The sequence below is a fragment of the Pseudomonas sp. BN607 genome, from assembly GCF_029871175.1.
GTDB lineage: Bacteria > Pseudomonadota > Gammaproteobacteria > Pseudomonadales > Pseudomonadaceae > Aquipseudomonas.
In genome coordinates this window covers 113,311-170,981 of the sequence record NZ_SSOE01000015.1, presented here as the reverse complement: position 1 = coordinate 170,981, position 57,671 = coordinate 113,311, and the positions used below count along the sequence as shown (strand labels likewise).

48 protein-coding genes (1 of these 48 running past the window's edge) are annotated in these 57,671 nt (G+C 62.6%); 30 read left to right on the top strand and 18 right to left on the bottom strand.

Going from position 1 to position 57,671, the window contains the following annotated elements:
* The 3 genes from xseA to leuA form a co-directional block, all read left to right on the top strand.
* Positions 1–198 carry the 3' end of an exodeoxyribonuclease VII large subunit gene (gene xseA / locus E8E68_RS00880; RefSeq protein WP_004575640.1) on the top strand. Its footprint begins 1,182 nt before the window's first position, so only the last 198 of its 1,380 coding nucleotides appear in the window; its start codon lies beyond the left edge, outside the window; its stop codon occupies positions 196–198.
* 3 nt (positions 199–201) lie between these two features.
* The gene (locus E8E68_RS00875; RefSeq protein WP_266028397.1) at positions 202–1,029 is read left to right on the top strand and encodes a M23 family metallopeptidase; all 828 of its coding nucleotides are present in this window, start codon (positions 202–204) and stop codon (positions 1,027–1,029) included.
* Positions 1,030–1,461: 432 nt separating this feature from the next.
* Complete coding sequence (gene leuA, locus E8E68_RS00870; protein ID WP_266028398.1) at positions 1,462–3,135, top strand: 2-isopropylmalate synthase; 1,674 nt, start codon at positions 1,462–1,464, stop codon at positions 3,133–3,135.
* Between the two features lie 154 nt (positions 3,136–3,289).
* On the opposite strand, the gene E8E68_RS00865 is transcribed toward leuA, so the two are convergent.
* From E8E68_RS00865 to zwf, 3 genes are read right to left on the bottom strand one after another with little or no spacing between them, the layout of a single operon-like run.
* The gene (locus tag E8E68_RS00865; RefSeq protein WP_110745725.1) at positions 3,290–3,970 is read right to left on the bottom strand and encodes a bifunctional 4-hydroxy-2-oxoglutarate aldolase/2-dehydro-3-deoxy-phosphogluconate aldolase; all 681 of its coding nucleotides are present in this window, start codon (positions 3,968–3,970) and stop codon (positions 3,290–3,292) included.
* 17 nt (positions 3,971–3,987) lie between these two features.
* Positions 3,988–4,701, bottom strand: coding sequence for a 6-phosphogluconolactonase (gene pgl, locus E8E68_RS00860; RefSeq protein WP_280339180.1), 714 nt, complete (start codon positions 4,699–4,701; stop codon positions 3,988–3,990).
* A complete protein-coding gene (gene zwf, locus E8E68_RS00855; RefSeq protein WP_110745727.1) occupies positions 4,688–6,157 on the bottom strand; it encodes a glucose-6-phosphate dehydrogenase in 1,470 nt (489 codons plus the stop codon). The genes pgl and zwf overlap by 14 nt, the downstream gene beginning before the upstream one ends.
* Before the next feature lie 211 nt (positions 6,158–6,368).
* On the opposite strand from zwf, the gene hexR reads away from it, so the two are divergent.
* The gene (gene hexR, locus E8E68_RS00850) at positions 6,369–7,232 is read left to right on the top strand and encodes a DNA-binding transcriptional regulator HexR (protein ID WP_177410761.1); all 864 of its coding nucleotides are present in this window, start codon (positions 6,369–6,371) and stop codon (positions 7,230–7,232) included.
* On the opposite strand, the gene E8E68_RS00845 is transcribed toward hexR, so the two are convergent.
* The 11 genes from E8E68_RS00845 to edd all read right to left on the bottom strand — a co-directional run bounded on the left by E8E68_RS00845 (position 7,225) and on the right by edd (position 20,424).
* Complete coding sequence (locus E8E68_RS00845; protein ID WP_110745729.1) at positions 7,225–8,079, bottom strand: D-hexose-6-phosphate mutarotase; 855 nt, start codon at positions 8,077–8,079, stop codon at positions 7,225–7,227. The genes hexR and E8E68_RS00845 overlap by 8 nt on opposite strands.
* A 117-nt stretch (positions 8,080–8,196) precedes the next feature.
* Positions 8,197–9,540, bottom strand: a complete 1,344-nt coding sequence (locus tag E8E68_RS00840) for a carbohydrate porin (RefSeq protein WP_266028401.1) — start codon at positions 9,538–9,540, stop codon at positions 8,197–8,199.
* Positions 9,541–9,582: 42 nt separating this feature from the next.
* A complete protein-coding gene (ugpC, locus tag E8E68_RS00835; protein ID WP_110745731.1) occupies positions 9,583–10,737 on the bottom strand; it encodes a sn-glycerol-3-phosphate ABC transporter ATP-binding protein UgpC in 1,155 nt (384 codons plus the stop codon).
* A gap of 3 nt (positions 10,738–10,740) precedes the next feature.
* Entirely contained in the window at positions 10,741–11,586 is an 846-nt protein-coding gene (locus E8E68_RS00830) for a carbohydrate ABC transporter permease (RefSeq protein WP_266028403.1), read from the bottom strand.
* Entirely contained in the window at positions 11,579–12,487 is a 909-nt protein-coding gene (locus E8E68_RS00825) for a sugar ABC transporter permease (protein ID WP_266028405.1), read from the bottom strand. The genes E8E68_RS00830 and E8E68_RS00825 overlap by 8 nt, the downstream gene beginning before the upstream one ends.
* Positions 12,488–12,620: 133 nt before the next feature.
* On the bottom strand, positions 12,621–13,907 hold the full coding sequence (locus E8E68_RS00820; RefSeq protein WP_266028406.1) for an ABC transporter substrate-binding protein: 1,287 nt from the start codon (positions 13,905–13,907) through the stop codon (positions 12,621–12,623).
* A 107-nt stretch (positions 13,908–14,014) separates the two neighbouring features.
* On the bottom strand, positions 14,015–15,268 hold the full coding sequence (locus E8E68_RS00815) for an AGE family epimerase/isomerase (protein ID WP_280339172.1): 1,254 nt from the start codon (positions 15,266–15,268) through the stop codon (positions 14,015–14,017).
* Between the two features lie 127 nt (positions 15,269–15,395).
* Positions 15,396–16,850: an ATP-binding protein gene (locus tag E8E68_RS00810; protein WP_110745736.1), complete on the bottom strand. Its 1,455-nt coding sequence runs from the start codon at positions 16,848–16,850 to the stop codon at positions 15,396–15,398.
* Positions 16,831–17,556 carry a two-component system response regulator GltR gene (gltR, locus tag E8E68_RS00805; RefSeq protein ID WP_110745737.1) on the bottom strand — a complete coding sequence of 242 codons (726 nt, stop codon included), beginning with the start codon at positions 17,554–17,556 and terminating at the stop codon, positions 16,831–16,833. The genes E8E68_RS00810 and gltR overlap by 20 nt, the downstream gene beginning before the upstream one ends.
* Before the next feature lie 82 nt (positions 17,557–17,638).
* Complete coding sequence (locus tag E8E68_RS00800; RefSeq protein ID WP_110745738.1) at positions 17,639–18,601, bottom strand: glucokinase; 963 nt, start codon at positions 18,599–18,601, stop codon at positions 17,639–17,641.
* A complete protein-coding gene (edd, locus tag E8E68_RS00795) occupies positions 18,598–20,424 on the bottom strand; it encodes a phosphogluconate dehydratase (protein WP_266028409.1) in 1,827 nt (608 codons plus the stop codon). The genes E8E68_RS00800 and edd overlap by 4 nt, the downstream gene beginning before the upstream one ends.
* Before the next feature lie 264 nt (positions 20,425–20,688).
* Here edd and gap point away from each other — a divergent pair, with 264 nt between their 5' ends.
* The 6 genes from gap (at position 20,689) to E8E68_RS00765 (ending at position 27,447) form a co-directional block, all read left to right on the top strand.
* Positions 20,689–21,690 (top strand): type I glyceraldehyde-3-phosphate dehydrogenase, encoded by a 1,002-nt coding sequence (gene gap, locus E8E68_RS00790; protein ID WP_110745740.1) that lies wholly within the window; start codon positions 20,689–20,691, stop codon positions 21,688–21,690.
* 192 nt (positions 21,691–21,882) lie between these two features.
* On the top strand, positions 21,883–22,395 hold the full coding sequence (locus E8E68_RS00785) for a sigma-70 family RNA polymerase sigma factor (protein WP_266028410.1): 513 nt from the start codon (positions 21,883–21,885) through the stop codon (positions 22,393–22,395).
* 90 nt (positions 22,396–22,485) lie between these two features.
* Entirely contained in the window at positions 22,486–23,448 is a 963-nt protein-coding gene (locus tag E8E68_RS00780; RefSeq protein WP_266028412.1) for a FecR domain-containing protein, read from the top strand.
* Between the two features lie 126 nt (positions 23,449–23,574).
* Positions 23,575–26,163 carry a TonB-dependent receptor gene (locus E8E68_RS00775; RefSeq protein WP_280339168.1) on the top strand — a complete coding sequence of 863 codons (2,589 nt, stop codon included), beginning with the start codon at positions 23,575–23,577 and terminating at the stop codon, positions 26,161–26,163.
* Positions 26,164–26,385: 222 nt separating this feature from the next.
* Positions 26,386–26,979: a biliverdin-producing heme oxygenase gene (locus E8E68_RS00770; RefSeq protein WP_266028416.1), complete on the top strand. Its 594-nt coding sequence runs from the start codon at positions 26,386–26,388 to the stop codon at positions 26,977–26,979.
* 54 nt (positions 26,980–27,033) lie between these two features.
* Positions 27,034–27,447: a YbaN family protein gene (locus E8E68_RS00765; RefSeq protein WP_280339166.1), complete on the top strand. Its 414-nt coding sequence runs from the start codon at positions 27,034–27,036 to the stop codon at positions 27,445–27,447.
* Here the strand turns inward: E8E68_RS00765 and arcD (E8E68_RS00760) are convergent.
* Positions 27,427–28,854, bottom strand: a complete 1,428-nt coding sequence (arcD, locus tag E8E68_RS00760; protein ID WP_280339164.1) for an arginine-ornithine antiporter — start codon at positions 28,852–28,854, stop codon at positions 27,427–27,429. The two genes, E8E68_RS00765 and arcD (E8E68_RS00760), sit on opposite strands and share 21 nt — an antisense overlap.
* Positions 28,855–29,289: 435 nt before the next feature.
* Here arcD (E8E68_RS00760) and arcD (E8E68_RS00755) point away from each other — a divergent pair, with 435 nt between their 5' ends.
* From arcD (E8E68_RS00755) to E8E68_RS00685, 15 genes are all read left to right on the top strand, one after another.
* Positions 29,290–30,717: an arginine-ornithine antiporter gene (gene arcD, locus E8E68_RS00755; protein ID WP_266028420.1), complete on the top strand. Its 1,428-nt coding sequence runs from the start codon at positions 29,290–29,292 to the stop codon at positions 30,715–30,717.
* A gap of 33 nt (positions 30,718–30,750) precedes the next feature.
* Entirely contained in the window at positions 30,751–32,004 is a 1,254-nt protein-coding gene (arcA, locus tag E8E68_RS00750) for an arginine deiminase (protein ID WP_110745748.1), read from the top strand.
* Positions 32,005–32,073: 69 nt separating this feature from the next.
* On the top strand, positions 32,074–33,084 hold the full coding sequence (locus tag E8E68_RS00745) for an ornithine carbamoyltransferase (protein WP_110745749.1): 1,011 nt from the start codon (positions 32,074–32,076) through the stop codon (positions 33,082–33,084).
* Between the two features lie 95 nt (positions 33,085–33,179).
* Positions 33,180–34,109, top strand: a complete 930-nt coding sequence (gene arcC, locus E8E68_RS00740; RefSeq protein ID WP_266028423.1) for a carbamate kinase — start codon at positions 33,180–33,182, stop codon at positions 34,107–34,109.
* Between the two features lie 55 nt (positions 34,110–34,164).
* Positions 34,165–34,536, top strand: coding sequence for a DUF5064 family protein (locus tag E8E68_RS00735; RefSeq protein WP_110745751.1), 372 nt, complete (start codon positions 34,165–34,167; stop codon positions 34,534–34,536).
* A gap of 84 nt (positions 34,537–34,620) precedes the next feature.
* A complete protein-coding gene (locus E8E68_RS00730) occupies positions 34,621–36,129 on the top strand; it encodes a sigma-54-dependent transcriptional regulator (RefSeq protein ID WP_110745752.1) in 1,509 nt (502 codons plus the stop codon).
* A 167-nt stretch (positions 36,130–36,296) separates the two neighbouring features.
* Entirely contained in the window at positions 36,297–37,502 is a 1,206-nt protein-coding gene (gene gltS / locus E8E68_RS00725; RefSeq protein ID WP_266028425.1) for a sodium/glutamate symporter, read from the top strand.
* A gap of 128 nt (positions 37,503–37,630) precedes the next feature.
* Positions 37,631–39,085 carry a TrkH family potassium uptake protein gene (locus E8E68_RS00720; protein ID WP_266028719.1) on the top strand — a complete coding sequence of 485 codons (1,455 nt, stop codon included), beginning with the start codon at positions 37,631–37,633 and terminating at the stop codon, positions 39,083–39,085.
* Between the two features lie 296 nt (positions 39,086–39,381).
* On the top strand, positions 39,382–40,743 hold the full coding sequence (gene nhaA / locus E8E68_RS00715) for a Na+/H+ antiporter NhaA (protein WP_280339158.1): 1,362 nt from the start codon (positions 39,382–39,384) through the stop codon (positions 40,741–40,743).
* Positions 40,744–41,170: 427 nt separating this feature from the next.
* The gene (gene gcvH, locus E8E68_RS00710; protein WP_266028427.1) at positions 41,171–41,554 is read left to right on the top strand and encodes a glycine cleavage system protein GcvH; all 384 of its coding nucleotides are present in this window, start codon (positions 41,171–41,173) and stop codon (positions 41,552–41,554) included.
* 11 nt (positions 41,555–41,565) lie between these two features.
* The gene (gene gcvP, locus E8E68_RS00705; RefSeq protein WP_280339156.1) at positions 41,566–44,421 is read left to right on the top strand and encodes an aminomethyl-transferring glycine dehydrogenase; all 2,856 of its coding nucleotides are present in this window, start codon (positions 41,566–41,568) and stop codon (positions 44,419–44,421) included.
* A 149-nt stretch (positions 44,422–44,570) separates the two neighbouring features.
* The gene (locus E8E68_RS00700; RefSeq protein ID WP_266028429.1) at positions 44,571–45,947 is read left to right on the top strand and encodes an L-serine ammonia-lyase; all 1,377 of its coding nucleotides are present in this window, start codon (positions 44,571–44,573) and stop codon (positions 45,945–45,947) included.
* 27 nt (positions 45,948–45,974) lie between these two features.
* On the top strand, positions 45,975–47,096 hold the full coding sequence (gene gcvT / locus E8E68_RS00695) for a glycine cleavage system aminomethyltransferase GcvT (RefSeq protein ID WP_266028430.1): 1,122 nt from the start codon (positions 45,975–45,977) through the stop codon (positions 47,094–47,096).
* A 357-nt stretch (positions 47,097–47,453) separates the two neighbouring features.
* Positions 47,454–47,666 carry a cold-shock protein gene (locus E8E68_RS00690; RefSeq protein WP_110745760.1) on the top strand — a complete coding sequence of 71 codons (213 nt, stop codon included), beginning with the start codon at positions 47,454–47,456 and terminating at the stop codon, positions 47,664–47,666.
* Between the two features lie 89 nt (positions 47,667–47,755).
* Positions 47,756–48,244, top strand: a complete 489-nt coding sequence (locus E8E68_RS00685) for an RDD family protein (RefSeq protein WP_110745761.1) — start codon at positions 47,756–47,758, stop codon at positions 48,242–48,244.
* 78 nt (positions 48,245–48,322) lie between these two features.
* Here the strand turns inward: E8E68_RS00685 and lptG are convergent, their stop codons facing one another.
* Both lptG and lptF read right to left on the bottom strand, forming a co-directional pair.
* Positions 48,323–49,384 carry an LPS export ABC transporter permease LptG gene (lptG, locus tag E8E68_RS00680; protein WP_266028433.1) on the bottom strand — a complete coding sequence of 354 codons (1,062 nt, stop codon included), beginning with the start codon at positions 49,382–49,384 and terminating at the stop codon, positions 48,323–48,325.
* Positions 49,377–50,492 (bottom strand): LPS export ABC transporter permease LptF, encoded by a 1,116-nt coding sequence (gene lptF, locus E8E68_RS00675; RefSeq protein ID WP_110745763.1) that lies wholly within the window; start codon positions 50,490–50,492, stop codon positions 49,377–49,379. Before lptF ends, lptG begins: the two co-directional genes overlap by 8 nt.
* A 301-nt stretch (positions 50,493–50,793) precedes the next feature.
* Between lptF and E8E68_RS00670 the strand changes: the two genes are divergently transcribed.
* The 5 genes from E8E68_RS00670 (at position 50,794) to rlmF (ending at position 57,200) form a co-directional block, all read left to right on the top strand.
* Positions 50,794–52,287 carry a leucyl aminopeptidase gene (locus E8E68_RS00670; RefSeq protein WP_110745765.1) on the top strand — a complete coding sequence of 498 codons (1,494 nt, stop codon included), beginning with the start codon at positions 50,794–50,796 and terminating at the stop codon, positions 52,285–52,287.
* Between the two features lie 50 nt (positions 52,288–52,337).
* On the top strand, positions 52,338–52,766 hold the full coding sequence (locus E8E68_RS00665) for a DNA polymerase III subunit chi (RefSeq protein WP_266028437.1): 429 nt from the start codon (positions 52,338–52,340) through the stop codon (positions 52,764–52,766).
* Positions 52,767–52,771: 5 nt separating this feature from the next.
* Entirely contained in the window at positions 52,772–53,137 is a 366-nt protein-coding gene (locus E8E68_RS00660) for a DNA polymerase III subunit chi (RefSeq protein ID WP_266028438.1), read from the top strand.
* A gap of 84 nt (positions 53,138–53,221) precedes the next feature.
* Complete coding sequence (locus E8E68_RS00655) at positions 53,222–56,068, top strand: valine--tRNA ligase (protein WP_266028439.1); 2,847 nt, start codon at positions 53,222–53,224, stop codon at positions 56,066–56,068.
* A 178-nt stretch (positions 56,069–56,246) separates the two neighbouring features.
* Complete coding sequence (gene rlmF / locus E8E68_RS00650) at positions 56,247–57,200, top strand: 23S rRNA (adenine(1618)-N(6))-methyltransferase RlmF (protein ID WP_280339144.1); 954 nt, start codon at positions 56,247–56,249, stop codon at positions 57,198–57,200.
* A gap of 50 nt (positions 57,201–57,250) precedes the next feature.
* Here rlmF and E8E68_RS00645 read toward each other — a convergent pair whose 3' ends face one another.
* Positions 57,251–57,532, bottom strand: a complete 282-nt coding sequence (locus E8E68_RS00645; protein WP_003255106.1) for an HU family DNA-binding protein — start codon at positions 57,530–57,532, stop codon at positions 57,251–57,253.
* Between the last annotated feature and the right edge of the window lie 139 nt (positions 57,533–57,671).

The following is a 57,671-nucleotide window of genomic DNA, read 5'->3' as shown; positions in this document are numbered from 1 at the left end:
ACACTGCAAGTGGTCAGTCCGCTGGCCACCTTGGCCCGCGGCTACAGCATTTTGCTGGATGAACAAGGCCAGGCCATTCGCAGCGCCGAACAGACCCGCAATGGCCAACGCCTGACTGCCCGCCTGAACGAAGGCGAGCTGCTGGTGCGGGTCGAAGACAACCACCTGACCCCGGTCACCCTTTCACTACTGGACTGACACATGCCCCGCCTGCTCGCGCCCCTGCTCGCCCTTTTTCTGTTGCTGCTGGCCGGCGGTGCCCAGGCCAGCTACATCACCCGCGCGTTGAACAAGCCAGTGCCGGGCGGCGTGGCGGTGATCGACCTCGGCCCCGCCGCCAGCGCGCCAAGCGCCCGCTTTGACGGCAAACCGGTGCTGGTGGTGAAGGAACAGGACAACTGGCTGGCCATCGTTGGCATCCCGCTGACCCAGAAACCCGGCACCGCCGTGCTGAGCCAAGGCGGGCGTACCCTGCCCTTTTCGGTCGGCAGCAAGAAATACCCTGAACAGCGCATCACCTTGAAGAACACCCGCCAGGTCAACCCTAACCCGGCCGACCTCAAGCGCATCGACCGTGAGCTGGCCGAGCAGATCAAGGCCTACCGCAGCTTCAGCCCGAACCTGCCGAGCAACCTGATCCTCGACAAGCCGGTCAGTGGCCCGCTGTCGAGCAAGTTCGGCGTGCGCCGCTTCTTCAATGGCGAAGAGCGCAACCCGCATGCCGGGCTGGACTTCGCCGTGCCGGCGGGTACGCCGATCAAGACCCCGGCCAATGGCAAGGTGATTCTGGTGGGTGACTACTTTTTCAATGGCCGCACGGTGTTTGTCGACCATGGCCAGGGCTTCATCAGCATGTTCTGCCACATGTCGAAAATCGATGTGCAGGTCGGCCAGCAACTGCGCCGTGGCGAGGTGGTCGGGCGGGTGGGCTCGACCGGGCGGGCTACCGGACCGCACATGCACTGGAATGTCAGCCTGAACGATGCACGGGTGGATCCAGCGATTTTCATTGGCGCATTCCAGCCCTGAAATTGCGCCGCCTGCTTCGCGGGCGCGCCCGCTCCCACAGGTACGGCGAAGCCTTCAGACACAGCACAATACTTGTGGGAGCGGGCATGCCCGCGAAGCGGCCAGCACAGTCGAAAGCAGTTCAACCGCGTTGCGTCATTGAAAAATACTGCGCAAACATCAATAAGCGCCCAGCAGATCCAAGCCATAAAATCTCGCCTAATCACTTTTTTTAAGCATTTCTCTCAATTTTTCCCGAACGCTTGCCATCCCCCACCCCACTGGTTAAGTTTGAAGGCATGAAAACCTTCAGCACCCTCATCCTGCTCCGACAACATCGCAGCCTCTGCCTGGTCAGCGCCCGACTACCAGGCTGATTCGCGTCGCCTCGCCTCTTCATCTCGTTATTGCTCGGCAGGCCCGATCTCGGCCGCACACAAAAGGATTGCTTCCATGTCCATGCTCAAAGACCCTTCGAAGAAGTACCGCGCCTTCCCGACCATCGACCTGCCCGATCGTACCTGGCCGTCGAAGACCATCACCGCTGCCCCTATCTGGTGCAGTTCCGACCTGCGTGATGGCAACCAGTCGCTGATCGAGCCGATGGACTCGGAGAAGAAACTGCGCTTCTGGAAGACCTTGGTGCAGGTTGGCGTGAAGGAAATCGAAGCGTCGTTCCCGTCCGCCTCGCAAACCGACTTCGACTTCGTGCGTACCTTGATCCAGGACGGCCACATCCCGGACGACACCACCATCCAGGTGCTCACCCAGGCGCGTGAAGACCTGATCGCGCGTACTTTCGAGTCGCTGCGCGGGGCGAAAAAGGCCATCGTCCACCTGTACAACGCCACCAGCCCGTCGTTCCGCCGCATTGTCTTCAACCAAGACAAGCAAGGCGTGAAGGACATCGCGGTGAACGCGGCCAAGCTGTTCGTCAAGTACGCTGCCCAGCAGCCGGAAACCCACTGGACCTTCCAGTACTCGCCAGAAACCTTCAGCGCTACCGAAATGGAATTCGCCAAGGAAGTCTGCGACGCGGTCATCGAGGTGTGGAACCCGACGCCCGAGCACAAGATCATCCTCAACCTGCCGGCCACGGTCGAAGTGTCGACGCCGAACATCTATGCCGACCAGATCGAGTGGTTCTGCCGCAATGTCAGCCGCCGCGACAGCGTGATCATCAGCCTGCACTGCCACAACGACCGTGGCACCGGCATCGCTGCCACCGAACTGGGCCTCATGGCCGGTGCCGACCGCGCTGAAGGCTGCCTGTTCGGCAACGGCGAGCGTACCGGTAACGTCGACCTGGTGACCCTGGCACTGAACCTCTACACCCAGGGCATCGACCCGCTGCTGGACTTCTCCGACATCGACGGGGTACGCAAGGTGGTCGAAGAGTGCAACCAGCTGCCGGTGCACCCGCGTCACCCGTACGTGGGCGACCTGGTTCACACTGCGTTCTCCGGCTCGCACCAGGACGCCATTCGCAAGGGCTTCGCCAAACAGCAAGAAGGCGAGCTGTGGGAAGTGCCGTACCTGCCGATCGACCCGGCCGACATCGGCCGCAGCTACGAGGCAGTGATCCGCGTCAACAGCCAGTCGGGCAAAGGCGGCATCACCTACCTGCTCGAGCAGGAATACGGCATCAGCCTGCCACGCCGCATGCAGATCGAATTCAGCCAGGTGGTACAGGGTGAAACCGACCGTCTGGGCCTGGAAATGACTGCCCAGCAAATCTACAGCCTGCTGCACAAGGAATACCTCCAGGCGAACGCGCCGTACGCGCTGGTGAGCCACCGCCTGCAGGAAGAAAACGGCCACAGTGCCGTGGAAGTGGAAGTTGCCGGTGAAGGTGAAACCACCCTGCACTGGCGCGGCAAGGGCAACGGCGCCCTGGAAGCCCTGGTAGCCGGCCTGCCGGTTGCGGTGGAGATCATGGACTACAACGAGCATGCGATTGGCGCTGGCACCAACGCCAAGGCAGCAGCCTACATCGAGCTGCGCGTGGCCGGCGGTCGCCCTGTCCATGGTGTGGGTATCGATGAAAACATCACCACGGCCAGCTTCAAGGCCCTGTTCAGTGCCCTGAACCGTTCGCTGAGCCAGCAGGAAGCCCAAGCTGCCTGATAGTTCTACCCAACAAAAAAACCGCATCCTGGGATGCGGTTTTTTTTCGCCCGAGTCTCTCGGGAAGGCTTCATGCACCGGCTACCCGCAGGCGCGGCCCATAAAAAAAGGGCGCCGACCAAGCGCCCCATAAGCCGTAAAGCACACAACAAATTCAGTTGGCGTCCAGCAGCGCCATCGCCTCGGCACTGCACGCTTCGATCCGCGCCCAGTCGCCGTTCTTGATCCAGCTGCTGTCGAGCATCCAGGTGCCGCCCACGCACATTACATTAGGCAACGCCATGTAGTTACGTACATTGGCCGGGTTCACGCCGCCAGTCGGGCAAAAGCGTATATCGCCGAACGGGCCGCCAAAGGCCTTGATCGCGGCCACGCCGCCGCTGATTTCTGCCGGGAACAGCTTGAAGCGGCGATAGCCCAGCGCGTAACCCATCATGATTTCGGACGGTGTGCTGATGCCCGGCAGCAGAGGGATCTCACTCTCCACACCGGCTTCGAGAATGTCCTGGGTAATACCCGGGGTAACGACGAATTGCGCACCCGCAGCTTCAACGGCAGCGAACATGCCGCGATCAAGCACGGTACCGGCGCCGACGCATAGCTCCGGGCGCTGTTCGCGCAGCACCTGGATGGCCTTCAGGCCATGCTGTGAGCGCAACGTAACTTCCAGAGTGCGGATGCCGCCCGCGGCCAAGGCATCGGCCAGCGGTAGGATGTCTTCCTCACGGGCGATGGTGATCACCGGCAGGATGCGCGCCTTCTCGCAAATGGCGTCGATCCGCGCGGCTTTGTCGGCCATCGAGAGCTTGGACTGTGGGCGTTCGAGGGTGGTCATGACTGTGGATCCTTGGCTCATGGGCACCAGTAGATGTCCAGGGGGGCGTGAAGAAAAGCGCGAATCGGCATTTCGTTAAGGTCGTTGCCAGCCAGCGCGGCGCGCAGGGTAGCGAGTTTGCCCTGGCCTTGCACGGACAGCGCGGTAAAGGCAGCACTGGCTAGCAGCGAACGGGTCAGCGACAGGCGCTGGTGCGGCACGCTCGGCGCCAGCAACGGCAGGCAGCGGCGCGGGCTGGCCAGGTCCAGGCCAGCGCCCAGGTTGGGGCTGCCGGGGAACAGCGAGGCGGTATGGCCATCGTCACCCATGCCCAGCACCAGCACGTCGATCGGCGGCAGGCCGGCCAAGGCCTGGTCGGCCTTGAGTGCAGCGGCATCCAGGTTATCTGCCTGCTGGTACAGGCCAACGAAGCGGGCCTTGGCCGCCGCGCCCTTAAGCAGGTGGCGGGCCAGCAGGCCGGCATTGCTGTCGGCGTGTTCCACCGGCACCCAGCGCTCATCGGCCAGGCTGACAGTGACGTTGGCCCAGTCCAGGTTTTCGCTGGCCAGTTTTTCCAGAAACGGTACCGGGCTGCGGCCACCGGAAAGCACCACGCAGGCCTGGCCCTTGGCCGCGATGGCCGCACGCAGGCGCTCGGCCACGTCGTGTGCCAATGTGGCAGCCAGTGACTTGGCATCTGCCAGGCTATGCGCCTTCACAGTTGCCGGCAGTTTCAGTTCAGATATCCCCATACCACGCCCTCCCATCGCGCGTTATCAGTGCAATCGAGCTCATCGGCCCCCAGGAGCCGGCCGCGTAAGGCTTGGGCGCATCACCTGCGTTGCGCCAACCGGCAATCAACTGGTCGCACCACTTCCAGGCATACTCGATTTCGTCCTTGCGCACGAACAGGTTCTGGTTGCCGCGCATCACTTCGAGCAACAAGCGCTCATAGGCATCAGGAATCCGCGCACTGCGCCAGGTGTCGGAAAAATTCAGCTGTAACGGGCCGCTGCGCAGTTGCATGCCCTTGTCCAGACCTTGCTCCTTGGTCATCACCCGCAAAGAAATGCCTTCGTCCGGTTGCAGGCGGATGATCAGCTTGTTACCGATCTGCAAACGCTGTTCCGGGGCGAAGATGTAATGCGGGGTTTCCTTGAAGTGGATGACGATCTGCGACAGCTTTTGCGGCATGCGCTTACCGGTCCGCAGGTAGAACGGTACGCCTGACCAGCGCCAGTTGCGAATGTCGGCGCGCAAGGCGACGAAAGTTTCGGTGTCGCTCTGGGCGTTTGCGTTGTCTTCTTCCAGGTAACCCGGCACCGGCTTGCCGTCGCTGTAGCCGGCAATGTACTGGCCACGCACCACACGAGTGCTCAGGCCGTCGCCGGTGATCGGTGCCAGTGCCTTGAGCACCTTGACCTTCTCGTCGCGGATGGCATCGGCAGACAACTCGCTGGGCGGGTCCATGGCAATCAGGCACAGCAGCTGCAACAGGTGGTTCTGGATCATGTCGCGCAATTGGCCAGCCTTGTCGAAGTAGCCCCAACGGCCTTCGATACCGACCTTTTCGGCGACGGTGATCTCCACATGGGAGATGGAATTCTGGTTCCACTGGGTTTCGAACAGGCTGTTGGCGAAGCGCAGGGCAATCAGGTTCTGCACCGTTTCCTTGCCCAGATAGTGGTCGATGCGGTAGACGCGGCTTTCAGGGAAGAAGCGCGCCACAGCATCGTTGACCCGTCGCGACGACTCAAGGTCATGACCGATGGGCTTTTCCAGCACCACCCGGGTGCGCGCGGCCAGCCCGGCCTTTTCGAGGTTTTCACAGATGGCCCCGTACACCGCAGCCGCTGTGGCGAAATAGGCGATCAGCGGCAGTTCGTCTGGCAGCTGCTCGGCCAAGGCCTGGTATCCCTCGGGCTGCAGGAAGTCCAGGTGCTGGTAGCTCAGCCTGGCGAGGAATCGGCCCAGGGCGGCGGGCTCGATATCGGCTTCGGGCACATGTCGGCGCAAGTGGGCTTCAATGTGGTCCAGATGCGCCTGCGCGCTGCCAGCTTCGCGGGCCAACGCCAGCAGGCGGGTGTCCGGGTGCAACAGATTGGCCCGGTCAAGCTGGTAAAGCGCAGGAAACAACTTGCGCAATGCCAGGTCGCCGAGGGCGCCAAACAGGGCAAAGGTGCAAGGTTCGACACTGATCGCAGCCATGATGTTGGTTCTTTCCTAAAGTTGGTCTAGGAATACCGCTTTCACATACGGTTTTCAAGGGATAATGTAGTAAAAACCACAACATTACACACAAGTGTTACAGACAAGTGGTACGTCAACCGCACCGACAGTACGATAGACCACCGTGCAAAAAGCCTGCTGCTCCCACAGCCGGCTGTCTTCCCGACCCAAGGACACACCCATGGACCGCGTGCGAAACCTCCTGGAACAGATCCAGGGACGCCTCGACGAGCTGAACAAGGCCGAACGCAAAGTCGCCGAAGTCATTCTGCTCAACCCGCAACAAGCCACCCGTTTCAGCATCGCCGCCCTGGCCCAGGCGGCCAAGGTCAGCGAGCCGACCGTCAACCGTTTCTGCCGCTCGTTCGGCGTCAGCGGCTACCCGGAACTCAAGCTGCAACTGGCGCAGAGCCTGGCCAGTGGCGCCGCCTATGTCAGCCGTGCGGTCGAGGCCGACGACGACCCGGCGGCCTACACCCAGAAGATCTTCGCCAGCGCCATCGCCTCGCTCGACGGGGCCTGCCAGCAACTCGACCCGGCGCAGGTCAGCCGTGCCGTGGACATGATGATCCAGGCCCGGCAGATCCACTTCTTCGGCCTCGGCGCCTCAGCCCCGGTGGCCCTCGACGCGCAGCACAAGTTCTTCCGCTTCAACCTGGCGGTATCGGCCCATGCCGACGTGCTGATGCAACGCATGCTGGCCTCGGTGGCCCACACCGGTGACCTGTTCGTGATCATTTCCTACACCGGGCGCACACGCGAACTGGTCGAGGTGGCGCGCCTGGCCCGCGAAAACGGTGCCTCGGTGCTGGGCCTGACCGCCGCCGGGTCCCCGCTGGCCAACGCCTGCAGCCTGAGCCTGCACATTCCCCTGCCGGAAGACACCGACATCTACATGCCAATGACCTCCCGGATCATCCAGTTGACCGTGCTTGATGTACTGGCCACCGGCATGACCCTGCGCCGGGGCGTGGACTTCCAGCCGCACCTGCGCAAGATCAAGGAAAGCCTCAACGCCAGCCGCTACCCGATCGAGGACGACGAACTCAACTGAGCCGGTGCGCCTGCAAGCGCAGGTGTGCACGCTGCCCCGGTGCCAGGCTCAGCCCCTCGCCACTGCCGCTGGCAGCCTCGACGCAGACAAAGCGTTGCGATTCACGCCCGGTCACGCCCATCAACGGGCGGTTGCCGGGGTGCCAGACCACCGTGTCGTCGCTGTCACCGGTATCGATGCACAGCTCGCGCTGCCAGGCCGGGTCCTGCAGCTGCACCCGGGGCGTACCCGGGTAGACCTTCTGGCAGCCACCCTTGAGCTTCAGCGCACCGTCTTCACGGCAGGCCTGGCGGCTGATGCGGTCGTAACCTTCGATATCCTCAAGCCCGGATAGCGCTATCTCGGACACGTCACTGATACGCCAGTAGGCCAGCAGCGCATGGCTCAGCTGGCAGGGTTCGCTGTCCTGGTGCTCGGTGCTCAGGCTCAGCTCCATGCGACTGCCCAGCCGGGCATGCAGGTCGACTTGCCAGTCGCACAGGTCCAGCCGCCACTTCAGGGTCACCCCCTCTTCGTCCTCGCGGCTGTCCACCAGCTTCCAGTCCAGTAGCCGCGCCCAGCCATGAGCCGGCCAAAGGTCTTCGCTAGGATGGCGGCCATACCACGGCCAGCACACCGGCACACCCCCACGGATCGCGCCCACTTGTGGCCACTGCTCGGCACACCACAGCCAGGGCCGCTCCCCGGCCGGTTGAAAGTGCAGCAACTGCGCGCCCTGGCGGCTGAATACCGCCTGGCAACGAGGGTGATCGATGATCAGCACATCGCGCTGCTGGTAACGCTCCCACTCGAATGTCGGCCGCGGCCGCTGCGAGGAAAAGAAGCGATGGAGCGGATGTTCGGGCATGGTTCAGAGCTCTTGTTGTTTGAGATAGCGCTGTCTCGGCCTATCCCCGACAACCACTGCAGGCCAGTGGGTGCCGGGAACCGAAAATGGATTGGCGTAAATTTACAACAAATGCCCTCAGAATGACGACTGAATCTTCAACCCCGCGACCAGCGCGTTGTCCACCTGGTCCACGCCCCCAGGGCTCTTGATGTACTGCAGGTTGGGCCGTACGGTCAGCCAGTTGGTGACATGAAACCCGTAGTAGAGCTCGGCGTTGTACTCGGTGCGCTGCAGTGGCACGAAGCCTGGGTTGTCATAGTCATCGATGCCGCTCTGGGCATTGAGCAGCTCGGCACGTTTCTTCACGTCGTCATTCACATGAATACGCGCCACGCCGAAGCCAATGTCGTCCTTGGGCCGGGCGTCGAAGGCCCCTTTGTAGACCAACCCCACCTGCTGGTAGTTGTCGACCACGTTGGTGGCCTTGTCGTGCACGGTGAAGTTGGCGAACAGGCTGAGGCCCCGGTTGACGTCGCCGCCGTGGGCAGTGACCTGCTGCTGCGCCACCACCCACCAGCCGTGCTTGCTGGAGTGCGACTTGAAGGCTTCGCCGGTCAGCGCCTGAGGGTTGCCGTTGACGTCGTCGAACACATCATCGGCCTTGGCCGTGCTGTAGTAGTAGCCCAAGCGGTACTCGCCCGGCAGGCCGTTGACCTTGGGTGACCACACCGCTTCTACCGGCAGGATGGCGCCCTTGGTGCCACTGCCGCTGAGCTTGAAGCCGTTGCCGGTTTCCAGGTTGGACGGGTTCTGCTCGAAGGCGCCAACCTGGACGAAGAATTCCGGGGTAATGTTGTACTTCACCCGCAGCGCCCACTGGCTGACGGGCCAGTTGTACCAGATACCGCCCACCCAGTTGCCCACCTGCGAGCCGCAGAAGGCCAGGTTCTGGAAGTCGCAAGGGAAGCTATTGAAGTCTTCGCCTTCGCCAAAACGGCCGAATTTCACGTCCAGCGCGCCGTCGAAGTACTTCTGCTTGATCCACATCTGGGTCAGGCGCCAGGTCTGGCCGCGGCCCCACACTTCCTGAACCGAGCTGAACTGCCCGGCACGCGGGTCACTGATACGGTCATTGGACAGGTTGCGCCCACTGCGCTCGGTGATTGCCAGCTTGAACTCGGCATCGTGCCAGCCAAAGATCTTCTGCAGGTCCAGGTGGGCGCCAAGCGCGAACTGGTCACTGTAGCGGGCAGTCTTGTCGTCGTTGTAGCCGCCGTGCAGGTTGCCGGCCACCTCACCGACGTAGTCAAGGGTGAAGTCGTAGCCCTTGTCCAGCAGCTCGGTGCGGGTGCCGCCCCAATCGCCGGTCATCCATTTCGACTCGCTGGAGAATGCCTCGGCAGCCTGCGCGCCGCTGCTGCCAACGATGGCAAGCAAGGCCAGCGAACCCAATGTCCTGATGCGTTTGCGTTGTTCCATCCCTTTGCGTCCTCTTTTTTCTTATTTGATGGTGTAGACGAGTTAGCGGCCTTTGAAATGAGCCACGTTGTCCTTTGCGGTTGCGGCAGTGCTGGCCAGGTGCAGCCGCTCGCCGCTGTTTGCGTCGAACAGCAGCACCCGAGCCGGGTCCAGTTGCAGGTTGAGGCTGTCACCGACTTGGCAGGCAACATCCGGCGCCAAGCGGCAGCACACCTTGGTCTGGTTGAGGGTGACGAATACCAGCAGGTCCGGCCCGGTGGGCTCGGTGACCTGGACTTCGGCGCGAATGCCCGGCAAGCCGTTGCCCTCGGGGGCGCCCAGGGCAATCTGCTCAGGGCGGATGCCAAGCGTGATCTCGCGGCCATCCAGCTCATCGCTGGCCAGCCCCAAGGGCAGCTCGCAGCGCGCCTGCCCACTGTCGAGCAGTGCCAGCAAGCGGCCATCCTGTTGCTTGAGGCGTACCGGAATGAAGTTCATCGGCGGCGAACCAATGAAGCTGGCGACAAACTGGTTGGCCGGGTCGTTGTAGATCTGCTGCGGGGTACCAAACTGCTGAATGATGCCGTCTTTCATGACAGCCACCTTGTCACCCAGGGTCATCGCCTCGATCTGGTCGTGGGTGACGTACACGGTGGTAGTCTTCAGGCGCTGGTGCATCAGTTTCATTTCGGTGCGCATCTCGACCCGCAGCTTGGCGTCGAGGTTGGACAACGGCTCGTCGAACAGGTAGATCTTCGGCCGCCGCGCCAGTGCCCGGCCCATGGCCACGCGCTGTTGCTGGCCACCGGACAACTGCGCCGGCTTGCGCGCCAGCAGGTGCTCGATCTGCAGCAGCTTGGCCACCCGCGCCACCTCTTCGTCGATGGCGGCCTGGGGCAGCTTGCGGATCTTCAGGCCAAACTCGATGTTCTCGCGCACGCTCATGGTCGGGTACAGCGCGTAGGACTGGAACACCATGGCGATGTCACGGTCCTTGGGGCTCATGCCGCTGACATCCTGTTCGTCGATCAGGATGGCCCCGCCAGTAATCTGTTCCAGGCCGGCAATGCAGTTCATCAAGGTCGACTTGCCGCACCCCGATGGGCCGACCAGGATGAGGAACTCCCCGTCCCTGATCGACAGCTGGATGTCCTTGAGGGTGTCTGGCAGGCCGCTGCCGTAGGTCTTGTTCACATTGCGCAGTTCGAGCGTTGCCATGACTTACCCCTTGACCGCGCCGGCCGTCAGCCCGCGCACAAAATATTTACCTGCCACCACGTAGACCAGCAGGGTTGGCAGGCCGGCGATCATCGCCGCCGCCATGTCGACGTTGTATTCCTTGGCCCCGGTGCTGGTGTTGACCAGGTTGTTCAGGGCCACGGTGATCGGTTGTGAGTCGCCGCTGGAGAACACCACGCCGAACAGGAAGTCGTTCCAGATCTGGGTGAACTGCCAGATCAGGCAGACCATGATGATGGGTGTGGACATCGGCAGGATGATGCAGCGGAAGATGGTGAAGAACCCGGCACCATCCAGGCGTGCAGCCTTGACCAGCGCATCCGGGATGCTCACGTAGAAGTTGCGGAAAAACAGCGTGGTGAAGGCCAGCCCATAGACTACGTGCACCAGCACCAGGCCGCTGGTGGTACTGGCCAGGCCGAGTTTGCCCAGGGTGAACGAGGCCGGCAGCAGTACGGTCTGGAACGGCAGGAAACAACCGAACAGCAGCAAGCCGAAGAACAGCTGTGAGCCACGGAAGCGCCACATCGAAAGCACATAGCCGTTCAGCGCGCCGATGGCGGTGGAGATCAGCACCGCTGGCACGGTGATCATGATCGAGTTCCAGAAGTAGCCGCTGACCGTGCTCCAGGCCTTGACCCAGCCAATGCCGGTGATCACTGCGGGCCAGCTCAGCAGGTTACCGCTGCTGATGTCTTCCGGGGTCTTGAAGCTGGTCAGCAGCATCACGACCAACGGCACCAGGTACACCAGTACAGCAATCAGCAATATGGCATGGATGGCGATACGGCTGGGGCTGAGAGCCGGTTTGTCGACAGGGCTATGCATGGCGTTTGCTCCGCAGCTCCGAGTACAGGTAAGGCACGAGGATCGCCAGGATCGCCCCGAGCATGAGGATGGCACTGGCCGAACCCATGCCCATCTGGCCGCGGCTGAAGGTGAACGAGTACATGAACATGGCCGGCAGGTCAGACGAGTAGCCCGGGCCGCCAGCGGTCATCGCCGCGACCAGGTCGAAGCTCTTGATGGCGATGTGCGAAAGGATCATCAGCGCGCTGAAGAACACCGGGCGCAGGCTGGGCAGCACTACGGTCCAGTAGATGCGCGGCAGGCTGGCACCGTCGATCTGTGCGGCGCGGATGATCGACTGGTCAACGCCGCGCAGGCCGGCGAGGAACATCGCCATGATAAAGCCCGAGGCTTGCCACACGGCGGCGATCACCAGGCAGTACACGACCCGGTCAGGGTCGATCAGCCAGTCCAGGCGAAAACCCTCCCAGCCCCAGTCGCGCAGCAGCTTGTCCAGGCCCATGCCGGGGTTGAGCAGCCACTTCCAGGCCGTGCCGGTGACGATCATCGACAGTGCCATGGGGTACAGGTAGATGGTGCGGATGAAGCCCTCGCGACGGATGCGCTGGTCGAGCAACACCGCCAGCAGCACGCCGATGGCCAGGCTGATGGCGATGAACAGGCCGCCGAACACCATCAGGTTCTTGCTGGCGACCCACCAGCGATCGTTATCGAACAACCGGGCGTATTGCGCCAGGCCGGCCCATTTGTAGGTGGGCAGGAAGGTCGAGGTGGTGAAGGACAGCACAAAGGTCCAGAGGATGTAGCCGTAGAAACCCACCAGCACGATGAACATGCTCGGGGCCAGCACCAGCTTGGGTAGCCAGCGCTGTAGCGCGTCCAGGGGTGAGGCCCGCAGTTGGGCGGTGGTCGTAGTCATGTCTTGGATCCCGAGGTAGTGGCGGTGCTACGCACCGCTTCGCGGGCAAGCCCGCTCCCACAGGTCCGGCGCCATGACCAGGAACTGTGGTGAGCAGGGCCCATGTGGGAGCGGGCTTGCCCGCGAACAGCCGTTACTGGGCAGCCTTGATCGCCGCCGCCAGCTTTTTCGCAGCATCGGCCGGGTCGGCCTTGGGGTCGTTGATGTAGTTGGTTACCACATCGAAGAACGCACCTTGCACAGCCAGGGTGGTGGCCATGTTGTGCGCCATGCTCGGCTGCAGGCCGCCGGTCTTGGCATCGGCAAGGAAGTCCTTGGCGGAGGTTTGCGCGCAGGCATCGAAACCGTGCTTGCCCATGTCGGCGAGCATGTCGTTACGCACCGGGATCGACCCTTTGTTGATGCTGAAGACCTTCTGGAAGTCCTCCCCCAGCACTTTGCGCGCGATGTCCTGCTGCCCGGCAGAGGTGCCGGCGTTGTTCTGCTTGAACACCACCAGGGAGTCGATGTTGTACAGGAAGGCCTTGTCGGTACCGGGGAACGGTACGCATTGGTAGTCCTTGCCGGCGGTTTTCTTCGCCAGGGTCCATTCGCTCTTGGCCCAGTCACCCATGATCTGCATGCCGGCCTTGCCGTTGATGACCTTGGCCGCTTCCAGGTTCCAGTCCTGGCCCTTGCCGTCCGGGTCCATGTAGGTGGCGACCTTCTTCAGCTCGGTCAGCGCCTTGACCATCTGCGGACCGGTCAGCGTTGCGCTGTCGAGGTCGACCATGGCCTTCTTGTAGCCGTCGGCGCCCATCACCGCCAGCACCACGCTTTCAAACACGGTGCTGTCCTGCCACGGCTGGCCACCATGAGCCAGCGGGATGAAGCCAGCCGCCTTGAGCTTGTCTGCGGCGGCGTAGAATTCGTCGAGGGTGGTGGGCGCCTTGTCGATGCCGGCTTTCTTGAACACCTCGGGGTTGATCCACAGCCAGTTGATGCGGTGGATGTTCACCGGTACGGCAACATAGTCACCGTCGTACTTCACGGTGTCGGCTACTTTCTTGTCGAGCAGCGAGTCCCACTTTTCGTCCTTGGCCACATCCTTGAGCACATCGGCGTCGAGCAAACCGGTGGCTGCCCAGTCCTGGATGTCGGGGCCTTTGATCTGCGCGACACCGGGCGGGTTGCCTGCGACAGCGCGGCTCTTCAGCACGGTCATGGCCGTGGCACCACCACCACCGGCAACGGCGCCGTCCTTCCAGGTGAAGCCGTCTTTCTCGACCTGCGCCTTGAGCACATCGACCGCTGCCTTTTCACCACCAGAGGTCCACCAGTGCACGACCTCGACACTGCCTTTGGACTCGGCGGCTGAAGCCCCCAAAGGCAGTAAAGAGGCCAGAGAGATTGCGGCAGCGAGACGGAGCGTGGAATTCATCGGAGCACCTTTCTTGTTGTTATGCCGTGCAAGTCGAACGCTTGCGTAGCATGGAGTCTAAACAGCGTGCCCGCCCCGTCAGGTAACGAAGCGATGCGTGAATGTCATCATCTGGTTACATAGCTGGAGCTGGCCAGATTACTGGCCAGGCTGGGTGCCAGCGGCAAGCCTGGCAGCAGCAGTGCCTGGTAGGCGTGGTAGAGGTCGGGCTTGCCCGGCCAGATGCTTCCCGCCGGCCGGTTGCGGGCATCGAGTTCGTGGTGCCAGCTGCCCACGACAGGGTCGATGAAATGGTTGGCGATAAAGCCCCAGCAGTTGCGGTACCACTGCTCGTACTGTGCTTCGCCGGTGCGCTGCAACAAGGCTGCTGCTGCGGCGCAAGCTTCGGCGTGCACCCAGTGCAGGCGTGCATGCACCACCGGGCGATTGGCCCAGTCCAGGGTGTAGACGAAACCTGCAGCGCCATCGACATTCCAGGCCTGCTGACAGGCGGCATCGAACAATCTGCAGGCACTGTCTGGAAGCCACTGCGGGGCGAGCAGCCCGGCCCGTTGCAGGCTGGCCTCCAGGTGCAACAGTAGCCGCGCCCATTCCATGGCATGCCCGGGCGTAGTGCCATAGGGCCGGAAGTGGTCGGCGGGGTGCTCGCGGTTGTAATCCGGCAGCGGCTGCCAATGGGCGTCGAAATGTTCGATGACCCGATAACCGCTGGCGGCCGCATGGGTATGGATAATGCGCTCAGCAATGCGCAAGGCGCGTTGCAGCCAAAGGCTGTTGCCGGTGACATCCGCCAGGGCCAGAAATGCCTCGGTCGCGTGCATGTTGCTGTTGGCGCCACGGTACGGTTCAGGCAGCTGCCATGCGCGCGAGAAGGTCTCTCGAAGGGCACCCTTGGCTTCGCTCCAGAAGTGCGTTTCGATCACCTCGGCTGCATCGGCCAGCAACAGGTTGGCATCGGCTACACCGGCCACCACTGCAGAGCTGGCGGCGAGGGCGACGAAGGCATGCAGGTAGGCGGCCTTGCCACTGTCTTCCTGGCCGCCGGGGCGGGCGAACCAGCCACCGTAGCTGGCGTCCTGCATGGCCCCACGCAGGGCGGCCACACCGTGTTCGGCGTAGGCCAGGCTGCCGGGAATGCCCTGCAGATGGGCCAGGGCGAAGCAGTGGGTCATTCGCGCGGTATTCATGGTTTCGGCGCAGGCCCCGGGAGCGAGCTGGCCTTTGGCATCCAGGTTGCCAAACCCGTCAGGCAGTTTCGCAGCTTTGGCGAATGCCAGCAGGCGCTGTGCTTCGGCCAGGCGCCAGGCGTTATGGGCCGGGGCGTTGAGCCAGCTGGTGGGCGGCAGGTTGAGGGTGTTCATGGGCCAGCTTGATCCTTGCCAGGCTTTTGCGAATTCTAGCCAGCGGGCGTGCGCGGGATGTCACGAAGGAAAATGGAATTGTCACCGGGCGGTGACATTGGTGTGCCCAGTGCTACCAACGCAAGACTCAGTCCACGCCACGCGGCAAATACAGAGTCACCCGCAACCCGCCCTCACGCAGGTTCAGCAAGCTCACCTCGCCCCCATGGCTGTGGGCGATGTTCCGTGCAATTCCCAACCCCAGCCCATAGCCCTGCTGCTGCCCGGCCAGACGGAAATGCGGCTCGAACACCTGCTCCAACTGTTGCTGCGGCACCCCCGGCCCCTGGTCGTCCACTTGCAACACAAAGCCCTCTGTACCGTCGATGATGCGCAGCCGCGCCCGCTCGCCGTATTTGATGGCGTTATCGATCAGGTTGCCGATGCAACGACGCAGCGCCAGCGGCTTGCCGGGATATGGCGCCTGCGCACGGCCGTCGAGGGTGATGCGACCATCTCTGAGGTAAGGCTCGGCCAGAATTTCCAGCACCTGGTTGAGGTCGACCGACTCGATGTTCTCGTGAATGTCAGTGTCTTTCACGCACTGCAGCGCGCCTTTGACCAGCAGCTCCAGCTCGTCGAGGTCCTGGCTGAACTTGGCCTGCAATCGCTCGTCTTCCAGCAGCTCAACGCGCAGGCGCAGGCGGGTGATCGGCGTGCGCAGGTCATGGGAGATGGCGCTGAACAGCTGGCTGCGTTCGGTCAGGTAACGGCTGATACGCTCGCGCATGCTGTTGAATGCCCGGCTCACCTCGACCACTTCACTGCCGCCAGCTTCAGCCACCGGCGCCACATCGGCACCCAGCGACATCTCTCGGGCGGCCCGCGCCAGGCGCTTCAGGGGCCAGCTTTGCCAATGCACCAGCAAGCCGATGAACAGCAACAGCATGGCCGTGGTCAGCACGATGAAGCCGATCTGCTGGCGGGGCAGGCGTTCGGCTTCCAGCCCCGTGTACGGTTCGGGCAACAGCGAGGCGATGTACAACCATTCGCCCTCGCCCAAGCGGATCTGCGTGACCAGTACCGGGGGTTTCAGCGGTTCCAGGGTCAGCGAGTAATGCGCCCATGAGCGCGGCAGTTCGTCGAGCTTGAGGCCGCTGTTGAAGATGCGCAGGTCGTCAGGCCCGACAAACTCCACGGAAATTTCCATCTGCGAACCCAGACGCTCATGCAGCACCTGCTGGAACACATCGATCACCGCCTGCTTGCGAGGGGTGACGGGCAGGGCCTGCATGTCCAGCGGCGTGGCGTTGAGCGACACGAAGAAACGCGTGCCGCCCATGCTGCGCAATTGGTCGAGCACCAGCGGCCGGTAGGCCACCGGCAACGAGCGGAAGTAACTGACGCTGGCACTCATGGAATGGGCCAGGCTGCTGGCGCTGGCACGCAGCCCCTGAAGCTGGCTGGCGCGCAACTGGGAAACCCAGATAATGCTGGACAACCCTTGGGCCAGCAGAACAACCAGCAAGGTCAGCAGCAGCATGCGCCCCAGCAAGGAGCGCGGCAGCAGGCGCCAGCGCCGCTCAGGGCGCACAGCAGACATGCGCCGCCAGCAGGTAGCCACTGCCGCGCACGGTGCGGATCAGCCGGGGAGGTTTGTCGGTATCGCGCAGGCGCTGGCGCAGACGGCTCACAGCCATGTCGACGATGCGGTCCAGGGGCATCGGCTCGCGACCACGGGTGGCGTTGCCGATGGTGTCGCGGTCGAGGATTTGCTGCGGGTGATCGAGGAACAGTTTAAGCAGGGCAAAGTCGGCACCGGAGAGGATCACCTCCTCGCCATCACGGTGGAACAGGCGGTGGCTGACCGTGTCCAGGCGCCAGTCGTCGAAGGCCAGGACGGCGCTGCCCGGCGCCGCCTGGCCAAACTCGGCGCGGCGCAACAAAGCCTTGATTCGCGCCTGCAGTTCGCGCGGGCTGAACGGTTTGCCCAGGTAGTCGTCGGCGCCCAGTTCCAGGCCAATGACCCGGTCGGCTTCGTCGGAACTGGCGGTGAGCATGATGATCGGCACGCGGGCCTGGCGTGGGTGTTGGCGCACCCAGCGGCACAGGCTGAAGCCGTCTTCGTCCGGCAGCATGACATCGAGGATGACCAAGTCGCAGGGGGTGCTTTGCAGGGCGCGGCGAAAGCCTGCTCCGTCGGCTTCGGCATGCACCTGGAAGCCGGCGCGACTCAAGTAGGTTTGCAGCAGTTCGCGTATTTCCTGGTCGTCGTCGACCATCAGGATCGATTTGCCGGCAGTGCTCAAGGTGGTCCTTCCTCTTGTTGAATGCAGGTCTTTGTTGCCTGCTATCGGGGCCGCGATGGAGCGCACAGCGCCCCCATTTCACTTACTCGTGATCCAGCGCCTGTTGCAGGGCCACCCCAGCCCCTAGCAACCCGGAAAACTCCGCCGTGACCAGCCACACCGGCACCCCGGCAAAATAACCACTCATGCAGCCCTTGTCGGCAAAGCTCGCGGCAAACCCGCTGCGCAGGAACAGCTCGGCAAACCGCGGGATTACCCCGCCGACAATATAGACCCCGCCTCGCGCGCCCAGGGTCAGCACATTGTTACCGGCCACTCTCCCAAGGAACCGGCAGAACTGCTCGATCACCGCCAGCGCCCGTGGCTCGCCGCCCAGCGCGGCATCGGTAATCTGCGCCGGGGAAGTGTGCCGGGGTGTGTCGCCGTCCAGCGCGCAGAGTGCCTGGTACAACCGCACCAGGCCGCCGCCACTGAGCACGGTCTCGGCACTGACATGGCCAATTTGCCCGTGGATCTGCTGGTAGATCGCCGCTTCGCGGGCATTGCCCACCGGCAAGTCGACATGCCCGCCCTCCCCGGGCAAGGCCTGCCAGCGCTTGTCGCCCAGGCGCAGCAGCGAGCCCACACCCAGGCCGGTGCCCGGCCCGATCACCAGCGCCGGCCGCAACGGGTCGGCTTGCCCAGGGCACACCTCGCGGAATTCACCGTCACGCAGGCGGGTCATGCCCAGCGCCATGGCGGTGAAATCGTTGATCAGCAACAGCCGCTCGACCTGCAAGGTCTTGCAGAATGCGCTGCGGCTCAGGCGCCAGTGGTTGTTGGTGAAGCGGAATTCATCGCCATCGACCGGCCCGGCCACTGCCAGGCACACCGCCGCCAGGCCACCACGGGCGATGCCCTGGCCTTGCAGGTACGCCTCGATGGCCTGCTCCGGGCTGGTGTAGTCCGCGGTAGCGAAGACTTTTACCTCATGCAGCTGGTTGTCACGCCATAACGCAAAACGGGCATTGGTGCCGCCGATGTCGCCAACCAGCAGGTCCTTCATTTAAGGTTCTCCAAGGCCGAAGTAAAGGCACTGGCGCCCTGCTCTGCCGGGCTGAACGCCATGCGCATGAAGCCGAACAGCTCACGGCCGCAGCCCAGGTCATTGCCCAGGGGCGCGGGCGGCAGGTCGCGGCTGGCCAGTTCTTCGGCCGACACCATCACCCGCAGCGTGCCTTCGACACCATCGACCCGCACGATATCACCATCGCGTACCCGTGCCAGCGGGCCGCCGTCATACGCCTCCGGGCAAACGTGGATGGCGGCAGGGATCTTGCCCGAGGCGCCGGACATGCGCCCGTCGGTTACCAGCGCTACTTTGAAGCCACGGTCCTGCAGTACCCCCAGGAACGGCGTGAGCTTGTGCAGCTCAGGCATGCCGTTGCAGCGCGGCCCCTGGAAGCGCACCACGGCAACGAAGTCACACTCCAGCTCGCCGGCCTTGAACGCATCGGCCAGCGACTGCTGGTCGTGGAATACCCGCGCCGGGGCCTCGACCACCTGGTGCTCGGCGGCGACAGCCGACACCTTCATCACGCCACGGCCGAGGTTACCCTCCATCACCCGCAGGCCGCCTTCGGCCGAGAATGGCCGCGCCACCGGGCGCAGGATGCTTTCGTCCAGGCTGTGCTGCGGGCCTTCGCGCCACACCAGCTTGCCGTTGTCCAGGAAGGGCTCCTGGGTGTAGCGACGCAGGCCGTGGCCGGCCACGGTGTTGACGTCTTCGTGCAGCAGCCCGGCATCGAGCAGTTCACGGATCAGGAAGGCCATGCCGCCAGCGGCCTGGAAGTGGTTGATGTCAGCCTTGCCATTGGGGTAGACGTGCGACAGGGTCGGCACCACTTCGGACAGGTCGGCCATGTCCTGCCAGGTCAGCTGGATACCCGCCGCCTGGGCAATCGCCGGGATGTGCAGGGTATGGTTGGTCGAACCACCGGTGGCGTGCAGGGCAACGATGGAGTTGACCAGCGCTTTCTCGTCGACGATTTCGCCCAGCGGCATGAAGTTGCCGCTGGCTTTGGTCATGCGCGTGACCTGTTGCGCGGCCTCGGCGGTGAGCGCGTCGCGCAGCGGGGTGTATGGGTTGACGAACGAAGCGCCCGGCAAGTGCAAGCCCATGACTTCCATCACCAGCTGGTTGGTGTTGGCGGTGCCGTAGAAGGTGCAGGTGCCGGGGCTGTGGTAGGACTTCATCTCCGACTCCAGCAGCTCTTCGCGGCTGGCCTTGCCTTCGGCATAGCGCTGGCGCACGTCGGCCTTCTGCTTGTTGGAGATCCCCGAAACCATCGGCCCGCCCGGGACGAAGATGGTCGGCAGGTGGCCGAAGCGCAGCGCGCCCATCATCAGGCCCGGGACGATCTTGTCGCAGATGCCCAGCATCAGCGCGGCGTCGAACATGTTGTGCGACAGCGCAACCGCGGTGGACATGGCGATCACTTCGCGGCTGGCAATGGCCAGCTCCATGCCCGGCTCGCCCTGGGTCACGCCGTCGCACATGGCCGGCACGCCACCGGCGAACTGGCCGACCGAGCCGACCTCGCGCAGGGCCTGCTTGATCTGCTCGGGGAAGTGCAGGTACGGCTGGTGGGCCGACAGCATGTCGTTGTAGGCCGAGACGATGGCCACGTTGGCAGCGTTCATCAGGCGCAAGGTCTGCTTGTCGTCGCTGCCGCAACCGGCCACGCCATGGGCGAAGTTGGCGCACTGCAGGCTGGCACGCATGGGGCCGTCACTGGCCGCGCCGCGAATCAGCTGCAGGTAGCGTTCGCGGGTGGCACGGCTGCGTTCGACCAGCCGTTGGGTGACCTCAAGGATGCGCGGATGCATGTACTGGACTCCAGGCTAATTGTAAGGGCGGTTTACCGGGCATTTCCCCTCCAAACGATTGCGGCCTAGGCTCAAGGTAAGGAGCCCGCTGCATCGGCGGAGGCACATCGCCCAACCACTCGTTGTATGTTTAAACAAAATACTGCCACTAAAAAGGCTTGTTTTCTATCAGCCAGTGAATAATCTTGTAATTCCAACAACAAAACCGTTTCAGTGAAGCTCCTTTGTGCCACAGGTTTCACTCGGACTGCCAGAGGTACTGCCATGACCCTACGCATCGCCATAAATGGATTCGGCCGCATCGGGCGCAACGTCCTGCGCGCACTGTATACCCAAGGCTACCGCCAAGACCTGCAGGTCGTCGCCATCAACGACCTGGGCGACAGCGCCATGAATGCCCACCTGCTCAAGTACGACAGCGTACACGGCACCTTCGACGCCACGGTCGAGGCCGACCACGAAAGCCTGACGGTCAACGGTGACCGTATCGCGGTCAGCGCCATTCGCAACCCGGCCGAACTGCCGTGGAAGGCCGAATCGATCGACGTGGTGTTCGAATGCACCGGGCTGTTCACCGAGCGCGCCAAGGCCGCTGCCCACCTGGCTGCCGGAGCGGGCAAGGTGATTGTCTCGGCGCCGGGCAAAGGTGTTGATGCCACCGTGGTGTACGGGGTCAACCATGACATTCTGCGTGCCTCTCACCAGGTCATTTCCAACGCTTCCTGCACGACCAACTGCCTTGCACCGATCGCCCAGGTGCTGCACCGCGAGTTCGGTATCGAGCAGGGGTTGATGACCACCATCCATGCCTACACCAACGACCAGGTGCTGACCGACGTGTACCACAGTGACCCGTACCGGGCTCGCTCGGCGACCCAGTCGATGATCCCGAGCAAGACCGGCGCTGCCGAGGCTGTAGGCCTGGTGCTGCCGGAGCTGGCCGGCAAGCTGACGGGCATGGCGGTGCGGGTGCCGGTGATCAACGTGTCGCTGGTGGACCTCACCGTCAACCTCAAGCGCGAGGCCACGGCCGAGCAGGTGAACCAGTTGTTCCTCGAAGCGAGCAAGCATTCCAGGGTATTGGGCTACAACGCTTTGCCATTGGTTTCCTGCGACTTCAACCACAACCCGCTGTCGTCGATCTTCGATGCCAACCATACCCGGGCCAATGGGCGCATGCTCAAGGTGCTGGCCTGGTATGACAACGAGTGGGGGTTCAGCAACCGGATGCTGGATAACTGCCTGGCGTTGTGCAGGGCAGGTTGAGCATCACAAGGCATTTTCGGCACCTGTGAAATCGAGCGCCGCCCGGGCGGCGCTCGATTTCAAAATACACAGAAAATCCTCCGCCAAGCGCCTGCTGGCTCACAATCTTTACCTTTTCCTAACATTTCCACACTTGACCTTCGGCATAGATGATAAGCATTATCATTAACCTTTCGTCGGCCAGGTCCCCCCGTGAGTCAGTCCCGGTTCCACTCCGTCTTCCTTGTCCAGCGCCTTACCCTGTTGCGCACATTGCAGCGCATGGTCGGCAACCCCAGCACGGCCGAGGACCTGTTGCAGGAAACCTATCTGCGCGTGTCTCGCGCCCTGGGCGAGCGGCCTATCGAGCATATCGAGCCATTCGTGTTCCAGACCGCACGCAACCTGGCGCTCGACCACTTGCGCGCGCGCCGGGTGCAGGCGCGGATGCTGGTCGACGACGTGCCCGATGAGGTCCTGCACAGCGTCGCCGCACCCACCAGCAGCAGCGAGGATGCTGCCCATGCCGAACAGTTGCTCAAGCACCTCAGCGTCAGCCTCAACCAGTTGAGCGAGCGCCAGCAGCGCATCTTCATCCTCAGCCGCCTGCATGGTGCCACCTACCTGGAAATCGCCGAACAACTGAACGTTTCGCCAAGCACGGTGCAAAAGGAGTTGAAACTGATCATGGCCATCTGCATGGGGGTCGCCGACCGCCTCAAGTGAGCCGACCGCCGGCCGGGGCGGTAACGCAAAGCCCTTGCCACACCCCGCCTTAGCCTTGATCATTCGCAAAAAACCACTCAAGGATTCACCGTGACCGACAGCCCTGCTCCTCGCCCGTCACCTGCCGGGCCCAGTGCCCGTGCGCGTGCCATGGACGAGGCGCTGGACTGGCTGGTGCGCCTGCAATGCGCCGACGCCGAGGACACCCTGGCGTTCGAGGCATGGTTGAGCGCAGCACCGGAAAATGCCGAGGCCTATGTGGAGGCAGAAGCGCTGTGGAACGGTAGTTCGCTGCACCAGGTGGCCACACAGATGCACCGCCAGCAGCGCCGCTCGTGGCGCGGGCGCCTGCGCAGCCACTGGAAACCTTTGGCCACGGCGGCCGTGCTGCTGGTCGGGCTGTTTACCGTCGGCAACCTGCCTACACGCCTGCAGGCCGACCACCTGACCGTGGTCGGCGAACGCCAGCGCGTGCAGTTGGAAGACGGCGCAAAAGTGCTGCTCAACACCAATTCGGCGTTTGCCAGTGACCGCCGCGACGGCCGCCAGGTAGCCCGCCTGCTACAAGGCGAGGCGTACTTCCAGGTGCCCGAAGGCGCACTGTTGCCGCTGGAAGTCGAGGCCGGACCATTGCGCGCGCAAGTACGCGACACCGACTTTGCCGTGCGCTACCTCGACGGCGAGGCACAGCTGCGGGTGCAGCGCGGCGATGTCGACCTGCAGGGCGCGCGCGACCAGCGCATTCGCCTGAGTGCCGGCGACAGTATCAGCGTAGGCCCGCAGGGTTTTGGCCAGCGCCAGCGCCCCGACATGCACAAGGACCTGGCGTGGGTCGACGGCCGCCTGGTTTTCGAAAACTGCCCGTTGAGCCAGGTGCTGGCCGAGGTGCGGCGCTACTATCCAGGCTGGATCATCAACCGCAATGCGCAGCTGGAGGACGTTGCCGTCACCGGCAACTACCGCCTCGACCAGCCACTGGAAACCCTGCGCGCGCTGGCCCACATCACCTCGGCACAACTGCATGAGTACCCGGCACTGGTCATTCTGAACTGACCCGGAAATTATTTTTACGCGGTCGCGCTACCCCGCCCGTCTCGTTATAGCCAATGCAACTGATTCTTGTTTGAAAACGAGAACAGACATCACCTATAACAGTCCGCGCGTCTGGGAGCGCTTCCGATGTCCACAGGTCCTACCCGCTCGTCCACCCTTCCCCGCCGTACAGGGCAATTGTCGCTCCTGACCTTGGCCCTGCTTGCCAGCGGCGCGTGCAGCCTGCCAGCCCTGGCTGCCGAGCCGGCCCAAGCCAGCAGCCCGCGCATGGGCGATTACCGCTTCAACATCGGCCAGCAGCCGCTGGTTTCAGCGATCAACGCCTTTAGCCAGGTCACTGGCTGGCAGGTTGGCTTCAGTGCCGAGCTGGCCGACGGCGTGGCCTCGCCAGGGGTACAAGGTTCGCTGCCGCCAGATGCTGCGCTCAAGCGCCTGCTGCACGGTACCGGCTTGAGCTTTCGCAAAATCAGCAACGGGAATGTGGTGCTCGAGCGCCAGACCGGCAGCAACGTGATCGCCCTGCAACAGGTAACCGTCAGCGCCACCCGCAGCGCCCAGGACGTGAGCCAGGTGCCGAGCACCGTCAGCGTGCAGACCCGTGAGCAACTGGACCGGCAGAACGTCAACAACATCCAGGACCTGGTGCGCTACGAGCCGGGGGTATCGGTGGCCGGCACCGGCCAGCGCAGCGGCCTGAACGGTTACAACATCCGCGGTATCGACGGCGAGCGGATCCTCACTCAGGTCGATGGGGTATCCATTCCTGACAGCTTCTTCTACGGCCCTTACGCGCAAACCCAGCGCAACTATGTGGACCCGGAGATCGTCAAGCGTGTGGAGATCCTCCGCGGGCCGGCCTCGGTCCTGTACGGCAGCAACGCCATCGGCGGCGCGGTGAGCTACTTCACACTCGACCCGGACGACATCATCAAGCCAGGCAAGGACGTTGGCGCACGCCTCAAGACCGGTTACAGCTCGGCTGACGAAAGCTGGCTGACCTCGGCCACCGTCGCCGGCCGCCAAGGTGATTTCGACGGCCTGCTGCACCTGAGCCAGCGCAACGGCCACGAAACCGAGACCCATGGCAGCCAGGGTGGTAGCGGCCTGTCCCGTACCGAAGCCAACCCGATGGACGTGCGCACCACCAACGTGCTGGCCAAGCTGGGCTGGAACTACGCAGACGATGCGCGCTTGGGGTTCACCTACGAGCGCTACAAGGATGACCGCGACCAGAACATCCTCAGTGCGGTAGGCGGGCCGTACATTTCCGGCTTTGGAGGCATGGGCTACTACAAGGCGCGCAGTGGCAACGACACCATTACGCGTGAGCGCTTTGGCCTCAACCATGAATTCGGCCTGGATTCGCTGGTCGCCGACCACGTGAAGTGGAGCCTGAACTACCAGATCGCCAAGACCGACCAGCACACCGAGGAAGTCTACGCGCCCCCTGGCCGGCAGGTGCTGCGCACCCGCGACACCACCTACAAGGACCGCCAATGGGTATTCGATGCCCAGCTGGACAAGGCTTTCAGCATCGGCGCCACTGACCACCTGCTGACCTACGGCACCACCATCAAGCATGAGAAGATCACCGGTTCGCGCAGCGGCACCGGCACCTGCCTGGCCGTGGGCTCGGGTTGCTCCGCCGTCGGCGCAGAACGCGCAGCAGACGGCCAGGCCTTGGTCAGCGATTTCCCGGACCCGACCGTGAACACCTACAGCTTGTTCGTGCAGGATGAAATCCGCTGGAACAACTGGACCTTCATGCCCGGCGCCCGCTACGACTACACGCGCATGGAGCCGAAATTCACCGAAGAATTCCTGCGTGGCCTGGAATCCAGCGGCACCGCGCCCACCTCCCAGGACGACTCGGACAAGAAGTGGCACCGTGTCTCGCCCAAGTTCGGCCTGACCTATGCCTTCAACGACAACTACACCTGGTATGGCCAGTACGCCGAAGGCTTCCGCACCCCGACTGCAAAGTCCATGTACGGGAAATTCGTCAACCTCGAGGAAGGCTACCGCGTAGAAGGCAACCCAGGCCTGGAACCGGAAAAGAGCAAAAGCTACGAAACCGGCCTGCGCGGCAACTTCGACGCCGGCAACTTCGATGTGGCAGTGTTCTACAACAAGTACCGCGACTTCATCGACGAAGACGCCGTGCAAAGCGCCAACCTGGAACAGACCTTCCAGGCCAACAACATCAAGCACGCCACCATCAAGGGTGCCGAGGTCAAAGGCCGCCTGAACCTCGACCACTTCGGTGCACCTCAAGGCCTGTACACTCAAGGCTCGATTGCATACACCTATGGCCGCAACGATGACACCGGCGAGCCACTGAACACGGTAAACCCGCTGAAAGGCGTATTCGGCCTGGGTTACGAGCAGCAGAATTACGGCGGCCTGCTGAGCTGGACGCTGGTCAAGCGCAAGACCCGCGTTGACGACAGCACCTTCTACTCGCCAGACGGATCGACCACCAAGTTCCGCACCCCAGGCTATGGCGTGCTGGACCTGACCGGTTACTACAAGGTGACCGACGACGTGACGATCAACGCTGGCCTGTACAACCTCACCGACAAGAAATACTGGCAGTGGGACTCGGTACGCAGCTACGACGGCCAAGGTGAAGCCGCTGTGACCCAGCCGGCCAACATCGACCGCCTCAGCATGCCGGGGCGCAACTTCGGTATCAATGTGGTGTGGGACATCTGACCTCAGCTGCTACCAATAGATGTGTTCCCTAGTGCCGGCCCCTTCGCGGGTAAAGCCGCTCCCACAGGAACTGCGCAGGCCCCGAGCCAGTGATGCAGCCTGTGGGAGCGGGTTTACCCGCGAAGGGGCCGGCACTGGCAACGCAAATAACGGTTTTTTTACTGTCCCGCCCCCGCTGTTTCGTCTTGTCTCTAGACGCCCCTCTTTCCAAGGACTGCCCCCATGACCGAACGCCCAGCACTGCGCTCCCAGCGCCTGAACCAGATCACCCACGCCCCTCACGCCGAGCTGGATGCCCTGGTCAAGTCCCACGCACCGTTCGATAGCCGCGAAAGCTTCGCCCGCTTCGTCGTCGCCCAATACCTGTTCCAGTCAGAGCTGCAGGCGCTTTACAACGACCCGCAACTGATCGCCATCGTCCCCGACCTGGCCGAGCGCTGCAGGGCCGAACAGGCCCGCCTGGACCTCGCCGACCTGGACACCGAAGTCCCGGCCGCCGTGCCCGGCGCAGTGGCCAATCCGAGCCTGGGCGAGGCAATGGGCTGGATCTTCGTCTCCGAAGGCTCCAAACTGGGCGCTGCGTTTCTGATCAAGCGTGCCGTAGCGCTGGAACTGTCCGACAGCTTCGGTGCCCGTCACCTGGGCGAGCCGGCCGGTGGCCGTGCCGAAGGCTGGAAGCAGTTCACCCGTATCCTGGATGGGCTGGAGTTGTCGGCCGAAGAAGAAGCGGCCGCCGAGCGCGGCGCAGTGGCCGCCTTCGAACGCTTCACCGAGCTGCTCAAGCACGCCTATGCTGCGGATGCCGCGCTGGTTTGATACGCCATAGCCGGCCACCCCTCCGGTGGCCGCACCGTTTTATGCAGTGAGACCATGACCCGACCCTCCCGATCGAAACTCGCACGCCTGCTGTATGGAATACTGGCTTACGTGAGCCTGGGAGTGGGCCTGGTTGCAATCGTCATCCCTGGCCTGCCGACTACCGAGTTCATCCTGCTGGCCGCCTGGGCAGCCACGCGCAGTTCGCCCCGCCTTTCCGCCTGGCTGGAAAACCACCGGCTGTTCGGGCCGATCCTGTACAACTGGCGCAATGGCAAGGTGATCCAGCGCCGGGCCAAGGTCAGCGCCACCATCAGCATGCTGGTGTGTGCGGGCCTGATGCTGACCTTTCTGGAGCACCGTTGGCCGGTGTTCCTGGCGATTGCCGGCATGACCTTGGGCAACCTGTGGATCTGGTCGCGCCCGGAGCACGCCTGCCCTGCACCGTCACAAGCTCAGCAACCCTGAATACAGGGCATAGGCTGCCAGGGCCGCCCCCACCAGCACCGCGGCGAAAATCAGTTTTTCCCAGGCCGTGAACAGGGTTTGCCCCTGCTCGTGCTTGGCCCTGGCGAACAGAATTACCCCTGGGGCATACAGCAAAGCCGAAAGCAGCAGGTACTTGAGCCCCCCGGCGTACAACAACCAGATGGCGTACAGCAAGGCGACCAGCGCCACCAGCAGGTCCTTGCGCCGCAGCCCTGGCTGCCCGGCATAGCTCTCGCCACGCACAGCCAGCAGCACCGCATAGGCGGCCGACCACAGGTAAGGCACCAGGATCATCGACGACGCCAGGTAGATCAGGCTGGTGTAGGTACCGGCCGAAAACAGCGTGATCAGCAGGAACCCCTGGATCATGCAGTTGGTCAGCCACAGGGCATTGGCCGGCACATGGTTGGCGTTTTCCCTGGCCAGAAAGCGCGGCATGGTCCTGTCGCGTGCCGTGGCATAGAGAATCTCGGCACACAGCAGCGCCCACGACAGCAGCGCACCCAGCAGCGAAACCGCCAGGCCAATGCTGATCAGCAAGGCGCCCCAAGGGCCAACGATATGCTCCAGCACCGAAGCCAGTGAAGGGTTCTGCAACCCGGCCAGCTCAGGCTGGGTCATCACCCCGAGCGACAGCACGTTGACCAGCACCAGCAACGCCAGCACACCGAGAAAACCGATGACCGTGGCCTTGCCGACGTCCGACCGCAGCTGGGCACGTCCGGAATAGACACTGGCGCCCTCGATGCCGATGAACACGAACACGGTCACCAGCATCATGTTGCGGACCTGCTCCAGCACGCTGCCGAACTGAGGGTTGCTCAATCCCCAGATATCGCGGGTAAAGATATCGGTGCGGAAGGCGAACGCGGCAATGACCACGAAAATCAGCAACGGTACCACCTTGGCCACGGTGGTGACCTGGTTGATGAACGCCGCCTCCTTGATGCCACGCAGCACCAGGAAATGCACCGCCCACAGTAGCAATGAGGCACAGCCGATGGCGATTGGCGTGTTGCCCTCGCCGAATACCGGGAAGTAGAACCCGAGGGTGCTGAACAGCAGTACGAAATAACCCACGTTGCCCAGCCAGGCGCTGATCCAGTAACCCCAGGCCGAGGAGAAGCCCATGTACTCGCCAAAGCCGGCCTTGGCGTAGGCATACACCCCCGAGTCCAGCTCGGGTTTGCGGTTGGCCAGGGTCTGGAACACGAACGCCAGCGCCAGCATGCCCACAGCGGTGATACCCCATCCGATCAGCACCGCACCCACATCGGCACGCGCCGCCATGTTCTGCGGCAACGAGAAGATCCCGCCGCCGATCATCGAGCCGACCACCAATGCGATCAGCGCGCCCAGACGCAGCTTCTGTCCCGGTTCGCTCATGCATCCCCCATTGTTGTGCGCGCTGTCATGCGATTGAAACACCTCAGCAGGCCATATAAGTAATGTTACTTATATTGAAGCTGAACACCTGGATCCGCTTGGTAATAGCAGCTTTGTCTATGCAATGCCTTCGTAAAAACTAGCAGCTACCCAGCAACTAGAAAAGAAATTGATAAAACTCGAAATTCTTGTGAAAAATTTGCGAAAGCGGCAAAAGCGGCTAGTTTCAAGCATCGCAGGCTGAACAGAGCGATTGCTCTAGAAAGACATGGAGGTGCCAGCGCGCAAGGCCTGCAGCTTGAGCTGTCGGCACTCTCCGGGAGCCCCGTGAAGGATTTTTCCTACTTCACGTAGCCATAAACTGACATAAGTCAGTGGCTGGCCAAGGCGTCAGATTTATTCTGTCGTCAACTTTCTCCTGGCAGGAGTTGTTAAATGTCTGATTCTTCCGGAAAACTTAAGCTCGGCGCGTTAGTTGCACTCGTAGTCGGCTCGATGATTGGTGGCGGGATTTTCTCGCTGCCTCAAAACATGGCGGCCAGCGCGGGGGTTGGCGCGGTGCTGATTGGCTGGGCCATCACTGCAGTGGGCATGCTGACCCTGGCCTTCGTGTTCCAGACCCTGGCCAACCGCAAGCCTGACCTGGACGGCGGGGTGTACGCCTATGCCAAGGCCGGCTTTGGCGACTACATGGGCTTCTCCTCGGCCTGGGGCTACTGGATCAGTGCCTGGCTGGGCAACGTCGGCTACTTCGTGCTGCTGTTCAGTACCCTGGGGTACTTCTTCCCGATCTTCGGCGAGGGCAACACCCCCGCCGCCATCATTGGGGCGTCAATCCTGCTGTGGGCAGTGCACTTTCTGGTACTGCGCGGCATCAAGGAAGCGGCGTTCATCAACCTGGTCACCACCGTGGCCAAGGTCGTACCGCTGGTGCTGTTCGCCCTGATCTGCCTGTTCGCCTTCAAGCTCGACATCTTCACCGCTGACATCTGGGCCTTAGGTACCCCGGAGCTTGGCAGCGTGATGAACCAGGTGCGCAACATGATGCTGGTGACCGTGTGGGTGTTCATCGGTATCGAGGGCGCGAGCATCTTCTCGTCACGGGCGGAGAAACGCTCGGACGTGGGCAAGGCCACCGTGATCGGCTTCGTTACCGTGCTGCTGTTCCTGGTACTGGTCAACGTGCTGTCGCTGGGGATCATGACCCAACCGGAACTGGCCAAGCTGCAGAACCCGTCGATGGCCGCCGTACTGGAGCATGTGGTCGGTCACTGGGGGGCGGTGCTGATCAGCGTCGGCCTGATCATCTCGCTGCTGGGTGCCTTGCTGTCGTGGGTGCTGTTGTGCGCCGAGATCATGTTCGCCGCCGCCAAGGACCACACCATGCCGGAGTTCCTGCGCCGCGAGAACGCCAACCAGGTGCCGGCCAACGCGCTGTGGCTGACCAACGCCATGGTGCAGATCTTCCTGGTGATCACGCTGTTCTCCAACAGCACCTATCTGTCGTTGATCTACCTCGCCACCTCGATGATTCTGGTGCCCTACCTGTGGTCGGCGGCCTACGCCTTCCTGCTGGCATGGCGCAACGAAACCTACGAACAGGCCCTGGCCGAACGCAAGAAAGACCTGGTCATCGGTGGCATCGCACTGTTGTACGCCATCTGGCTGCTATACGCCGGCGGCGTGAAATACCTGCTGCTCTCGGCCCTGCTCTACGCACCTGGGGCGATTCTGTTCGCCAAGGCCAAGCGTGAAGTCGGCCAACCCATCTTCACCAACGTGGAAAAACTGATCTTCGCAGCCGTGGTCATTGGCGCCCTGGTGGCAGCTTATGGCCTCTACGACGGCTTCCTGACCCTTTGACCCACGTCTTCGTTCAATTGGAGGAATGAAACCATGTCCGCTGAAAAACAGAAGTACGGTGTCCACTCCGAAGCCGGCAAACTGCGCAAAGTGATGGTGTGCGCCCCGGGCCTGGCGCACAAGCGCCTGACACCAAGCAACTGTGACGAACTGCTGTTCGACGACGTGATCTGGGTCGACCAGGCCAAGCGTGACCACTTCGACTTCGTCACCAAGATGCGCGAGCGCGGCGTGGATGTGCTGGAAATGCACAACCTGCTGACCGACATCGTGCAGCAACCCGAAGCGCTGAAGTGGATCCTCGACCGCAAGATTACCCCCGACACCGTCGGCGTGGGCCTGACCAACGAAGTGCGCAGCTGGCTCGAAGGCCTCGAACCACGCCACCTGGCCGAATTCCTGATCGGCGGTGTGGCTGGCCAGGACCTGCCACAGAGCGAAGGTGCCGATGTGGTCAAGATGTACAACGACTACCTGGGCCATTCCAGCTTCATCCTGCCACCACTGCCCAACACCCAGTTCACCCGCGACACCACCTGCTGGATCTACGGCGGCGTCACGCTGAACCCGATGTACTGGCCGGCGCGCCGCCAGGAAACCTTGCTGACCACCGCCATCTACAAGTTCCACAAGGAGTTCACCGGTGCCGACTTCCAGGTCTGGTACGGCGACCCGGACAAGGACCACGGCAATGCCACCCTCGAAGGGGGTGACGTGATGCCGATCGGCAATGGCATCGTGCTGATCGGCATGGGCGAGCGTACCTCGCGCCAGGCCATCGGCCAGCTGGCGCAGAATCTGTTCGCCAAAGGCGCGGTCAAGGAGGTGATCGTTGCCGGCCTGCCGAAGTCCCGCGCCGCCATGCACCTGGACACCGTGTTCAGCTTCTGCGATCGCGACCTGGTCACGGTCTTCCCGGAAGTGGTGAAAGAGATCGTGCCGTTCATCATCCGCCCGGACGAAAGCAAGCCGTACGGCATGGACGTGCGCCGCATCGACAAGTCGTTCATCGACGTGGTGGGCGAACAGCTTGGCGTCAAGCTGCGCGTGGTCGAGACCGGTGGCAACAGCTTCGCCGCCGAACGCGAACAGTGGGATGACGGGAACAACGTGGTGGCCATCGAGCCGGGCGTGGTCATCGGCTACGACCGCAACACCTACACCAATACGTTGCTGCGCAAGGCTGGCATCGAGGTCATCACCATCAGCGCCGGCGAACTGGGCCGGGGCCGTGGCGGCGGCCACTGCATGACCTGCCCCATTGTGCGTGACCCGATCGATTACTAACGACCATTGCACCCGGCCGCGCTCACAAAGCGCAGGCCGGGACACTACCGAACTCAAGGAGAAGCAATCATGGCGTTCAACATTCACAACCGCAACCTGCTCAGCCTGGAACACCACACCACCCGCGAGCTGCGCTACCTGCTGGACCTGTCCCGCGACCTCAAGCGTGCCAAGTACACTGGTACCGAGCAGCAGCACCTGAAGGGCAACAACATTGCGCTGATCTTCGAAAAAACCTCTACCCGTACCCGCTGCGCCTTCGAAGTGGCTGCCTACGACCAAGGCGCCAACGTCACCTACATCGATCCCAATTCCTCACAGATCGGCCATAAAGAAAGCATGAAGGACACCGCCCGCGTGCTCGGGCGCATGTACGACGCCATCGAGTACCGTGGCTTCAAGCAGGAAATCGTCGAAGAACTGGCCAAGTTCGCCGGGGTACCGGTGTTCAACGGCCTGACCGACGAATACCACCCCACCCAGATGATCGCCGACGTGCTGACCATGCGTGAGCACAGCGACAAGCCGCTGCATGACATCAGCTACGCCTACCTGGGCGACGCCCGCAACAACATGGGCAACTCGCTGCTGCTGATTGGCGCCAAGCTGGGCATGGACGTGCGCATTGCGGCGCCCAAGGCGCTGTGGCCACATGACGATCTGGTTGAGCGCTGCAAGCAGTACGCTGAAGAAAGCGGTGCGCGCATTACCCTCACCGAAGACCCGAAAGCTGCGGTCAAGGGTGTGGACTTCGTCCATACCGACGTGTGGGTATCGATGGGTGAGCCGATCGATGCCTGGGGTGAGCGCATCAAGCAGCTCAAGCCTTATCAGGTGAATGCCGAGCTGATGAAGTCCACCGGTAACCCGCGGACCAAGTTCATGCACTGCCTGCCGGCGTTCCACAACTCTGAAACCAAGGTCGGTAAGCAGATCGCCGAACAGTATCCGGACCTGGCCAACGGTATCGAAGTAACCGACGACGTGTTCGAGTCGCCGGCCTGCATCGCCTTCGAGCAAGCGGAAAACCGCATGCACACGATCAAGGCGATCCTGGTGTCGACCCTGGCTGACCTGTAAAGGCCGAATCGACAGGCCGGGCAACCCGCTCCCACAGGGGGCGGGCGAGCCCAGTCAAGAGCAGCGCCTCCCTTCTTTGCTAAAGGACATTCTCCATGCGTATCGTTGTTGCATTGGGCGGCAACGCCCTGCTGCGTCGCGGCGAGCCCATGACCGCTGACAACCAGCGTGCCAATATCCGCACAGCCACTGAACAGATCGCCAAGATTCACCCAGGCAATGAACTGGTCATCGCCCACGGCAATGGCCCGCAAGTCGGCCTGCTGTCACTTCAGGCGCTGTCCTACAAGCCCGACGAGGCCTACCCGCTGGACGTGCTGGGTGCCGAAACCGAAGGCATGATCGGCTACATGATCGAACAGGAACTGGGCAACCTGCTGGACTTCGAAGTGCCGTTCGCCACCCTGCTGACCCAGGTGGAAGTGGACGCCAACGACCCTGCCTTCAAGGACCCGACCAAGTTCATCGGCCCGGTTTACAGCAAGGATGAGGCCGAGCGCCTGGCCAAAGAGAAAGGCTGGGTGGTAAAGGCCGATGGCGACAAATACCGCCGCGTGGTGGCTAGCCCGAAACCCAAGCGCATCTTTGAAATCCGCCCGATCAAGTGGCTGCTGGAAAAGCAAAGCATCGTGATTTGCGCAGGCGGTGGCGGCATCCCCACCCTGTATGATGAAAACCGCAAGCTAAAAGGTGTCGAGGCGGTGATCGACAAGGATTTGTGCTCGGCGCTGCTGGCCGAACAGCTGGAAGCCGACCTTCTGATAATCGCCACCGACGTCGATGCGGCGTACATTGACTGGGGCAAGCCCACGCAAAAAGCTATTGCCCAGGGCCATCCGGACGAACTCGAGCGGCTTGGCTTCGCCGCAGGCTCCATGGGGCCGAAGGTGCAAGCCGCCAGTGAATTCGCCCGCAAGACCGGCAAGGTAGCGGTGATCAGTTCGCTGGAAAACATTGAAGGCATTGTCAAAGGTGCTGCCGGCACGCGGGTTTCTACCGCCAAGCCTGGGATCAGCTACCGTTGAATGCAGTTGGCGGGTGCCTGGCGCCCGCCGTTTAGCCCTCCGGGAGGATTACGCCATGGCTCAGTTTCAACCCGGTTTCGTGCACATCGAGCGCACTGCGCTGAATAGCGCGGACCATAGCTACAACCTTAAAATCGAGTACGAGGCGACGACGAAGGACCCCAAGGAAGGCCGAGGAATTCAGTTCCGCATGCATGGCACCATCGAGGCCAAGCCGGTCGATGAAACGTTCTTTCTGCCCAAGGATCAGGTACTGCCCAGCTTTTTGATGGTGCTGAGCCGCAAGGCCCAGGCTCATCTTCCCCCCCCCAAGAAGTTCGAAACCCTCGGCTCGCCACACAAGATCTACGACGCGATGTTCGAAGATATCCGCGCCAAACTGGATGTGAAGTCGGGCGACTCGATCAAGCCTGAACATCTGGAGTGAGTTCAGCGTTTCGGGGCCGCAAAGCGGCCCCGGCAATGTTGAGGCATACTACCGCCCTCCCCGGCCACAACCTCGCCCCTCCCCATGCGCATCCACGTCAGCTTTATCGACCGCGTCGGCATCACCCAGGAAGTCCTCGCCCTGCTGGGTGCCCGCAACCTCAACCTGGACGCCGTGGAGATGGTCCCGCCGAACGTCTATATCGACGCACCCACCCTCAGCCCCGCAGTCCTGGAAGAACTGCACGACGCGCTGTTCGAGGTTCATGGCGTGCAGTCGGTGGACGTGGTCGACATCCTTCCCGGTCAACGCCGTCACCTGCAGCTCGATGCCCTGCTGGCCGCCATGAGCGACCCGGTACTGGCGGTGGACAGCGCTGGCAAGGTACTGCTCGCCAACCCGGCGCTGATCGAGCTGTGCGGCCGCGAGTCAGCCGGGCGCTCGGTGGGGGAGCTGTTCGACGACCCGGTATTGCTGCAGGCGCTACTGGACAACAACTTCCACCTGCCGATGCGCGAGATGCAGTTGAACGGCCAGAGCCTGCTGCTGGACGCCATGCCGATCACCAACGCCGGCGGCCTGCTGACGCTTTACCCGCCCTCGCGCATGGGTGAGCGCCTGTCGGCACTGCACCACGACCACGCCGAGGGCTTCGATGCGTTGCTCGGCGAGTCGCCGGCCATCCGCACGCTCAAGGCCCGCGCCCTGCGGGTGGCAGCACTGGATGCGCCGTTGCTGGTGCACGGTGAAACCGGCACCGGCAAAGAACTGGTGGCCCGCGCCTGTCATGCCATCAGCAGCCGCCACTCGGCACCGTTCCTGGCCCTGAACTGCGCCGCACTGCCCGAGAGCCTGGCCGAGAGCGAGCTGTTCGGCTATGCCCCCGGTGCCTTCACCGGTGCGCAACGCGGTGGCAAACCCGGCTTGATGGAGCTGGCCAACCAGGGCACGGTGTTCCTCGATGAAATTGGCGAGATGTCGCCATACCTGCAGGCCAAGCTGCTGCGTTTTCTCAGTGACGGCAGCTTCCGCCGGGTAGGCGGCGACCGCGAGGTGAAGGTGGATGTGCGCATCATCAGTGCCACCCATCGCGACCTGGAGCGCATGGTAGCCGAAGGCAGCTTCCGTGAAGACCTGTTCTACCGCCTCAACGTGCTCAACCTGCAGGTACCGCCCCTGCGCGACCGTGGCCAGGACATCCTGATGCTGGCGCACTTCTTCATGCAGCAGGCCTGCACGCAAATCCAGCGCCCAGCCTGCCGCCTGACCCCGGCCACCCATTCGGCACTGCTGGCCAACCCGTGGCCGGGCAATGTGCGCCAACTGCAGAACGTGATTTTCCGCGCAGCGGCCATCTGCGAGGGCAACCTGGTGGACATCGGCGACCTGGACATCGCCGGCACCTCGGTGGCACGCGGGCAAGACGGCGAAGTGGCCAGCCTGGAGCAAGCCGTTGGCGATTTTGAACGTGAGCTGCTGCAACGGTTATATGCCAGCTACCCCTCGACCCGGCAACTGGCCGGGCGCCTGCAAACTTCGCATACCGCTATTGCCCAGCGCCTGCGTAAATATGGAATACCCGGCAAAGCCTGATAGAAGTGGAAACAACCCAGTTGCTATTCAGGTTTTTCCTACGCCTGTGAAAGATACTCTCCCACCTATGCCTCGTAGAATGGTGACCGTGTAATTCCACCTGTCATCCCACTTGTCCGCCCCACGGCGGAGGGGTGGTTCGCTACTGGATATAACGAGAGCACCTGATGTTTGAACTCGATTTTTACGGGACACTTGTAGCCGCCTCCTTAGTCCTGTTACTGGGACGCAGCCTGGTCGCGCGCATTGGTTTCTTGCGCGCCTACAATATTCCGGAACCTGTTGCCGGTGGACTGGTAGTCGCCCTTGCACTGCTGGCGTTGCGCAGTTTCGATGTCCACGTGCAGTTTGATACTTCGCTGCAAACCCCTTTGATGCTGGCATTTTTTGCCACCATCGGTCTGAGCGCCGATTTTGCCAGCCTGAAAAAGGGTGGGCGCGTAGTGACCGTGTTCTTGCTGGTAGTGACCGGCCTGCTGCTGGTGCAGAACGGCATGGGTATCGGGCTGGCCACGGCATTGGGGCTTGACCCGCTCATGGGCCTGCTGGCAGGGTCCATCACCTTGTCGGGTGGCCACGGTACCGGTGCAGCCTGGGGCGCAACGTTCAGCGAAAAATTCGGCCTGGCCTCGGCCTCCGAACTGGCGATGGCCTCGGCCACCTTTGGGCTGGTGCTCGGAGGCTTGATCGGTGGCCCAGTGGCCCGGCTGTTGATCAAACGGGTAAAAACACCAGGCCCCGAAGAAGAAATACCGCAACTGCCCAAAGGCTTCGAGCGCCCAGACAAAGAGCGGCTGATTACCTCGTTTTCATTTGTTGAAACACTTGCGCTGATTGCAGTCAGTTTGCTTGCCGGGTCGTTACTCAATAGCGCGCTCAAAGGCACTGCATTCGAGCTGCCTACCTTTGTTTGTGTGCTGTTCGTGGGCGTGTTGCTGCGCAATGGCCTGTCGGCGTTCGGCGTTTACCGAGTGTTCGAACGGGAAGTTTCGGTACTGGGAAACGTCAGTTTGTCGTTGTTCCTGGCCATTGCCCTGATGTCGCTAAAACTGTGGGACCTGGCAGCACTGGCATTGCCGTTCTTTGTGTTGCTGGCCGCGCAAACGCTGGTCATGGCATTGTTTGCTATCTTCGTCACATTCCGGGTGATGGGGCGCAACTATGATGCGGCGGTGTTGGCTGCCGGGCATTGTGGCTTCGGCCTGGGTGCAACGCCCACGGCGATTGCCAACATGCAAGCAGTGACCCAGCGCTACGGCGCATCGCACATCGCCTTCCTGGTAGTGCCGATGGTAGGAGCGTTCTTCATCGATATCATCAATGTCATCGTGATCAAGCTGTACCTGGCATTACCCTTTTTTAGCGTGAGTTAAACCATCCAACCGCCCATGTGGCCGCTACTGGGCATGACCGGCCGAACGCGCAGGACTTTACGACTTTTTTACTCGACATTACCGTAGAGCACGCAATACTGCCGCCTTTGTCCAGACGAGCCCACTCGATGACGCTTCCGGCATTGCGTTTCATCGCTTTTATTATCGGTGTATTCCTGATCACGTTGGCTGTCAGCATGGTGATCCCGATGCTGACACTGGTGCTGTATGACCGCAGCGACGACCTGGGGGCATTCGTCTGGTCGAGCCTGATCGTCCTGTGCGCCGGCCTGGTCATGGTGGCGCGGGGCATTCCCGAGACACCGCAATTGCGGGCCAGGGACATGTACTTCCTCACCACCGCAAGCTGGGTCATCGTGTGCGCCTTCGCGGCCCTGCCGATGGTGTTCATTCGGCACATCAGTTACACGGACGCTTTCTTCGAGACCATGTCAGGGATCACCACCACCGGCTCGACAGTGCTGACTGGGCTGGATAGTGCATCGCCAGGGCTGCTGATCTGGCGTTCGCTGCTGCATTGGCTGGGGGGCATTGGCTTTATCGGCATGGCTGTGGCGATCCTGCCCCTGCTGCGCGTAGGCGGCATGCGCCTGTTCAAGACCGAGTCATCAGACTGGTCCGACAAGGTAACGCCGCGTTCACATGTGGCGGCCAAGGTCATCCTGCTGGTCTACCTGGGCCTGACGACGCTGGGGGCATTGGCGTTGTGGGCTGTCGGCATGACCCCGTTCGAGGCCATCAACCATTCGATGTCGCTGATTTCAACCGGCGGCTTTTCAACCTCGGATGCCTCGCTGGGGCATTGGGTGCAGCCGGGGGTGCATTGGGTGGCCGTGGTCATCATGATCCTCGGCAGCTTGCCCTTCACCCTGTATGTCGCCACGCTGCGTGGCCATCGGGGCATCCTGCTCAAGGACCATCAAGTCCGCGGCTTCATCGGTTTCCTCGTCTTCGTGTGGCTTACGGTCGGAACCTGGCTGTGCTGGCACAGCGACCTGTCATGGTGGGATGCGTTTCGTATCGTCGCGGTCAACGTGACCTCGGTGGTGACCACAACGGGCGTCGCCTTGGGTGATTACACGCTCTGGGGTAGCTTCGCCGTCATGCTGTTCTTTTACCTGACGTTCGTCGGTGGCTGCTCAGGCTCTACGGCTGGCGGCTTGAAGATATTTCGTTTCCAGGTCGCCGCGGCCTTGCTGGTGAGCAGCCTGAAACAGTTGATTCATCCGCGGGCAACGATTTCGAAGAAATACAATGGGCACCCCATCGATGAAGATATCGTGCGCTCCTTGTTGACGTTCTCATTCTTTTTCTCGGTTACCATCGCGTTCATCGCCCTTGGTCTGTCTCTGCTCGGGCTCGACTGGACAACGGCGTTGAGCGGTGCGGCCACCGCCGTGTGCAACGTTGGGCCAGGCGTGGGGACGATTATTGGTCCCGCGGGTAATTTCGCCTCGTTGTCTGACGCGGCCAAGTGGTTGCTGACTGTCGGCATGCTGCTTGGACGACTCGAAATCCTCACCGTACTGGTTCTGGTCTCTCCAGCGTTCTGGCGATTCTAGGCAGACGTCATACGATCATTCAGTCATCAAACTGGGCAAGGACCGGGCCCCCAAGCCAGCCCGGTCTCCCGGTCCGCGGTTCAGCTCACCACGTGCAAGTAGTGCCTGCGACGCTGCCAGCCACCGGCCGGTTGGGGGGTGTGGCGGGGGCCTGGCAACGCTTGATTACGCAACCCGCTTGGTTCAAATGGGAACGATTGTTCGGTAGACTACCGGACGGGTGCCAACTGCACAGTGCAGTGAAGCAGGTTAAAAAACAGCGCAGGTCGGGCCGCCATGCGGGAGTACCTGCGCCTATGCAAAAAAAAGAGATGCCTCGCGCCCAAAAGCTGGCCGAGCGCGCCTTCGCCAACCTTGAGCGCTTTGTGCACATTGAAGCGGTCAGTGGCGTTGTTCTACTGATTGCCGCCGTCGCCGCCCTGATCTGGGCGAACTCCCCGTCTGCCGACAGTTATGAAGCCCTCTGGCATACGCCGTTGACGATCGGCGTGGGTTCGCTGGTCTATTCGCAGTCCCTGCATTTCTGGATCAATGACGGCCTGATGACCATCTTCTTCCTGGTCGTTGGCATGGAAATCCGCCGCGAGATCCACGAGGGCGCCCTGTCCAGCCTGCGCCAGGCCACGCTGCCCATGGCAGCCGCCGTCGGCGGGGTAGCCGTGCCCGCGCTGCTCTACCTGGGTTTTGGGCACGCGTCGGCAGAACAACAAGGCTGGGCAGTTCCGACAGCCACGGATATCGCATTTGCGGTCGGCGTATTGGCGCTGCTCGGCAAATCCATCCCGTCCAACGTACGGGTGTTTCTGCTCGCCCTGGCAATCATCGATGACATCATCGCAGTCCTGATCATCGCATTCTTCTATTCAGGCGGCCTTGATTACAGCGGTTTCGGCGTTGCCGTGATCGGCCTGCTAATGGTGGTCGGGCTGCAGAAGATCGGTGTGGGTACGGCCTACGCCTATATCGTTCCCGGCGCTCTGGTCTGGCTGGGCATCTTGCTGACCGGAGCCCACCCCACCCTCGCAGGCGTTGTGCTGGGCCTGATGACACCGGTGACCGCCATGCCGATGCGTGAGCGGCCACTGGATGCAATTACCCGTTTCACCGGAGAATTGCTGGGGCGCGCCAAAGCCCCTGAGCAAGATGCCAGCGACCTCATCGACCCGTTGAAACGACTGCGTCTGGCGCAGCGCGAACTGGTGCCGCCGGTGGTACGCATGCAAGGTGCCCTGCACCCTTGGGTAGCTTTCGGCATCATGCCTGTTTTTGCCTTGGCCAATGCCGGCGTCAGCCTTTCGGGCGTAGACCTGTCCGCCGAGGCCCCCCAGTGGGTCATGATCGCCGTGGCTGTCGCACTGGTCGCTGGCAAGCCCTTGGGCATCGTCTGTGTCAGTTGGCTGATGGTCCGCCTGGGCTGGTGCGTACTTCCCGCTGACGTCAACTGGCGTAGCATCGTTCTGGTTGGGCTACTGGCCGGCATCGGCTTCACCATGTCGATCTTCATCGCCAACCTCGCCTTCGTCGACCCTGGCTCACTGGGAGCAGCGAAACTCGGCGTTCTGTCCGCGTCGTTGATCTCTGCCGTACTGGGCTTGACCTGGGGTGTATGGAGCATACGCAGCGCAGCATCTGCGACCAAAGCAAGTTCGCCCGCCTAGCAACATTCCTGGTGTGGCGGTCCAGCATGATCGAGCACGTGGATCGCCATATCTGCCCCCTACAACCCTGAGCTGACACACCGTCCGGATCTCGCCATTCCCATGCTGGCAGCCACCCTGATGGCGGCCTCCAAAAGCAAGTGGCAGGCCGGGCGCGGATTGGTATGTATCGATTTAAATACGACGTAACGAAATCGATACATACCCACTCAAGAGCGCCTGCACAAGGGTTTGATCCCCAAACGGTTTTTCCTGCCATGCCATCTGTAGCGTTTTCGTTACAAGATAATCACATGGCTATTCAAGAAATTACTTAAATTGTTGTTTTATATAGGTTTTTATTAATTGGCCGCTTTTTTGCTTAGAGAACCGCAGCCCAAGAGCGCGGAGCCACCGCGCCCACCGCCCTGCTTCCTGAGGATTCCCCATGAGCGAGTTGCGTTTCACTGAAGATCACGAATGGCTGCGCGTCGAAGCCGATGGCAGCGTCACCGTGGGCATCACCGCCTACGCGCAGAACGCCCTTGGCGATGTGGTGTTCGTCCAGCTGCCAGAGCTGCAGCAGTACGAGAAAGGCAGCGAAGCGTCCACCGTCGAATCGGTCAAGGCCGCCAGCGGCGTCTACATGCCGCTGACCGGTGAAGTGGTCGAGGTCAACGCCCAGCTCGAAGACAGCCCGGAACTGGTCAACGAAGACCCGATGGGTGAAGGCTGGTTCTTCCGCTTCAAGCCTGTGGATGCCGCCGCCGTCACCGCCCTGCTCGACCAGGATGCCTACGACCGCCTGCTCAAAGCCAACGACGACGCCTGAGGAAGCCCGCCATGACCATCAACCTCGGCACCGCCAACGAATTCATCGCCCGTCACATCGGCCCGCGCACTGCTGACGAGCAGGCCATGCTCGCCGCCCTGGGCTTCGACTCGCTGGACGCCATGACCGCCGCGGTCATCCCCGACAGCATCAAGGGCACCAGCGTGCTTGGCTCCCACGATGGCCAGAGCGAGGCTGACGCGCTCGCCGCGCTCAAGGCCATCGCCGGGAAGAACCAGCTGTTCAAAAGCTACATCGGCCAGGGCTACTACAACACCCACACTCCGGCGCCGATCCTGCGCAACCTGCTGGAAAACCCGGCCTGGTACACCGCCTACACCCCGTACCAGCCAGAAATCTCCCAAGGCCGCCTGGAAGCGCTGCTGAACTTCCAGACCCTGATCAGCGACCTGACCGGCCTGCCGATCGCCAACGCCTCCCTGCTCGACGAAGCCACTGCTGCTGCCGAGGCCATGACCTTCTGCAAGCGCCTGTCGAAGAACAAGGCCAGCCACGCCTTCTTCGCTTCTGTGCACTGCCACCCGCAAACCCTCGACGTGCTGCGCACCCGTGCCGAGCCGCTGGGTATCGAGGTGGTGGTCGGCGACGAGCGCGAGCTGGGTGATGTCAGCGCCTTCTTCGGCGCACTGCTGCAATATCCGGCCAGCAACGGTGAAGTGTTCGACTACCGTGACGTGGTGCAGCGCTTCCATGCCGCCAACGCCTTGGTCGCCGTCGCTGCCGATCTGCTGGCCCTGACCCTGCTCACCCCTCCAGGCGAGTTTGACGCCGACGTGGCCATCGGCAGCGCCCAGCGTTTTGGCGTACCCCTGGGCTTCGGTGGCCCGCATGCCGCCTACTTCGCCACCCGTGACGCGTTCAAGCGCGACATGCCGGGCCGCCTGGTTGGCGTGTCGATCGACCGCTTCGGCAAGACCGCCCTGCGCCTGGCCATGCAGACCCGCGAGCAGCACATCCGCCGCGAGAAGGCCACCAGCAACATCTGCACCGCTCAGGTGCTGCTGGCAAACATCGCCAGCATGTTCGCCGTTTACCACGGCCCGGCCGGCCTCAAGCGCATCGCCGAGCGCACTCACGCACTCACCGCGATTCTGGCCGCCGGCCTGAAGGTGCTGGGCGTTCAGGTAGTGGGCAGCAGTGCGTTCGACACCCTGACCCTGGCTACCGGCACAGCTACCGCCAGCCTGCATGAGCAGGCGCGCGCCCAGGGCATCAACTTGCGCCAGGTCGACGCTGCCCACCTGGGCCTTTCGCTGGACGAAACCAGCAGCCAGGCTGACGTCGAGTCGCTGTGGCAGCTGTTCGCTGGCGACCAGGCGCAACCTGACTTCGCCGCCCTGGCCGCCAGCACCGGTTCGCTGCTGCCTGCCGCCCTGCTGCGCCAGTCGGCCATCCTCGAACACCCGGTGTTCAACCGTTACCACAGCGAAACCGAGCTGATGCGCTACCTGCGCCGCCTGGCCGACAAGGACCTGGCGCTGGACCGCAGCATGATCCCGCTGGGCTCGTGCACCATGAAGCTGAACGCTGCCAGCGAGATGATCCCGGTGACCTGGGCCGAGTTCGGCAACCTGCACCCGTTCGCCCCGGCCCAACAGAGCCAGGGCTACCTGCAGATGACCACCGAGCTCGAAGCCATGCTGTGCGCTGCCACAGGTTACGACGCCGTGTCGCTCCAGCCCAACGCCGGTTCGCAAGGCGAGTACGCAGGCCTGCTGGCCATCCGCGCCTACCACCGCAGCCGTGGCGAAGCCCACCGCGACATCTGCCTGATCCCATCGTCGGCCCATGGTACCAACCCTGCCACCGCCCACATGGCCGGCATGCGCGTGGTGGTCACCGCCTGTGACGCCCGTGGCAACGTCGATGTCGAGGACCTGCGCGCCAAGGCCATCGAACACCGCGAGCGCCTGGCGGCGATCATGATCACCTACCCTTCGACCCACGGCGTGTTCGAGGAAGCGATCGGCGAAATTTGCGCGATCATCCACGACAACGGTGGCCAGGTGTACATCGACGGCGCCAACATGAACGCCATGGTCGGCCTGTGCGCCCCGGGCAAGTTCGGCGGCGACGTGTCCCACCTGAACCTGCACAAGACCTTCTGCATTCCGCATGGCGGTGGCGGCCCGGGCGTCGGCCCGATTGGCGTCAAGTCGCACCTGGCGCCGTTCCTGCCGGGCCATGGGCAGCTGGAAAACACCCAGGGCGCGGTATGCGCCGCGCCATTCGGCAGCGCCAGCATCCTGCCGATCACCTGGATGTACATCCGCATGATGGGCGGTGCCGGCCTGAAGCGTGCCTCGCAGATGGCCATCCTCAACGCCAACTACATCGCCCGCCGCCTGGAAGAGCACTATCCTGTGTTGTATACCGGCGGCAATGGCCTGGTGGCACACGAGTGCATCCTCGACCTGCGCCCGCTGAAAGACACCAGCGGCATCAGCGTCGACGACGTGGCCAAGCGCCTGATCGACTTCGGCTTCCACGCCCCGACCATGTCCTTCCCAGTGGCCGGCACGCTGATGATCGAACCGACCGAAAGCGAGTCCAAGGAAGAACTGGACCGCTTCTGCAACGCGATGATCCAGATCCGCGAGGAAATCCGCGCGGTCGAGAACGGTAGCCTGGACAAGGACGACAACCCGCTGAAAAACGCCCCGCACACTGCGGCCGAGCTGGTTGGCGAATGGGCCCACGGCTACAGCCGCGAGCAGGCGGTATACCCGCTGGCGAGCCTGGTGGAAAGCAAGTACTGGCCGCCGGTCGGCCGGGTCGACAACGTGTTCGGCGACCGCAACCTGGTGTGTGCCTGCCCGTCGATCGAGAGCTATCAGGACGCCTGATAGCCCCTCCCCGCCACCTGGCTTGGGTGGCGGGCTCTGTGGGAGCGGGTTTACCCGCGAATGCGGCGGTGCAGCCAGTACCGCATTCGCGGGTAAACCCGCTTGTACAAAGCTCACCGTCCATCCAACGAACTTGGCAGGAGGTCACCATGTCACTGAGCGTCTTCGACCTGTTCAAGATCGGCATCGGCCCCTCCAGCTCCCACACGGTCGGCCCGATGCGTGCCGCTGCGCGGTTTGCCGAAGGGCTGCGCCGTGACGGCCTGCTGGCGAGTACCGCAAGCGTCAAGGCCGAGCTGTACGGTTCACTGGGTGCCACCGGCAAGGGCCACGGCAGTGACAAGGCCGTGCTGCTGGGGCTTGAGGGTGAACACCCCGACGTCATCGACACCGACAGCATTCCCGCCCGGCTGCAGGCCATCCGCGACAGCGGTCGCATCAACCTGCTTGGCGAGCACTGCATCGCCTTCATCGAAAAGCAGCACCTGGCGATGATCCGCAAGCCATTGGACTACCACCCCAACGGCATGATCTTTCGTGCGTTCGACGACGCCGGCCTGCAAATCCGCAGCCGCGAGTACTACTCGGTAGGCGGCGGTTTCGTGGTCGACGAGGACGCCGCCGGCCACGACCGCATCGTCGAGGACAGCACTGTACTGGCCTACCCGTTCAAGACCGCCAAAGAGTTGCTTGGCCACTGCACCACACAAAACCTGTCGGTAAGCCAGGTAATGCTGGCGAACGAGGCCGCCTGGCGCCCAGAGCCGGAAACCCGCGCCGGGCTGCTGCGCATCTGGCAGGTGATGCAGGATTGCGTCGAAGCCGGCTGCCAGCATGAGGGCATTCTGCCTGGCGGGCTCAGGGTCAAACGTCGGGCACCAGCGCTGTACTGTCAACTGAGCCAGCACCCGGAGGCCAGCCTGCGCGATGCGCTGTCAGTGCTCGATTGGGTCAACCTCTACGCCTTGGCGGTGAACGAGGAAAACGCCAATGGCGGCCGCGTGGTTACCGCCCCCACCAACGGCGCCGCTGGCATCGTCCCGGCTGTACTGCACTACTACATGCGCTTCGTGCCGGGGGCCAGCGAGGACGGGGTGGTGCGCTTTCTGCTCACCGCTGCGGCCATCGGCATCCTCTACAAGGAAAACGCCTCGATATCCGGCGCCGAAGTGGGTTGCCAGGGCGAGGTCGGCGTGGCCTGCTCGATGGCCGCAGGGGCGCTCTGCGAAGTGATGGGCGGTAGCGTGCAGCAGGTAGAGAACGCCGCTGAAATCGGCATGGAACATAACCTGGGCCTGACCTGCGACCCGATTGGCGGGCTGGTCCAAGTGCCCTGCATCGAACGCAATGCCATGGGCTCGGTGAAGGCGATCAACGCGGTCCGCATGGCCTTGCGCGGCGACGGGCAACACTTCGTTTCGCTCGACAAGGTCATCCGCACCATGCGCCAGACCGGCGCCGACATGAAAAGCAAATACAAAGAGACCGCCCGTGGCGGCCTGGCCGTCAACATCATCGAATGTTGACCCGACAACTACACCAAGGAGTCACCGATGTCCGAAACACTGCTCAAGACCCCACTGCATGCCCTGCACCTGGAACTGGGTGCGCGCATGGTGCCGTTCGCCGGCTACGACATGCCCGTGCAATACCCGTTGGGCGTGCTCAAGGAACACCTGCACACTCGCGAGCAGGCCGGCCTGTTCGATGTCTCGCACATGGGCCAGATCATCCTGCGCGGTAGCGAAGCCGCCAAGGCCCTGGAAACCCTGGTGCCGGTGGACATCATCGACCTGCCGGTAGGCATGCAGCGCTATGCCATGTTCACCAATGAGCAAGGCGGCATACTCGATGACCTGATGGTGGCCAACCTGGGCGACGACACCCTGTTCCTGGTGGTCAATGCTGCCTGCAAGGACCAGGACCTGGCCCACCTGCAAAAACACATTGGCGACCGTTGCCAGGTGCAGCCGCTGTTCGAGGAACGTGCCCTGCTTGCCCTGCAGGGGCCGGCAGCAGTCACGGTGCTGGAGCGCCTGGCCCCGGAAGTGGCAGGCATGACCTTCATGCAGTTCCGCCCGGTAAAACTGCTGGGTGAAGACTGCTTCGTCAGCCGCTCGGGCTACACCGGCGAAGACGGCTACGAAATTTCGGTACCGGGCCACGCAGCCGAGGCCCTTGCTCGTCGCCTGCTGGCCGAGCCGGAAGTACAGCCGATCGGCCTGGGCGCTCGTGACTCGCTGCGCCTGGAAGCCGGTCTGTGCCTGTATGGCCACGACATGAACAGCGAGACCACGCCGATCGAAGCCAGCCTGCTGTGGGCGATTTCCAAAGTGCGCCGTGCCGATGGCGCACGCGCTGCCGGTTTCCCGGGGGCCGAGACGATCTTCACCCACCAACGCGATGGCGTGGCGCGCAAACGTGTCGGCCTGTTGCCGCAAGAACGCACGCCAGTACGCGAAGGCGCGGATATAGTAGATGCCAACGACAAACCGGTGGGCAAAGTGTGCAGCGGCGGATTTGGCCCGACACTCGGCGCACCCGTTGCAATGGGTTATATCGATAGTGAACATAGCGCTCTCGACACACCACTGTTTGCTGTCGTGCGCGGCAAGAAGGTTGCCTTGAAAGTCAGTAAAATGCCTTTCGTAGCACAACGTTACTACCGTGGCTGAAACTGCTTTGTGAGGGTTGGGGGCGGGTTCGAGATATTCGTTTTCGAACCTCCCCAATAACTTTTGAACATACCGCCAGGCCAGGCACCATGCCGTTTCCGGGCAAACGGCCGGTTGTCGGCAAACGGTCAATTTTCCCTACGACCAAGGGCTTGTTTTTCGCTCGGGAGTTGGCGTAGAGTCACAGCACTGTGTTTGCATGGGTCGCAACAGTTCGTGACCTGGGCCAGTAGCCGAGATTTGCTACAACCCGTTCGACGTCTCTTACTTTCCTGCAACCCAGCCCAGTAATCTTTCGCTTACAGAAAAGTGCGAAAGAACTGTCATCAAAATTTAAGCTTCATAGGAAATAAGACAATGGCTGAGCGTCAGAACGGTACCGTCAAGTGGTTCAATGACGAAAAAGGTTACGGCTTCATCACCCCAGAAAGCGGTCCGGATCTGTTCGTACACTTCCGCGCTATCGAAGGCAACGGCTTCAAGAGCCTGAAAGAAGGCCAGAAGGTCACCTTCGAAGCCGTTCAAGGCCAGAAAGGCATGCAGGCTGACAAAGTTCAGGTCCTGGGCTAAGCCGAACCCGACTTCAAAAAGCCCCTGCCAAGTGCAGGGGCTTTTTTTTGCCCGTAGAATAGTGGCTTCGATTTCTGGAGCTGTTCTGCATGACCAAGCCTCTGCTCACACCCCAGGGTGATTTTCCGCCGGTCGGCCTGGGCCGGCGCCTGGCGGCGATGTTCTATGACTTTCTGTTGTGCACGGCACTGCTGATCGTGACTGCAGGCGCCTACAAGATGATCCAGATGGCGATCATCGGCGAAGCACGCATGCGCGAGCTGACCGAGGCCGGCGCACTGGATGGCGACCCGCTGCTGTCGACGTTGTTGCTGTTTGCCTTGTTCGGCTTCTTTGCCAAGTTCTGGACCCATGGTGGGCAAACCTTGGGCATGCAGGTGTGGGGCGTGCGGGTGCAGAATGCAGATGGCTCGGCGATCAGCCTGTGGCAAGCGCTGTTGCGCTTCGTGGTATCGATCGCGTCGTGGTTGTGCCTCGGGCTGGGGTTCTTCTGGGTGCTGATCGACAAGCGCAAGCGCGGCTGGCATGACATCTATTCAGAAAGCCAGCTGGTGCGGGTGCCGAAGCAAAAGAGATGACTTGAGCCCTGCCGACGACGGGACATCAGCCACAAAAAAGCCGACCCTGAGGTCGGCTTTTTCATGCAGCTCGGGCTATCAACCCGCCCGGCGCAACAGCCAGACACCGGCCAAGGCACAGATGCCCGCGGGTATCACTACCGCCAGCAACGGCGGGAAGCCGAACACCTGGCTGGAAGGCCCAAGCAAATCCTGGCCGATGCGGAACACGAAGCCCACCAGCACGCCGGTGAACACGCGCTGGCCAAGGGTCACCGACCGCAGCGGGCCGAAGATGAACGAGATCGCCATCAGCACCAGCGCCGCCGTCACCATCGGCTGCAGCACCTTGGTCCAGAACGCCAGCCAGTAACGGGCGTTGTTCAGGCCCTGGTCGGACAGGTAGTGGATGTAGTCCCACAGCCCGGTGATCGACAGCGACTCGGGCGCCAGGATGACGGTATTGAGCAGCTCCGGCGTGAGGGACACATCCCAGCGCTCTTCGGGCGCGGTTACCACCTCAGTGTGGTCGCCCCGGAAGTAGGTGGTGCGCACATCGGCGAGCAGCCAGTGGTCTTGCTGGTACTGCGCACGACGGGCAAAGCTCGAAGTGACAATCTTGCGCTCGCTGTCGAAGCGATAGCGGGTCACCCCCAGCAGCAGGCCGTTGGGCTGCACGGCGTTGATGTGCACATACTCCTCGCCCTGGCGGTGCCACATGCCGCGCTTGGAACTTTGTGCTTCACCACCGCCCTGGGCCAGGGAACGGTCGGCCTGGGCCTTGTTCTCGGTCACCGGGGCCACGTACTCGCCAATCAGCAGGCCGACCAGCATCAGCACCAGCATGGGCTTCATTACCGCCCAGACGATACGGCCGATCGAAACCCCAGCCGCGCGCATGATGGTCAGTTCGCTGCTGCTGGCCAGGCTGCCCAGGCCGATCAAGCAGCCGATCAGCGCGGCCATCGGCAGCATTTCGTACAGCCGGCGCGGTGCGGTCAGCAGGACGAAGTTGCCTGCTTCCATCACTGTATAGGTGTCGCTCAGGTCGCTCATTTCATCAATGAACGCAAACAGCGAAGCCAGGCCGAGAATGATCCCCAGCACAGCCAGGATGGCCAGCAGCACGCTCTGGCCAATGTAGCGATCGAGCTTAGCCATGGGCCACCTCCGCACGGCGGGCGGCGCGCTTGAGGCGCAACGGTTCCCAGTACATCAGGCCCAGGCCGATCAGCAGGAACAGGCCGTGGACCCACCACATACCCAGGCCAATCGGCAATTTGCCCTTCTCGAGGGCGCCGCGTACGGAAATCAGCATTGTCAGGTAGGCCATGTACAGGAGAATGGCCGGCAACAGCTTGAGGAAGCGGCCCTGGCGCGGGTTGACCCGCGACAGCGGCACTGCCAGCAGGGTGACGACGAAGACCAGGATCGGCAGCGACAGCCGCCATTGCAGCTCGGCACGCTCACGCAGGCCCTTCTTGCCGAACAGTTCGGAAGTCGGAATCGCTTCGCGATCAGTCACTTCTTCAGCAACTTCCGGCTTGGGCAGCAACACACCGTAGGTGTCGTACTTGATTGCACGGTAATCGGCCTGGCCCGGGTTGCCGTCGTAGCGGTAGCCGTTCTCCAGCACCAGATAGCGGTTGCCGTCCGCCTGGATTTCCTGGTGGCCCTTTTCCGCGACCAGCACCGATGGCGCGCGGTCCTTGGTCTTGTCCTGATTGAAGCGCTTCTCGGAGATGAACACCCCGGCCAGGTTGATGCGGTCGTCCGACAGCTGCTCGGTATAGGTTACCCGTGAGCCGTCACGCAAGGTCTGGAAGCGCCCCGGTACCAAGGTATCGAACTCCGTCAGGGCGTCCTGCTGAGCGATGATCTGCTGCACCTGGGCCACGCCCAAAGGTGCCAGGCTCAGGCTCAGCCAGGCCACCAGCAGGGCAACCAGGGCGGCCGGCGCCATGGTCAGGCCCAGCAGGCGCTGTTGGCTCATGCCGGTGGCCGACAGCACGGTCATCTCGCTTTCCAGATACAGCCGCCCATAGGCCAGCAGGATGCCAAGGAACAGCCCCAGCGGCAGGATCAGCTGCAGGAAGCCAGGCATGCGGAAACCCATGATCAGGAACAGCACGCTCGGGTCGAGCACGCCCTGGGCAGCCTGGGCCAGGTACTTGATGAAGCGCCCGCTCATGATGATCACCAGCAGCACGGCGCTGACGGCGCTCAAGGTCACCAGGACCTCGCGGGACAAATAACGAAAGACGATCAAACCAGACACTCCTGGGTTGTCAGGGCAGACGGCCATGCAATGGCGCCAGACAATGACTTAGTACATCCAAGACCAATGCCGGTTCGCCAAAGGCGAACCTCCATGTAAAGTGCGCGCATTATCCTGTGATTGACCGCCCCTGTCACTTGGCCGCGCATGAAGCTGCACAACGGGGTTGTCAGCATGCTTGCCGCAGGCTCAAACTGGCTGCTTTTGCGCTGGCACGCGACGACGCGGCCAGGCCCGTCCAGAGCGCTGCAACGCACAGCGCCATTCGTATCGATCATTCGGGGATCCTGACATGGAACTGGTTGTAAAAAGCGTAGCTGCTGCATCTGTAAAAACCGCCACCCTGGTCATTCCGGTAGGTGAAAACCGCAAACTCGGCGCTGTTGCCAAGGCGGTCGACGAGGCCAGCGCAGGCGCCATCAGCGCCGTGCTCAAGCGCGGCGACCTGGCCGGCAAGCCTGGCCAGACCCTGCTGCTGCACAACCTTGCGGGCCTGAAGGCCGAGCGTGTGCTGCTGGTGGGCAGCGGCAAGGAAGAAGCCCTGGGCGACCGCGCCTGGCGCAAGCTGGTCACCAGTGTCGCTGGCGTGCTCAAGGGCCTGAACGGCGCAGATGCGGTGCTGGCACTGGACGATATCGCTGTCAGCAACCGCGACGCCCATTACGGCAAGTATCGCCTGCTGGCCGAAACCCTGCAGGACGGCGAATACGTGTTCGACCGTTTCAAGAGCCAGAAAGCCGAGCCGCGCGCCCTGAAAAAGGTCACCCTACTGGCCGACAAGGCCGGGCTGGCCGAGGTTGAGCGCGCAGTCCGGCACGCCACAGCCATCGCCACCGGCATGGCCTATACCCGCGACCTCGGCAACCTGCCGCCAAACCTGTGCCACCCTAGCTTCCTCGCCGAGCAGGCCAAGGACCTGGGCAAAGCGCACAAGGCGCTGAAGGTTGAAGTGCTGGACGAGAAGAAGATCAAGGACCTGGGCATGGGCGCGTTCTACGCCGTGGGCCAGGGCAGCGACCAGCCGCCACGCCTGATCGTGCTCAACTACCAGGGCGCCAAGAAGGCCGACAAGCCATTCGTGCTGGTCGGTAAAGGCATTACCTTCGACACCGGTGGCATCAGCCTCAAGCCTGGCGCCGGCATGGACGAAATGAAGTACGACATGTGTGGTGCCGCCAGCGTGCTGGGCACCCTGCGCGCCGTGCTGGAACTGCAACTGCCGATCAACCTCGTCTGCCTGCTGGCCTGCGCCGAGAACATGCCAAGCGGCGGCGCTACCCGCCCAGGTGACATCGTCACCACCATGAGCGGGCAGACCGTGGAAATCCTCAACACCGACGCCGAAGGCCGCCTGGTGCTGTGCGACACCCTGACCTACGCCGAGCGTTTCAAGCCACAGGCCGTGATCGATATCGCCACCCTGACCGGCGCCTGCATTGTCGCCCTGGGCAGCCACACCACCGGCCTCATGGGCAACAACGACGACTTGGTCGGCCAGTTGCTCGACGCCGGCAAGCGCGCCGACGATCGTGCCTGGCAGCTGCCGCTGTTCGATGAGTACCAGGAGCAACTGGACAGCCCGTTCGCCGACATGGGCAACATCGGTGGGCCCAAAGCCGGCACCATCACCGCCGGCTGCTTCCTGTCACGCTTTGCCAAAGCCTACAACTGGGCGCACATGGACATCGCCGGCACCGCCTGGGTCAGTGGTGGCAAGGACAAGGGCGCCACTGGCCGCCCGGTGCCCCTGCTGACCCAGTACCTGCTGGACCGCGCTGGCGCCTGATGCCGTGAAACCGGTGGCGCCTGGCGCGCCGCCGGCCGGCGATAACGACCATGAGCAAAGTCGACTTCTACATCCTGCCCACCGACTCGCTGTCGGCGCGGCTCGATTTCGCCTGCAAGCTGTGCGAGAAGGCCTGGCGCCTTGGCCACCGGGTTTATCTGCACTGCCAGGACGCCGAGCAGCGCGACGAGCTGGATCAGCGCCTGTGGCGCTTCAAGGGCGAAGCGTTCGTACCTCACGACATGGCCGAGGTGCATGCCGATGCCGGCGTGGCCCTGGGCCTGGCTGACAACGCCGGTGACCATCGCGACCTGCTGATCAACCTGGGCGCCAGTGTGCCGGCCTTTGTCGGCCAGTTCGAGCGGGTGGCGGAAATCGTCGTCGAGGACCCCGGCATCCGCCAATCGGCACGTGAGCGATTCCGTTTCTACCGTGAACAGGGCTATGCTCTGCAAGACCACCGCTTACAGCGACTTTGACGACGATGGACAAGCACTCCCCCCTGCCCGATTCCGCCCATCTGCTCGACGACCTCGAGTCGATCCGCCAGCTGCTGGGCGACGCCGACCTGCAACCGCCGCTGCTGACCGAAACGGTAGAGCAGATACCGCTGCTGCTGGAAGAACCTGCTGGCAACCCCGCGTCGGTTGCCGAACCCACCGCTGTCGAACCCGAGGAAGACCCCCAGACCCGCCGCCAGGACACCCTGTTGCACCTGGAAAGCGAGCTGCGCGCGGCGGCCCAGATGATCATGCAGGACGTGATCAACGACTTCACCCCGCATATCGAGAACGAGATCAAGCGCCGGCTGGATGCGCGGATCGAGCGTTTGATCAAGCGTTCCGAGTAGAGCCGGGCATCGGTGTCGCCTGCGGCCTCCAGCTTGGTTATACTTCCCGGCTTTCCCGAATAAATGCACAGGGTCCCGCCGCGCATGGATAAGACCTACCAGCCGCACGCCATCGAAACTTCCTGGTACAACACCTGGGAGTCCGAGAACTATTTCGCTCCACAAGGTGCAGGCGAGTCCTACACCATCATGATCCCGCCGCCGAACGTAACCGGCAGCCTGCACATGGGCCACGGGTTCAACAATGCGATCATGGATGCCCTGATCCGTTTCCGCCGCATGCAAGGCCGCGACACCCTGTGGCAGCCCGGCACCGACCACGCAGGTATCGCCACGCAGATGCTGGTCGAGCGCCAGCTTGAAGCCAAAGGCCAGAACCGGCACGACCTGGGCCGCGAAAAGTTCCTGGAAAAGGTCTGGGAATGGAAGGACCAGTCCGGTGGCAACATCAGCCGCCAGATCCGCCGTCTGGGCTCGTCGGTCGACTGGAGCCGCGAGCGCTTCACCATGGATGACGGCCTGTCCGAAGCGGTCAAGGAAGCCTTTGTGCGCCTGCATGAAGACGGCCTGATCTACCGCGGCAAGCGCCTGGTCAACTGGGACACCAAGCTGCACACGGCCATCTCCGACCTCGAAGTGGAAAACCACGACGAGAAAGGCCACCTGTGGAACCTGCGCTACCCGCTGGCCGACGGTGCCAAGACTGCCGAAGGCCAGGATTACCTGGTGGTTGCCACCACCCGTCCGGAAACCCTGCTGGGCGACGCCGCCGTTGCGGTCAACCCGAACGACGAGCGCTACCAGGCACTCATCGGCAAGTTCGTCGAGCTGCCGCTGGTCGGCCGCCGCATCCCGATCATCGCCGACGACTACTGCGACCCGGCTTTCGGTACCGGTTGCGTGAAGATCACCCCTGCACACGACTTCAACGACTACGAAGTCGGCAAGCGCCATAACCTGCCGCTGCTGAACATCTTCGACAAGAACGCCTTCGTGCTGGCCAGCGCCCAGGCGTTCAACCTCGACGGCAGCGTCAACGAGCAAATCGACACCCAGCTGCCGGCCCAGTACGCCAACCTTGACCGCTTTGTTGCGCGCAAGCAGATCGTCGCAGACCTGGACGCCCAGGGCCTGCTGGTCAGCATCGACGACCACGCCCTGAAAGTGCCAAAAGGCGACCGCTCGGGCACCGTGATCGAGCCGTGGCTGACCGACCAGTGGTACGTATCCACCAAGCCGCTGGCAGAACCCGCCATCGCCGCCGTGGAAGACGGCCGCATCCAGTTCGTGCCCAAGCAGTACGAAAACATGTACTTCTCGTGGATGCGTGACATCCAGGACTGGTGCATCAGCCGTCAGCTCTGGTGGGGCCACCGCATCCCGGCGTGGTACGACGAGGCCGGCCAGGTCTACGTTGGCCGCAACGAGGAAGAAGTGCGTGCCAAGCACAATCTGGGGGCCGATGTGGTCCTGCGCCAGGACGACGACGTGCTCGACACCTGGTTCAGTTCGGGCCTGTGGACCTTCTCTACCCTGGGCTGGCCGGAGCAGACGGAATTCCTCAAGAAGTTCCACTCCACCGACGTACTGGTGACCGGCTTCGATATCATCTTCTTCTGGGTTGCGCGCATGATCATGCTGACCATGCACCTGATCAAGAACGAGGACGGCACCCCGCAGGTACCGTTCAAGACCGTGTACGTGCACGGCCTGGTGCGTGACGGCCAGGGCCAGAAGATGTCCAAGTCCAAGGGTAACGTGCTGGACCCGCTGGACATCGTCGACGGCATTACCCTCGACGCCCTGCTGGAAAAGCGCACCAGCGGCATGATGCAGCCCAAGCTGGCCGAGAAAATCGCCAAGCAGACCAAGGCCGAGTTCCCCGAAGGCATCGCCAGCTACGGCACCGACGCCCTGCGCTTCACCTTCTGCTCGCTGGCCTCGACCGGCCGCGACATCAAGTTCGACATGGGCCGAGTCGAAGGCTATCGCAACTTCTGCAACAAGATCTGGAACGCTGCCCGCTACGTGCTCGACAAGGGCGAGGACTGCGGCCAGAACGGCGAAGCCTACGAGCTGTCGCTGGCGGACCGCTGGATCATCTCGCAGCTGCAGCGCACCGAGGCCGAAGTGACCCGCCAGCTCGAGCAGTTCCGCTTCGACCTGGCCAGCCAGGCACTGTACGAGTTCATCTGGAACCAGTACTGCGACTGGTACCTGGAACTGTCCAAGCCCGTACTGTGGGACGAAAACGCCCCGGTCGAGCGCGCGCGTGGTACCCGCCGCACCCTGGTGCGCGTGCTGGAAGTGGCGCTGCGCCTGGCGCACCCGTTCATGCCGTTCATCACCGAAGAAATCTGGCAGCGCATTGCGCCGCTGGCGGGCATCGAAGGCAAGACCATCATGCTGCAACCGTGGCCGGTGGCTAACGAGAGCCGCATCGATAGCGCTGCCGAAGGCGACATCGAGTGGCTGAAAGAGCTGATGGTTGGCCTGCGCAACATCCGCGCCGAGATGAACATCGGCCCGGGCAAGCCGCTGCCGCTGTTCCTGAAGAACGCCAACGCTGACGACCAGCGTCGCCTGCAGGAAAACGAAGCGCTGCTGAAGAAGCTGGCCAAGGTCGAGTCGTTCACCGTGCTGGGTGATGCCGACGAAGCGCCACTGTCCGCTACCGCCCTGGTCGGTGACCTGCAAGTACTGGTGCCAATGGCCGGGCTGATCGACAAGGATGCCGAGCTGGCGCGCCTGAACAAGGAAATCCAGCGCCTGCAGGGCGAAGTGGCACGCGTGGGTGGCAAGCTGTCCAACGCCGCCTTCGTCGACAAAGCCCCGCCGGCGGTGATCGAGAAGGAACGCGCGAAGCTGGCCGAGTCCGAGCAGGCCTTGGCCAACTTTACCGAGCAGCATGCGCGGATTGCTGCGCTGTAATCACTAGCGAGACCGTTGGGGCGGCTGCACGGCCCTTTCGCGACACAAGGCCGCTCCCACAGGACGGCGCCAACCTTCAAGGCGCCAACCTTCTGTGGGAGCGGCCTTGTGTCGCAAAAGGGCTGCACAGCCGCCCCAGGTTCTTCAAACCACCGCTCGTATAGGGCTGGACACTGCCATGACCCCGAACAAACCCACCCTGCACCCGCGCAACCGCCACCAAGGCCGCTACGACTTCCCCAGCCTGATCAAGGCCCACCCTGACCTGGCACGCTTCACCATCACCAACCCCCACGGCAAACCCAGCATCGACTTCGCCAACCCTGAAGCCGTGCGGGTGTTCAACCGTGCCCTGCTCAAGGCCCAGTACGGCATCCAGCACTGGGACATTCCCGCCGACTACCTGTGCCCGCCCATTCCCGGCCGCGCCGACTATATTCACGTAGCCGCCGACCTGCTGGCCACGGACAACGCGGGCGAAATCCCCAAAGGCGCTCAGGTACGTGCGCTGGACATCGGCGTAGGCGCCAACTGCATCTACCCGCTGCTGGGCCACAGCGACTACCGCTGGCGCTTCCTCGGCTCCGACATCGACCCGGTAGCCCTGGCCTCGGCCAAGGCCATCGTCCAGGCCAACAACCTCGGCAAGGCTATCAGCCTACGCCAGCAGGCCAACCGCGGGAGCATCCTCAGCGGCCTGCTGCAAGCGGACGAACGCTTCGACCTCACCCTGTGCAACCCGCCCTTCCATGCCTCACGCGACGAAGCTACGCGCGGTAGCCAGCGCAAGTGGAAGAACCTCGGCAAGCAGGACCCCAAGCGCAAGCTCCCGGTACTGAACTTTGGTGGCCAGAACAATGAACTGTGGTGCGAGGGCGGCGAAATCCGCTTTGTCACCCAACTGGTCGGCGAAAGCGTGCAGTACGCCGGGCAGGTGCTGTGGTTCACCAGCCTGGTATCCAAGGCCAGCAACCTGCCAGGGATCGAAGCCGCACTGAAGAAAGCCGGCACCAAGGCCGTGCGCATCATCGAAATGGGCCAGGGCCAAAAGCAGAGCCGCATGGTCGCCTGGAGCTTCCACGACGACGCAACGCGCCAGGCCTGGCACGCCCAGCGTAAATCACAGGCATAAAAAAACCGCGCCCGGGCAAGCCGGGCGCGGTTTCGTCAAAGCTTCAACAATTACTTGTTGATGGCGTCGGTCAGCACTTTGGCTGGAACGAACTTGACGACTTTCTTGGCAGCGATTTCGATGGCAGCGCCAGTCGAAGGGTTGCGGCCGGTACGGGCAGGACGCTCGGAGACTTTCAGCTTGCCGATGCCTGGCAGAGTGATTTCAGCGCCGTTTTCCAGCTGGTCGGCAACGATCTGGCCCAGTTGCTCCAGAGCGTTCTTGGCGGTGGCTTTTGGCGCGGCGATCGATTCGGCGATGTCGGCAATCAGTTGGTCTTTGGTCAATGCCATGGTGGTGTTCCTTCCCTATCAAATTCGATGGTTATGCAGCGAACTACGACGTTATCGGGCCAGCCCCTTGAAATGGAGGGCCGCGCCAATCGCGTATGTAGATACGTAAATCGGCGTTTGGTTCGACACGCCGACAGCA

What these genes read in the sequence shown, in the direction of transcription:
- E8E68_RS00875 (WP_266028397.1), top strand. Translation starts at nt 202, where the DNA reads ATGCCCCGCCTGCTCGCGCCCCTGCTCGCCCTTTTTCTGTTGCTGCTG.
- leuA (WP_266028398.1), top strand. Translation starts at nt 1,462, where the DNA reads ATGTCCATGCTCAAAGACCCTTCGAAGAAGTACCGCGCCTTCCCGACC.
- E8E68_RS00865 (WP_110745725.1), bottom strand. Translation starts at nt 3,970, where the DNA reads ATGACCACCCTCGAACGCCCACAGTCCAAGCTCTCGATGGCCGACAAA.
- pgl (WP_280339180.1), bottom strand. Translation starts at nt 4,701, where the DNA reads ATGGGGATATCTGAACTGAAACTGCCGGCAACTGTGAAGGCGCATAGC.
- zwf (WP_110745727.1), bottom strand. Translation starts at nt 6,157, where the DNA reads ATGGCTGCGATCAGTGTCGAACCTTGCACCTTTGCCCTGTTTGGCGCC.
- E8E68_RS00845 (WP_110745729.1), bottom strand. Translation starts at nt 8,079, where the DNA reads ATGCCCGAACATCCGCTCCATCGCTTCTTTTCCTCGCAGCGGCCGCGG.
- E8E68_RS00840 (WP_266028401.1), bottom strand. Translation starts at nt 9,540, where the DNA reads ATGGAACAACGCAAACGCATCAGGACATTGGGTTCGCTGGCCTTGCTT.
- ugpC (WP_110745731.1), bottom strand. Translation starts at nt 10,737, where the DNA reads ATGGCAACGCTCGAACTGCGCAATGTGAACAAGACCTACGGCAGCGGC.
- E8E68_RS00830 (WP_266028403.1), bottom strand. Translation starts at nt 11,586, where the DNA reads ATGCATAGCCCTGTCGACAAACCGGCTCTCAGCCCCAGCCGTATCGCC.
- E8E68_RS00825 (WP_266028405.1), bottom strand. Translation starts at nt 12,487, where the DNA reads ATGACTACGACCACCGCCCAACTGCGGGCCTCACCCCTGGACGCGCTA.
- E8E68_RS00820 (WP_266028406.1), bottom strand. Translation starts at nt 13,907, where the DNA reads ATGAATTCCACGCTCCGTCTCGCTGCCGCAATCTCTCTGGCCTCTTTA.
- E8E68_RS00815 (WP_280339172.1), bottom strand. Translation starts at nt 15,268, where the DNA reads ATGAACACCCTCAACCTGCCGCCCACCAGCTGGCTCAACGCCCCGGCC.
- E8E68_RS00810 (WP_110745736.1), bottom strand. Translation starts at nt 16,850, where the DNA reads ATGTCTGCTGTGCGCCCTGAGCGGCGCTGGCGCCTGCTGCCGCGCTCC.
- E8E68_RS00800 (WP_110745738.1), bottom strand. Translation starts at nt 18,601, where the DNA reads ATGAAGGACCTGCTGGTTGGCGACATCGGCGGCACCAATGCCCGTTTT.
- edd (WP_266028409.1), bottom strand. Translation starts at nt 20,424, where the DNA reads ATGCATCCGCGCATCCTTGAGGTCACCCAACGGCTGGTCGAACGCAGC.
- gap (WP_110745740.1), top strand. Translation starts at nt 20,689, where the DNA reads ATGACCCTACGCATCGCCATAAATGGATTCGGCCGCATCGGGCGCAAC.
- E8E68_RS00775 (WP_280339168.1), top strand. Translation starts at nt 23,575, where the DNA reads ATGTCCACAGGTCCTACCCGCTCGTCCACCCTTCCCCGCCGTACAGGG.
- E8E68_RS00770 (WP_266028416.1), top strand. Translation starts at nt 26,386, where the DNA reads ATGACCGAACGCCCAGCACTGCGCTCCCAGCGCCTGAACCAGATCACC.
- E8E68_RS00765 (WP_280339166.1), top strand. Translation starts at nt 27,034, where the DNA reads ATGACCCGACCCTCCCGATCGAAACTCGCACGCCTGCTGTATGGAATA.
- arcD (WP_280339164.1), bottom strand. Translation starts at nt 28,854, where the DNA reads ATGAGCGAACCGGGACAGAAGCTGCGTCTGGGCGCGCTGATCGCATTG.
- arcD (WP_266028420.1), top strand. Translation starts at nt 29,290, where the DNA reads ATGTCTGATTCTTCCGGAAAACTTAAGCTCGGCGCGTTAGTTGCACTC.
- arcA (WP_110745748.1), top strand. Translation starts at nt 30,751, where the DNA reads ATGTCCGCTGAAAAACAGAAGTACGGTGTCCACTCCGAAGCCGGCAAA.
- E8E68_RS00745 (WP_110745749.1), top strand. Translation starts at nt 32,074, where the DNA reads ATGGCGTTCAACATTCACAACCGCAACCTGCTCAGCCTGGAACACCAC.
- arcC (WP_266028423.1), top strand. Translation starts at nt 33,180, where the DNA reads ATGCGTATCGTTGTTGCATTGGGCGGCAACGCCCTGCTGCGTCGCGGC.
- E8E68_RS00735 (WP_110745751.1), top strand. Translation starts at nt 34,165, where the DNA reads ATGGCTCAGTTTCAACCCGGTTTCGTGCACATCGAGCGCACTGCGCTG.
- E8E68_RS00730 (WP_110745752.1), top strand. Translation starts at nt 34,621, where the DNA reads ATGCGCATCCACGTCAGCTTTATCGACCGCGTCGGCATCACCCAGGAA.
- gltS (WP_266028425.1), top strand. Translation starts at nt 36,297, where the DNA reads ATGTTTGAACTCGATTTTTACGGGACACTTGTAGCCGCCTCCTTAGTC.
- E8E68_RS00720 (WP_266028719.1), top strand. Translation starts at nt 37,631, where the DNA reads ATGACGCTTCCGGCATTGCGTTTCATCGCTTTTATTATCGGTGTATTC.
- nhaA (WP_280339158.1), top strand. Translation starts at nt 39,382, where the DNA reads ATGCAAAAAAAAGAGATGCCTCGCGCCCAAAAGCTGGCCGAGCGCGCC.
- gcvH (WP_266028427.1), top strand. Translation starts at nt 41,171, where the DNA reads ATGAGCGAGTTGCGTTTCACTGAAGATCACGAATGGCTGCGCGTCGAA.
- gcvP (WP_280339156.1), top strand. Translation starts at nt 41,566, where the DNA reads ATGACCATCAACCTCGGCACCGCCAACGAATTCATCGCCCGTCACATC.
- E8E68_RS00700 (WP_266028429.1), top strand. Translation starts at nt 44,571, where the DNA reads ATGTCACTGAGCGTCTTCGACCTGTTCAAGATCGGCATCGGCCCCTCC.
- gcvT (WP_266028430.1), top strand. Translation starts at nt 45,975, where the DNA reads ATGTCCGAAACACTGCTCAAGACCCCACTGCATGCCCTGCACCTGGAA.
- E8E68_RS00690 (WP_110745760.1), top strand. Translation starts at nt 47,454, where the DNA reads ATGGCTGAGCGTCAGAACGGTACCGTCAAGTGGTTCAATGACGAAAAA.
- E8E68_RS00685 (WP_110745761.1), top strand. Translation starts at nt 47,756, where the DNA reads ATGACCAAGCCTCTGCTCACACCCCAGGGTGATTTTCCGCCGGTCGGC.
- lptG (WP_266028433.1), bottom strand. Translation starts at nt 49,384, where the DNA reads ATGGCTAAGCTCGATCGCTACATTGGCCAGAGCGTGCTGCTGGCCATC.
- E8E68_RS00670 (WP_110745765.1), top strand. Translation starts at nt 50,794, where the DNA reads ATGGAACTGGTTGTAAAAAGCGTAGCTGCTGCATCTGTAAAAACCGCC.
- E8E68_RS00665 (WP_266028437.1), top strand. Translation starts at nt 52,338, where the DNA reads ATGAGCAAAGTCGACTTCTACATCCTGCCCACCGACTCGCTGTCGGCG.
- E8E68_RS00660 (WP_266028438.1), top strand. Translation starts at nt 52,772, where the DNA reads ATGGACAAGCACTCCCCCCTGCCCGATTCCGCCCATCTGCTCGACGAC.
- E8E68_RS00655 (WP_266028439.1), top strand. Translation starts at nt 53,222, where the DNA reads ATGGATAAGACCTACCAGCCGCACGCCATCGAAACTTCCTGGTACAAC.
- rlmF (WP_280339144.1), top strand. Translation starts at nt 56,247, where the DNA reads ATGACCCCGAACAAACCCACCCTGCACCCGCGCAACCGCCACCAAGGC.
- E8E68_RS00645 (WP_003255106.1), bottom strand. Translation starts at nt 57,532, where the DNA reads ATGGCATTGACCAAAGACCAACTGATTGCCGACATCGCCGAATCGATC.